Source organism: Wenyingzhuangia sp. 2_MG-2023 (assembly GCF_030548295.1).
GTDB lineage: Bacteria > Bacteroidota > Bacteroidia > Flavobacteriales > Flavobacteriaceae > Wenyingzhuangia.
Map to the genome: position 1 here is coordinate 288,357 of NZ_JAUOSB010000001.1, position 57,671 is coordinate 346,027.

42 protein-coding genes and 1 pseudogene (2 of these 43 cut by a window edge) are annotated in these 57,671 nt (G+C 32.3%); 32 read left to right on the plus strand and 11 right to left on the minus strand.

The features are described from left to right. On the minus strand, positions 1 to 84 hold the 5' portion of the coding sequence (locus tag Q4548_RS01025; protein WP_303450373.1) for a pyridoxine 5'-phosphate synthase. It extends 642 nt beyond the left edge of the window; 84 of the gene's 726 nt are visible here — the first part of the coding sequence; it begins with the start codon at positions 82 to 84; its stop codon lies off the left edge, out of view. Between the two features lie 74 nt (positions 85 to 158). Between Q4548_RS01025 and Q4548_RS01030 the strand changes: the two genes are divergently transcribed. The 9 genes from Q4548_RS01030 to Q4548_RS01070 all read left to right on the plus strand — a co-directional run bounded on the left by Q4548_RS01030 (position 159) and on the right by Q4548_RS01070 (position 9,228). Further along, positions 159 to 818, plus strand: coding sequence for a CBS domain-containing protein (locus Q4548_RS01030; RefSeq protein WP_303450375.1), 660 nt, complete (start codon positions 159 to 161; stop codon positions 816 to 818). A 24-nt stretch (positions 819 to 842) separates the two neighbouring features. Then, entirely contained in the window at positions 843 to 1,748 is a 906-nt protein-coding gene (locus Q4548_RS01035; protein ID WP_303450378.1) for an NAD kinase, read from the plus strand. Between the two features lie 66 nt (positions 1,749 to 1,814). Next, positions 1,815 to 2,396 carry a DUF6089 family protein gene (locus Q4548_RS01040; protein WP_303450382.1) on the plus strand — a complete coding sequence of 194 codons (582 nt, stop codon included), beginning with the start codon at positions 1,815 to 1,817 and terminating at the stop codon, positions 2,394 to 2,396. A 66-nt stretch (positions 2,397 to 2,462) separates the two neighbouring features. Beyond that, positions 2,463 to 3,167, plus strand: coding sequence for an isoprenyl transferase (locus Q4548_RS01045; RefSeq protein WP_303451543.1), 705 nt, complete (start codon positions 2,463 to 2,465; stop codon positions 3,165 to 3,167). Further along, on the plus strand, positions 3,151 to 5,685 hold the full coding sequence (bamA, locus tag Q4548_RS01050; protein WP_303450384.1) for an outer membrane protein assembly factor BamA: 2,535 nt from the start codon (positions 3,151 to 3,153) through the stop codon (positions 5,683 to 5,685). The genes Q4548_RS01045 and bamA overlap by 17 nt, the downstream gene beginning before the upstream one ends. 7 nt (positions 5,686 to 5,692) lie before the next feature. After that, positions 5,693 to 6,391, plus strand: coding sequence for an OmpH family outer membrane protein (locus Q4548_RS01055; protein ID WP_303450387.1), 699 nt, complete (start codon positions 5,693 to 5,695; stop codon positions 6,389 to 6,391). Between the two features lie 5 nt (positions 6,392 to 6,396). Continuing rightward, positions 6,397 to 6,900 (plus strand): OmpH family outer membrane protein, encoded by a 504-nt coding sequence (locus tag Q4548_RS01060; RefSeq protein WP_303450389.1) that lies wholly within the window; start codon positions 6,397 to 6,399, stop codon positions 6,898 to 6,900. A 92-nt stretch (positions 6,901 to 6,992) separates the two neighbouring features. Further along, positions 6,993 to 7,787, plus strand: a complete 795-nt coding sequence (murI, locus tag Q4548_RS01065) for a glutamate racemase (protein WP_303450391.1) — start codon at positions 6,993 to 6,995, stop codon at positions 7,785 to 7,787. A gap of 103 nt (positions 7,788 to 7,890) precedes the next feature. Continuing rightward, on the plus strand, positions 7,891 to 9,228 hold the full coding sequence (locus tag Q4548_RS01070) for a hypothetical protein (protein ID WP_303450394.1): 1,338 nt from the start codon (positions 7,891 to 7,893) through the stop codon (positions 9,226 to 9,228). A 37-nt stretch (positions 9,229 to 9,265) separates the two neighbouring features. Here Q4548_RS01070 and Q4548_RS01075 read toward each other — a convergent pair whose 3' ends face one another. Beyond that, entirely contained in the window at positions 9,266 to 9,778 is a 513-nt protein-coding gene (locus tag Q4548_RS01075; protein WP_303450396.1) for a gamma carbonic anhydrase family protein, read from the minus strand. Positions 9,779 to 10,011: 233 nt separating this feature from the next. On the opposite strand from Q4548_RS01075, the gene map reads away from it, so the two are divergent. Beyond that, positions 10,012 to 10,830 carry a type I methionyl aminopeptidase gene (map, locus tag Q4548_RS01080; protein WP_303450399.1) on the plus strand — a complete coding sequence of 273 codons (819 nt, stop codon included), beginning with the start codon at positions 10,012 to 10,014 and terminating at the stop codon, positions 10,828 to 10,830. Next, complete coding sequence (locus Q4548_RS01085; protein WP_303450402.1) at positions 10,831 to 11,598, plus strand: class I SAM-dependent methyltransferase; 768 nt, start codon at positions 10,831 to 10,833, stop codon at positions 11,596 to 11,598. A 124-nt stretch (positions 11,599 to 11,722) separates the two neighbouring features. On the opposite strand, the gene Q4548_RS01090 is transcribed toward Q4548_RS01085, so the two are convergent. Then, on the minus strand, positions 11,723 to 12,745 hold the full coding sequence (locus Q4548_RS01090) for an FAD:protein FMN transferase (RefSeq protein ID WP_303450404.1): 1,023 nt from the start codon (positions 12,743 to 12,745) through the stop codon (positions 11,723 to 11,725). 63 nt (positions 12,746 to 12,808) lie between these two features. On the opposite strand from Q4548_RS01090, the gene Q4548_RS01095 reads away from it, so the two are divergent. Then, a complete protein-coding gene (locus Q4548_RS01095; RefSeq protein ID WP_303450407.1) occupies positions 12,809 to 13,657 on the plus strand; it encodes an OmpA family protein in 849 nt (282 codons plus the stop codon). Between the two features lie 163 nt (positions 13,658 to 13,820). On the opposite strand, the gene gpmI is transcribed toward Q4548_RS01095, so the two are convergent. Together gpmI and Q4548_RS01105 are read right to left on the minus strand one after the other, a co-directional pair. Beyond that, the gene (gpmI, locus tag Q4548_RS01100; protein WP_303450409.1) at positions 13,821 to 15,338 is read right to left on the minus strand and encodes a 2,3-bisphosphoglycerate-independent phosphoglycerate mutase; all 1,518 of its coding nucleotides are present in this window, start codon (positions 15,336 to 15,338) and stop codon (positions 13,821 to 13,823) included. Between the two features lie 181 nt (positions 15,339 to 15,519). Beyond that, positions 15,520 to 16,569 (minus strand): AraC family transcriptional regulator, encoded by a 1,050-nt coding sequence (locus Q4548_RS01105; RefSeq protein ID WP_303450412.1) that lies wholly within the window; start codon positions 16,567 to 16,569, stop codon positions 15,520 to 15,522. A 117-nt stretch (positions 16,570 to 16,686) separates the two neighbouring features. Between Q4548_RS01105 and Q4548_RS01110 the strand changes: the two genes are divergently transcribed. The 6 genes from Q4548_RS01110 (at position 16,687) to acs (ending at position 26,870) form a co-directional block, all read left to right on the plus strand. Beyond that, entirely contained in the window at positions 16,687 to 19,113 is a 2,427-nt protein-coding gene (locus Q4548_RS01110) for a TonB-dependent receptor (protein ID WP_303450415.1), read from the plus strand. Positions 19,114 to 19,133: 20 nt separating this feature from the next. Beyond that, positions 19,134 to 20,504 (plus strand): hypothetical protein, encoded by a 1,371-nt coding sequence (locus Q4548_RS01115; protein ID WP_303450417.1) that lies wholly within the window; start codon positions 19,134 to 19,136, stop codon positions 20,502 to 20,504. Between the two features lie 62 nt (positions 20,505 to 20,566). Then, entirely contained in the window at positions 20,567 to 22,066 is a 1,500-nt protein-coding gene (locus Q4548_RS01120) for an ankyrin repeat domain-containing protein (protein WP_303450420.1), read from the plus strand. A 17-nt stretch (positions 22,067 to 22,083) separates the two neighbouring features. Beyond that, positions 22,084 to 22,575 (plus strand): DUF2271 domain-containing protein, encoded by a 492-nt coding sequence (locus Q4548_RS01125; protein ID WP_303450422.1) that lies wholly within the window; start codon positions 22,084 to 22,086, stop codon positions 22,573 to 22,575. A gap of 7 nt (positions 22,576 to 22,582) precedes the next feature. After that, positions 22,583 to 24,775 (plus strand): PepSY domain-containing protein, encoded by a 2,193-nt coding sequence (locus Q4548_RS01130; protein WP_303450425.1) that lies wholly within the window; start codon positions 22,583 to 22,585, stop codon positions 24,773 to 24,775. A gap of 196 nt (positions 24,776 to 24,971) precedes the next feature. Beyond that, the gene (gene acs, locus Q4548_RS01135; protein WP_303450428.1) at positions 24,972 to 26,870 is read left to right on the plus strand and encodes an acetate--CoA ligase; all 1,899 of its coding nucleotides are present in this window, start codon (positions 24,972 to 24,974) and stop codon (positions 26,868 to 26,870) included. Between the two features lie 71 nt (positions 26,871 to 26,941). Here the strand turns inward: acs and kdsA are convergent, their stop codons facing one another. From kdsA to Q4548_RS01150, 3 genes are all read right to left on the minus strand, one after another. Next, complete coding sequence (gene kdsA / locus Q4548_RS01140) at positions 26,942 to 27,760, minus strand: 3-deoxy-8-phosphooctulonate synthase (RefSeq protein WP_303450431.1); 819 nt, start codon at positions 27,758 to 27,760, stop codon at positions 26,942 to 26,944. Between the two features lie 127 nt (positions 27,761 to 27,887). Next, positions 27,888 to 28,361, minus strand: a complete 474-nt coding sequence (locus Q4548_RS01145) for a hypothetical protein (RefSeq protein ID WP_303450434.1) — start codon at positions 28,359 to 28,361, stop codon at positions 27,888 to 27,890. A 67-nt stretch (positions 28,362 to 28,428) separates the two neighbouring features. Further along, a complete protein-coding gene (locus Q4548_RS01150) occupies positions 28,429 to 35,019 on the minus strand; it encodes an alpha-2-macroglobulin (protein ID WP_303450436.1) in 6,591 nt (2,196 codons plus the stop codon). Positions 35,020 to 35,117: 98 nt separating this feature from the next. Here Q4548_RS01150 and murC point away from each other — a divergent pair, with 98 nt between their 5' ends. Next, complete coding sequence (gene murC, locus Q4548_RS01155) at positions 35,118 to 36,473, plus strand: UDP-N-acetylmuramate--L-alanine ligase (protein WP_303450438.1); 1,356 nt, start codon at positions 35,118 to 35,120, stop codon at positions 36,471 to 36,473. A gap of 68 nt (positions 36,474 to 36,541) precedes the next feature. On the opposite strand, the gene Q4548_RS01160 is transcribed toward murC, so the two are convergent. Continuing rightward, complete coding sequence (locus Q4548_RS01160) at positions 36,542 to 37,705, minus strand: 2-isopropylmalate synthase (protein ID WP_303450441.1); 1,164 nt, start codon at positions 37,703 to 37,705, stop codon at positions 36,542 to 36,544. A gap of 214 nt (positions 37,706 to 37,919) precedes the next feature. Here Q4548_RS01160 and Q4548_RS01165 point away from each other — a divergent pair, with 214 nt between their 5' ends. From Q4548_RS01165 to Q4548_RS01220, 12 genes and pseudogenes are all read left to right on the plus strand, one after another. Continuing rightward, positions 37,920 to 39,464, plus strand: coding sequence for a hypothetical protein (locus Q4548_RS01165; protein ID WP_303450443.1), 1,545 nt, complete (start codon positions 37,920 to 37,922; stop codon positions 39,462 to 39,464). Then, positions 39,461 to 40,246 carry a tRNA pseudouridine(38-40) synthase TruA gene (gene truA, locus Q4548_RS01170; protein WP_303450446.1) on the plus strand — a complete coding sequence of 262 codons (786 nt, stop codon included), beginning with the start codon at positions 39,461 to 39,463 and terminating at the stop codon, positions 40,244 to 40,246. Before Q4548_RS01165 ends, truA begins: the two co-directional genes overlap by 4 nt. A gap of 147 nt (positions 40,247 to 40,393) precedes the next feature. Continuing rightward, the gene (nhaA, locus tag Q4548_RS01175) at positions 40,394 to 41,545 is read left to right on the plus strand and encodes a Na+/H+ antiporter NhaA (protein WP_303450448.1); all 1,152 of its coding nucleotides are present in this window, start codon (positions 40,394 to 40,396) and stop codon (positions 41,543 to 41,545) included. Between the two features lie 48 nt (positions 41,546 to 41,593). Next, entirely contained in the window at positions 41,594 to 42,271 is a 678-nt protein-coding gene (locus Q4548_RS01180) for a response regulator transcription factor (protein WP_303450450.1), read from the plus strand. Beyond that, positions 42,264 to 43,529 (plus strand): HAMP domain-containing sensor histidine kinase, encoded by a 1,266-nt coding sequence (locus tag Q4548_RS01185; protein ID WP_303450452.1) that lies wholly within the window; start codon positions 42,264 to 42,266, stop codon positions 43,527 to 43,529. Before Q4548_RS01180 ends, Q4548_RS01185 begins: the two co-directional genes overlap by 8 nt. Positions 43,530 to 43,628: 99 nt before the next feature. Further along, entirely contained in the window at positions 43,629 to 44,915 is a 1,287-nt protein-coding gene (locus tag Q4548_RS01190) for a TolC family protein (RefSeq protein ID WP_303450455.1), read from the plus strand. Position 44,916: 1 nt separating this feature from the next. Then, positions 44,917 to 45,843, plus strand: coding sequence for a biotin/lipoyl-binding protein (locus tag Q4548_RS01195; RefSeq protein ID WP_303450458.1), 927 nt, complete (start codon positions 44,917 to 44,919; stop codon positions 45,841 to 45,843). Positions 45,844 to 45,847: 4 nt separating this feature from the next. Continuing rightward, complete coding sequence (locus tag Q4548_RS01200) at positions 45,848 to 48,964, plus strand: efflux RND transporter permease subunit (RefSeq protein ID WP_303450460.1); 3,117 nt, start codon at positions 45,848 to 45,850, stop codon at positions 48,962 to 48,964. 69 nt (positions 48,965 to 49,033) lie between these two features. Continuing rightward, positions 49,034 to 49,444: pseudogene (locus Q4548_RS01205) on the plus strand (Na+/H+ antiporter NhaA); the annotation flags it as partial. A 309-nt stretch (positions 49,445 to 49,753) separates the two neighbouring features. Continuing rightward, positions 49,754 to 50,023 carry a 30S ribosomal protein S15 gene (gene rpsO / locus Q4548_RS01210; RefSeq protein ID WP_303450463.1) on the plus strand — a complete coding sequence of 90 codons (270 nt, stop codon included), beginning with the start codon at positions 49,754 to 49,756 and terminating at the stop codon, positions 50,021 to 50,023. A gap of 193 nt (positions 50,024 to 50,216) precedes the next feature. Beyond that, on the plus strand, positions 50,217 to 52,448 hold the full coding sequence (locus Q4548_RS01215; RefSeq protein ID WP_303450466.1) for a polyribonucleotide nucleotidyltransferase: 2,232 nt from the start codon (positions 50,217 to 50,219) through the stop codon (positions 52,446 to 52,448). A gap of 141 nt (positions 52,449 to 52,589) precedes the next feature. Then, on the plus strand, positions 52,590 to 54,350 hold the full coding sequence (locus Q4548_RS01220; RefSeq protein WP_303450468.1) for a MutS-related protein: 1,761 nt from the start codon (positions 52,590 to 52,592) through the stop codon (positions 54,348 to 54,350). 132 nt (positions 54,351 to 54,482) lie between these two features. Here Q4548_RS01220 and Q4548_RS01225 read toward each other — a convergent pair whose 3' ends face one another. Together Q4548_RS01225 and Q4548_RS01230 are read right to left on the minus strand one after the other, a co-directional pair. Next, the gene (locus Q4548_RS01225; RefSeq protein WP_303450471.1) at positions 54,483 to 56,027 is read right to left on the minus strand and encodes a glycine--tRNA ligase; all 1,545 of its coding nucleotides are present in this window, start codon (positions 56,025 to 56,027) and stop codon (positions 54,483 to 54,485) included. 63 nt (positions 56,028 to 56,090) lie between these two features. After that, positions 56,091 to 57,002, minus strand: a complete 912-nt coding sequence (locus tag Q4548_RS01230; protein WP_303450474.1) for a hypothetical protein — start codon at positions 57,000 to 57,002, stop codon at positions 56,091 to 56,093. Positions 57,003 to 57,067: 65 nt separating this feature from the next. Between Q4548_RS01230 and Q4548_RS01235 the strand changes: the two genes are divergently transcribed. Continuing rightward, positions 57,068 to 57,671 carry the 5' portion of a ComF family protein gene (locus tag Q4548_RS01235; protein WP_303450475.1) on the plus strand. Its footprint extends 83 nt past the window's final position, so the window shows 604 of its 687 coding nt (coding positions 1-604); it begins with the start codon at positions 57,068 to 57,070; the stop codon falls past the right edge of the window.

Sequence of the window (57,671 nt, forward strand, 5' to 3'; positions counted from 1 at the left end):
AACTTGCACTAAATTAGGTACATCTCCACCTCTTGAATTTCTTAACGTAGCTATTTTGTTAACATTTACGCTTAATACCGCCATATTCTGTATTTTTATGATTGCAAAAATATTCAAAATAGAACGAACTATTAACAAATTTCATTAATTTGAATGCTATGGAGCTAATCGATTACATTTCTAAAGACGACATATCAGTAGACAATCAAAAAACCGTTGCACAAACATTGGAAGTTTTTGATGCAATTTCCTATTCACACATCCCTGTGGTGCATGAAAAAAAAATCATAGGAAATATAGCAAAAGAAGATTTAGACAGCCTAGATGATGAGACTCAAAAACTAGAAGTATTAGAGTATATGTACGAATTCTTTTTCTCTAAAGATGATGACACTCTTTTAGATGTTATTTCAAATTTTGCAGAACACAACACCAACATACTTCCTGTTATCAACAAACAAAACGAATACATTGGTTATTTAGATTTAAACGACACACTAGATTATTTTTCTAACACTTATTTTTTAAACACCGAAGGGAATATTCTTTTGTTAGAAAAAAACACGAAAGAATTTACCATGTCTGAAGTTTGTCAAATTGTAGAAGCTAATGACAATCAGATTTTAGGTTGTTTTGTTTCTAAAAAGAATGAAGAACACACTTTGATAACTTTAAAGATAAATTCCATCAATATAAATGAACTAATTCAATCTTTTAGAAGGTACGACTATACAATTGTTAATAACTTAACAGAAGATTCATATTTAGAAGGATTAAAAAAACGTTCAGATTACTTTATAAAGTATTTAAACATTTAACTTTGCGGTATAAAAGTAATTGCAATGAAAAAAGTAGCCATTTTTGGTCAAGTATATAAAGATTCTCACGAAAACTATCTTTCTACGCTCGTAAACATCCTGAACAAGGCTAAAGCATCTGTCTATATTTATAAAGACTACGCTAAGTCTATACAGGCAACTGGACTTACTTTTATAGATAACTTAAGTGTTTACGATAGCGAAACAAAACTAGATGCTTCGTTTGACGCACTTATTACATTAGGTGGAGACGGTACTATTTTAAGAGCTTTTGATCAAATCAAACACTTAAGTATACCTATTTTAGGAATCAATCTGGGTAGATTGGGGTTTCTTGCTACCATACAAAAAGATGAAATTTCACTAGCTATGGAAGCCTTCTTAAACAGCCACTACACTATAGACGAGCGTGTTATGCTAAATGTAAAAAGCAACGAAAACAGATCTGAATTTGTAAATATTGGTTATGCATTAAATGATTTAACCATTGCTAAAAAAAATACAACTTCTATGATTGGAGTAGAAGCCTATTTGAATAACGAATATCTAACTACTTATTGGGCTGATGGTTTGATTATTTCTACACCTACAGGCTCCACAGGATATTCCTTGAGCTGTCAAGGTCCTGTAATTATGCCCAACACCAATAATTTTTTAATTACCCCTGTAGCTCCACACAATTTAAACGCTAGACCTATTGTTATTTCTGACGATACAGAAATAAAATTAAAAGTTTTAAGAAGAGAAGATCAGTTTCTAGCCTCTTTAGACTCTAGAGTAACTGCCATAAATGTAGAAACAGAATTGATAGTGAGCAAAGCACCTTTTCTTGCTAAAATCATTGCTTTGAAAGATCATACATTCATAAATACACTTAGAGATAAGCTCCTATGGGGACAAGATACAAGAAATAAGATGTATCGTAAGTGAAAATGTAGAATAGATAGCCAAATTTATCCACCAATTAATTATATTTGACACATTTAAACATTGATTATGAAAAAAATAGTTTCCATTTTACTGATGATTTCATTTCACACAGGTTTTTCACAAATCTATGAAGCGGGATTGACATTAAACATACCTAACATACTTGGGGAAAGTAATGAGCTTTTTAACATTTCGGTTTCTCCGACCAACGTAGGTTTTATCGTTAAGAAAAATATCAACCCAAGAATTGCTTATAGAGCTGCTGTGAACCGTATTAGTAGTGACATCACAACTATGAGTGAATTCTCTTTAGGTATTGATTACAACTTTAAGAAATACAACCTATTAAGATATAGAGCTAACGAAAGATCAACACCTTATTTTATTTTAGAAGGTGCTGCATTACTTTTTAATTCAGGTGCAGGTATAAAACCTACCATTGCGCTTCCTGTTGGTATTGGTTACAAAACAGCTCTTACCAAGCATTTTGTTTTGTCATTAGAAGCAAAAGGAAGAATAGCTTTAACAGACCAGTTAGACAACGACGCATCTAACAGCAGCACTTTAGATGCTTATTATTTCTTTGGAGGGAGTCTTTATTATACATTTGGCTGGCCTAAAAGTAATAAAGCCCGAAGCAAATTTTAAATTAAAAATTACAGTTTGTTAAACAAATTAAAAAACAATAAGGTTCCTAAGCATATTGCAATTATCATGGATGGTAATGGTAGATGGGCAAAAAAACAAGGAATGGCTAGAATTTTTGGTCACCGTAATGCGCTAACAGCAGTACGAGAAGCCGTTATTGGAGCCTCTGAAATAGGAACCGAAGCAATAACATTGTATGCTTTTTCTACCGAAAATTGGAGCAGACCCAAAATAGAAGTAGATGCATTGATGAATTTATTGACCAAATCTTTAAAAAAAGAAGTACCCGACTTTCAAAAAAATGGGGTTAAGGTAAATGCTATCGGCAGATTAAATGATTTGCCTAAAAGAGCACAACAAACCTTAAAAGAAGTGATTGATGTAACTAAGAATAATACCAAAATTATCTTAACCTTCTCTCTTAGCTACGGAAGCAGAGAAGAAATCACCTCTTGTATCAAAAAAATTGCAGAAAAAGTTAAAAATAGTACCTTAAGTATTAACGATATTGACGAAGAAATTGTTCAACAAAACTTATACACTTATAACCTACCAGATGTAGATTTAATGATTCGTACAAGTGGAGAACAAAGACTTAGCAATTACCTCCTTTGGCAAATGGCTTATGCTGAATTATATTTTACAGATATACTTTGGCCTGATTTTAGAAGAGAGGATTTGTATAAAGCAGTCGAAACATATCAAAACAGAGAAAGAAGGTTTGGAAAAACCAGTGAACAATTAGATGGAGAACATGAACAAATTACTTAAAAACTATACTTTTAGACTTATATTCCTTGTAACAAACTTTTTATTCTCTCAAGAAACTCAACCGGATTTAACTACTTCTAAAAAATATCTTTTAGGAGGTATTACCGTAACGGGTACAAATGAATTTTCAGAAACCTCTGTAATTTCTTATTTTGGGTTAAAAACAGGTCAAGAAATAAAAATACCTGGGGATAAGCTTACAAGTGCTATTAAAAAACTACACAAATCTGACAAATTTAGTGATGTAGAAGTTTACGCTACCAAATTAGATGGTAACACTATCTACTTAGAAATTGCGGTTAAAGAGTTGCCTCAATTAAACAAAATTACTTTTTTAGGAGTTAGCAAATCTAAAGCAAAAACCTTTAAAAAGGATACTGAGCTGAACGCAGGTAAAATGCTAACAGAAAATTTAATTACCTCTTCTGAAAATTATATCCGCCAATATTATATTGACAAAGGATATTTAAGTGCAGATGTAACGATTACACCCAAAGTCAACGCAACAAACGCTAATCAAAGAGATGTAATTGTCAGAATTGACAAAAATGACTTGATAAAAATTAAAGAAATTGATATTAAGGGAAACGAACAGTTTGAAGACAAAGATGTTCGTAAAGCATTAAAAGATACCAAACAAAAATTCTGGGGTAGGTTCTGGAAACGTTCTAAATATGTTGAAGATGCTTTTGAAGAAGACAAACAAAAATTGATAGAAAAATACCGTCGAAAAGGTTTTAGAGATGCTAGAATTATTTCTGACAGTATTAGTTGGAACGAAGATAAAAATTCAATCAATTTACACATATCACTTGAAGAAGGTAACAGATATTTTTACAAAGACATCTTATTTTTAGGAAACAAAACTTACAACACAGATTTTCTTCAAAGAATTTTAAAAATAGAAAAAGGTGATGTTTACGATTCTAAAGCACTAGAAGAAAGAGTAAAAGGTGATGGAACTCCAGATTCTGAAGATATTTCTACACTGTATCAAAACAATGGATATTTATTTTCTCAAATTAATTTGGTAGAAACCAAGGTAGAAAATGACTCTATTACCGTAGAAATTAGAATTCACGAAGACGATCCTGCAACAGTTAGCCACGTTTCAGTTACAGGAAACGAAAGAACCAATGACCATGTGATTTTTAGAGAATTAAGAACAAGACCTGGTGAATTGTACAGTAAAGACAACATTATACGTTCTATTAGAGAACTAGGGCAAATGGGATTCTTTGATGCAGAAAATATCACCCCAGATTTAAAACCAAATTACGCAGATAAAACGGTTGCTATTGAGTATAGCTTAGAAGAAAAAGGTTCTAGCCAAATTGAATTGCAAGGAGGTTATGGTGGAGGTTCTTTTATTGGAACTCTAGGTTTGTCTTTCAACAACTTCTCTATCAGAAATATTTTTAACAAAGAAGAATACAAACCTTTACCTTTAGGAGATGGACAACAATTATCTTTAAGACTACAAGCAAGTAGATTTAACTCTTCTAACAGTGTTTCTTTTACAGAACCATGGTTAGGGGGTAAAAAACCAAGGTCATTTAGTTTTTCTATCTACAACCAAAGACAATATGGATATCAAAGAGATTCTAATGGATCAATTACATCTTACAACGAGGTTGATAAAGGACAATTGTTAAATATATTTGGTATTTCTGTTGGAATTGGAGAAAGATTAAAATGGCCAGATGACTATTTTTCTATCAACAATGCAATTAGTTACCGTAGGTACGAAGCAAACAACTTTAATTTTGGTTCTTTAACCTTTGACGACGGAAAAGGTGTTTCTCACAACTTGTCTTACAACGTTACCTTACAGCGTAACTCTGCAGGACCTAGTTTAATTTTCCCTAAATATGGTTCTACATTTGTTGTAGAAGGTAAATTAACACCTCCTTATTCTTTATTTACAGACAAAGAATACGACACTAATAACGAAAGATTTAAACTTTTAGAATACTACAAAATCAATTTAAAAGCAAAATGGTACACATCATTGGTTGGTAAATTGGTATTGATGACCAATATGCAATTTGGATATTTAGGAAACTATAACGATGGTAAAGGAGAAATTCCTTTTGAAAGATATTTTGTTGGAGGAGATGGTATGAACACCAACAACTTTGATGGTAGAGAAGTAATTGGACTTAGAGGATATCCCAACAGTTCTTTATCCGATTTAGGAACTACCGCTAACAATACTTCAGAATTTATTGGAACTACGGTTTACGATAAGTTTTCTATGGAATTTAGATATCCTATCACCTTAAAACCCTCTGCATCTATTTATGCTTTAGGATTTATGGAAGCGGGTAATGCTTATAGAAATTTAAACACATTCAATCCCTTTGATGTTAAAAAATCTGCCGGACTTGGAATTCGTATATTTATGCCAGCATTCGGTTTGTTAGGTATTGATTTTGGGCATGGATTTGACAACATACCAGGAGAAACACAAAAATCGGGTTGGCAAACACATTTCATTATAGGTCAACAATTTTAAAAATGGCATGATTATTTCTAGCATCATTAATACATTTATCAAGAAACTATTTTTAGTTATTGTTTTCTGTGCTTTTTCAATTCAAGCACAAATACAACAACAGCAATTACAAAGAATAGGTTTTGTAGATATGGAATATGTTTTAGAACAGATTCCATCCTATACAAACGCTCAGGATAAATTAAATGCAGAAACTACTCTTTGGAAAAAAAACTTAGACAAAATGTATCTAAAGTTAGAAACCCTAAAAAAGGAGTATTTGAATGAAAAACCATTGTTAACGGAAGATTTAATTGAAGACAGAGAAGTTGAAATAAAAAACTATGAAAACGAGATAGTTAAAGCCGAAAACACTTACTTTGGCGTAGAAGGTAAGTTATTTGAATTAAGAAAGAAATTAGTAACGCCATATCAAGATTTGGTATACAATGCAGTACAGACGGTAGCCAAATTGCGTAAATATGATATGATTTTTGAAAAATCTTCGTCAATTGTTATGCTATATACAAACAACAATTACGATATTAGCGACCTAGTTTTAAAGTACATTCAAAAATCTGAAAAGGAAATAGAAGCCGAAGAAGCTCAATTGAAAAAAGAAGAAGCTCGAAAAGCTAGAGAGAAGAGAATAGAAGAACAAAGACAAAAACGAGAAGAACTCCGAATTAAAAGGGAAGAAGAACGACAAAAACGATTAAACAAGTAAACAAGATGAAACAAGTAAAAACTACATTATTAATTGCAATTATAGCAATAGGATTTACACACTTTGCGCAAGCACAAAAAGTAGCTCACATCAACTTAGATGAAGTTGTAGCCTCTATGCCAGAAGCAAAAACAATGCAAACTGACATGGAAAAATTAGGAAAGACTTATGAGTCTGAAATCAAAGCAGCTTCTGCAGCTTTGAAAGCCAAATTTGACAGATATACTGCTGAAGAAAAATCTAAAACTCCTGAAGAAAACCAACAGAGAGCTGCAGAAGTACAACAAGAGCAAGTTAAAATTCAACAATTACAACAAGCTGCGCAACAAGAATTGCAAAAAAAGCAAAATGAATTGTTAGAACCAATTATCAAAAAAGCACAAGATGCCATCAAAGCATACGCAAAAGAAAAAGGACTTCAGTACATTTTAGATGCAAGAACATTGATCTATTCTGAAGGAGGAGAAGATATTTCTGCTGCAATCAAAACAAAATTAGGAGTAAATTAAGTCAAAACGTTTATTCTTTTTTAAATTCTAAAAGCGTTCTGATTTCAGAACGCTTTTTTTATATCTTTAATTTACCGTTTTGTTTTAAAACTATGTTACAAAAACCAGAATCTCCCATTGGTGTTTTTGATTCAGGCGTTGGTGGTACTTCCATTTGGAAAGAAATTATCCATCGATTGCCTAATGAAAATACTGTTTATTTAGCAGACAGTAAAAATGCACCTTATGGAGAAAAATCAGAGCAAGAAATTATAGCTATCTGTATTAAAAACACAGAAATTCTACTTCAAAAAGGTGTTAAAATTATTGTTGTGGCTTGTAATACTGCTACAACCAATGCCATAAACATTTTACGTGACCAATTTGACATTCCATTTATAGGAATTGAACCCGCCATAAAACCCGCTGCCTTGGCTACTAAAACCAAAGCTATAGGAATATTAGCTACCAAGGGAACTCTTAGCAGTCATTTGTTTCATGAAACTGCTCAAAAATTTGCTTCTAATATTTCAGTTATTGAACAAGAAGGTACAGGATTGGTTCCGCTTATAGAAAACAACCTTATCAACAGTTTTGAAACCAAACAACTCTTGCAAAACCTTTTGACTCCGATGGTTGCTCAAAACATAGATTATTTAGTCTTAGGTTGTTCACATTACCCCTACTTGATTCCTGAAATCAGAGAAATTATAGGAGACAAAGTAACCATAATTGATTCAGGATGTGCCGTTGCTAAACAAACAGAAAAAATTCTATTTGAAAAAAATCTTAGAAATAATACTATTCAAAAAGGGAAGCATTACTTAATGAGCAATAGCGATCCTAAAACACTAACTCATCTTGTAAAGGATATTGAAAACACAGTTATCGATTATGTGATTTTTTAAAACCACTCAACACACAAAGCAATTATCATCTGCAAAATGTACATATAGAGCTCTATTTGATGATTTCTTTATTATAGTTTTAATCACCTTAAAGAAATCTACAATGAAACAACAATTCTACATACTTTTACTAACATCTATTTTATCTTGTTCGGCAAACAACAATCAAATTAGTAGTTCCGAAATTACACAAGAAAAAAACACTACGTTAATTCATCCTGGAAACGTATCCGATATTGCCGTTTATAAAGCCACACCTTATTCAGAAGAAGGTGCAGGCTATCAAGCCCTAGATTTTGACCAACTCCCTTCAGACAGAATCAAAAAATTTTCTCATATCGATGAAACAAACGATACTGAAAAACTAAATGAACTAATCCAAAATTTATCCAAAAAAGGAGGAGGTAAAATTTATATTCAAACAGGAACCTATCTTTTTAAAGAAGTTACCTTACAGTCTAACATTCACATCACTATTCAAGAAGGAACTTTTATCCAAATGGATCATACAAAAAAAGGAAAAAACTTTTTGTTCAATGTAGGGATGATAGAAGGAAAACCTATAGTAGAAAATGTAAAAATAGTTGGGTTAGGTAATCTTGAAACTAGACCCAAATTGATTCTTAACAGACCTAAAAACACTTTCTATAGAGCTATTGCTCTTGGATATGTAAAAAATGTTTTGATAGAAAATATTAAAATAGAAGATGAATTGACCAAAGGAGCAGCCATTGCTTTTAATCCTGTAGAAATAGATAACGAAACTGCAAATATTGCACAGAACGTAACCATTACAAATGTTGAATTGACTGGTGGCTCTATAGGTTATGGGTTGGTACAAACCAATGTTGGAAAAAACATTTTGTTGAAAAATTTATCTTCTGAAGGGGGAATGACCTGTAGAGTAGAAGCTCATACAGGTAGACAATACGATTTAGGAGTTGATAATATAGTGATTAAAAACGTAGCTAGTATTCATGGAAAAGCAGCAGTATTACTACAGCCACATTCTGTATTAAACGGTAGAGTACTTGTAGATGCTGCTAAGTCTGAAGGGAGTACCTGGACTTTATTCTTAAAAGAAGGATTTGTGGCAAAAGATTCTAAAAGAAGAACCAAAGGAAGTTTTGCTCCAAACTCAATCTTTAAAAATATTAGTATGAGTGCTAGTGACAATACTGCAACCTTGTCTTTTAAAAACTTTGTATTGGTTCCTAACACTTTAAAAGCTTTTTATAAAAATCCTGATTTTCATCCTGTGCTAAAAGATGCAAATTACGGAACTACCAACGGAGTCTTGGCAAGAGAAAGTGCTATTATTGGTGCTTCTATAGCGGGAATTTATATAGATGCTCAATATCCTTTACAACTTCCAAAAGAAAATGAAATTGTAATTATTGGCAAAACAGAAAATCGACTAAAAATACTTGACAAGAGATAAATTTTAAAAAGCTCCAAACATACAATTGGAGCTTTTTCTATTCCTTATACCAACCTGCATACTTAACATACGCATCAGCAATTCTATTTACTTCTCCTTTTAGTAATTCTTCACTCAAATCTTTAATTTTTTTAGCGGGTGTACCTGCATACACACTTCCAGACTTCACAATGGTTCCTTTCGTAACCACTGCTCCTGCAGCAATAATACAATTAGATTCCAACACACAATCATCCATTACAATAGCTCCCATTCCAATCAGAACATTATCATGAATGGTACAACCATGCACAATGGCATTGTGACCTACTGAGACTGAATTACCAATAACCATTGGATATTTTTTATACGTAGCATGAACTACAACTCCATCTTGAATATTCACTTTGTTCCCCATTGTAATGCTATGAACATCTCCTCTAATAACAGCATTGTACCAAACACTACAATCATCTCCCATAGTTACTTGACCAATCACCACACAATTTTCAGCTAAAAAACAATTCTCCCCAAATTTGGGTTTTACCCCATTCAATTCTCTAATAATCATCCTGTACTTTTTGTATAAAAATAAAAGAAATAGATGACATAACATCTCTTGAGAACTAAGAGAAATCTTTAATTCTTTGACTCCAAATAAGAAATTCTTATCGTTATAGAAACAATACATAAAAAACACAACGTAAAAATGAACGATGTCAATTATATTTAAAAAATACTAAATCCATAACAAAGAAGAGTTTTCAAATAAATACTATCTTTGCATTCCATAAAATCAGGACTATGATCGTACTAAAAACTCTTGAAGAAATTGAATTGATGCGAGAAAGCGCATTGATCGTATCTAAAACTTTAGGAATGCTTGCCAAAGAAGTAAAACCAGGTGTCACAACTTTAGCTTTGGATACCATGGCAGAAGCTTTTATTAGAGATCACGGTGCGGTTCCTGGATTTTTAGGATTGTACGATTTTCCAAATTCATTGTGTATGAGTCCAAACGCACAAGTAGTACACGGAATTCCAAACAAAGAGCCTCTAAAAGAAGGAGATGTAATTTCTATAGATTGTGGGGCTCTTAAAAATGGATTTCACGGAGATCATGCATATACTTTTGAAGTTGGAGAAGTTGCTCCTGAAGTAAAAGAATTACTAGAAGTAACCAAACAAAGTTTATACGTTGGAATTGCAGAATTAAAAGCCGGAAATAGAGTTGGTGATGTTGGTTATGCCATTCAAAAATACACCGAAGATCATGGATATGGTGTGGTTAGAGAATTGGTAGGACACGGATTGGGTAGAGAAATGCACGAGGATCCACAAATGCCAAACTACGGAAAACGTGGTAGAGGTAAAAAATTTGTCAACGGGATGGTAGTTGCTATTGAACCTATGACCAACATGGGAACCAAAGATATTATTCAGCTAAATGACGGTTGGACTATTTTGACAAAAGACGGTAAACCATCTGCACATTTTGAGCACGATATTGCTATTGTAGACGGTAAACCAGAAATTCTTTCTACTTTTAAATACATCAACGATGCTTTGGGAATTGTTACCAATGTAGAAGATCAGTTTAGAGCTAAACCATATGGAGCTTAAATGAGTTTGTTCAAAACCATATTGAATGTGGTTCCAAGACCTTGGTTGATCAAAGCCAGTTATTTGGCAAAACCTTTTTTAGATTTTTATTACAAAGGAAATACATTTACAGATCCTATCAATCAAAAATCTTATCGTAAATTCTTGCCTTATGGCTACGAAAATCAACGAGAAAACGTACTTGCTCCTGGAACTTTGTCTTTAGAAAGACATCGTTTGTTATGGTTGTATTTAAACAATCATTCAGATTTTTTTACCGCTCCTAAAAAAGTACTGCACGTTGCTCCTGAGCAATGTTTTTACAAAGGCTTTAGAAAGCAAACAAACTTAGACTATACCACCACTGATTTATTTTCTCCTTTAGCAGATGTAAAAGCAGACATCTGTGATTTGCCTTTTGACAACAATACTTATGATGTTGTTTTTTGCAATCATGTTTTGGAACACATTGCAGATGATGCTAAAGCAATGAGCGAATTGTTCCGTGTGTTAAAACCTGGAGGTTGGGGAATTTTTCAAGTTCCACAAGACACAAAAAGAAAAAACACCTACGAAGATTTTAGTATTGTATTACCCGAAGAAAGACAACTCCATTTTGGTCAATACGATCATGTACGAATCTACGGATTGGACTATTTTACTAGACTGGAAAAAGCAGGTTTTACTGTAAAACAATTTAAAGTTACCGACCATTTTTCTCCTCAAGAAATTGAGAAATTCGCTCTGATGAGAAATGAGATTTTACCTATTTGTTTTAAAGAATTATAGTTCTCTTCTTTTAGAATTGTTTTTCAACATTGATATCTGCTTCAGAAAAAGCGAGTCTCTTAACTTTTTAGAATTTGATTTAGTAAATATGTTTTTCTTGGCAATATCTTAAACTCTCAATAAACTATTCCACAAACTTCAAGTTCTCACTTTTGTAGGTTTTCAGTTTATCGTTTTCTAAATAAATAAAGAACACTTTTAAATCTGGATGTTGCAATGCAATTTTTCTAGCTTTTTCAAATCCCATCGCCATAAATGCCGTTGCATAAGCATCCGCTTCCCCACAAGATTTTGTACTAATCACAGATGTGCTTAACAAATCAGTTTGTGCAGGAGAACCCGTTTTAGGATTCAGCGTATGTGCTATTTTTTGTCCTGTAATACTATCTATTCTAAACTTTCTGTAATTTCCAGAAGTCGCAATTGCCTCATTCTTAAGATGCGTAATTTTTTGCAAACTTCTAGCACCATCAAAATGAGGTTCTTCTATACCCACAGACCAATCGTCTCCCTTAGCGTTTTTACCTCTAGCTCTTATTTCACCTCCAATTTCTACCAAATAATCTTTAATCCCTTTGCTTTCTAAAAACAAACCCGCGACATCTACTCCGTAACCTTTGGCAATGGCATTAAAATCTAAATAAATCTCTTTGTTCTCTTTTACAACTGTATTTCCTTTTAGACTCACTTTTTCAAAACCCACATACTGCATCAAACTATCTATTTCTGATACACTTGGTTCTTTGGTTATTTTTTTAGGACCAAACCCCCAAACATTCCCTGTTTTTCCAATAGTAGGGTCAAAATATCCTTCTGTGTTTTTATGAATTTTTTTAGCTAAAACAAAAACATTTTTAAAATTATCATCCACTTCTATAGATGGAATTCCACTATTTAATTTGCTAATAACTGATTCGTTATGATACGTAGAAAGAGAATTATTAATTTCTTTAAATAATTCTGCAATATTTTCACTTAAGTCACGTTCTAGATTATCAGAATACTTAATGTGAAAAGTGGTACCAAATACGTTTCCTTGAAGTTTTTTATATCCGTTTTTTTTAACGTTGCATGCATTTGTAAAGAAAAGTGTTATGAAACAAAAAAAAAGCACTTTAAAAGGTTTTATAGTAGCAGTTCGGTGCATATCCATTAGGTTTTAACTGGAAAGTTTTTATATTTGTTTAAACAAAAATACAATTTATAACCCATGAAAAAAGTTTTAATATTAATCGTTTCTGTTTCTTTAGTAGCAACATCTTGTGTGTCTAAAAAAAAGTACAGCGATTTACAAACTGAGCAAGCTTCTATTCAAAGCAAATTAGCTTCTGCACAAAAGAATTTATCTGCCTCTACTGTTGATTTAGGAAAAGCTGAAAATGAAATTTCTGCTTTAAAAGATAGAATTCAATTTTTAGAAAAAGGAAATAGCAAGTACTTAGAAAATGTAGACAATTTGATTGCTATGTCTAAATCTGCTACTGAAAACATGAGACAAACATTATCTCAGTTGCAACAAAAAGATGAGTACATCAAATACATTAGAGAAGCAAATTCTAAGAAAGACTCTATCAACTTAGCGGTTGCTTTTAACTTGAAGAAAATTTTACCAGGAGGTTTAAATGACGAAGATATTTCTGTAAACATTGAAGGAACAAAAGTATTTATCTCTATTGCTGATAAATTATTATTCAACTCTGGATCTTACAGAATTTCTAAAAGAGCAGAATCTATCTTAAAGAAAGTTGGTGCTGTTGTTAACGAATATCCTAACATGGATGTTATGGTAGAAGGACACACTGATGACAAATTGGTTAAAGAAGGTGCTTCTGTAAAAGACAACTGGGACTTATCTGTGCAACGTTCTGCTGCTGTAGTTCGTGAGTTACAAACTAAATACGATGTTTTACCTGCTAGATTGATTGCTGCTGGTAGATCTCAATACGCTCCTGTAGTTGAAAACAGTTCTGCTGAAAACAGATCTAAAAACAGAAGAACAAAAATTATCATCATGCCTAAATTGGATGAGTTTTTTGAATTGTTAGATGGTGAAAAATAAGAATATTTAAGATTGACAAACAACTTCGTTAATCTTTACATTATATAAAACTCGGAATGGCAATTTGCTGTTCCGAGTTTTTTGTATCTCCTCTTTAAACATCTTAAAAAGAAAAATCCAGCACATTGGCTGGATTTTTTTTATTATAAACCTTTTTAGATTGCTATACCAACGGGAATCTTGTCATTTCTTTTGGTTGATCTACACCAATCAATTTTAAAATAGTCGGAGCTACATCACCTAAAACACCATCTTTAATTTCTTTGATATCATTATCTACTAAAATCATAGGAACTGGGTTGGTTGTATGTGCCGTGTTTGGAGATCCATCAGGATTCATCATTACCTCACAATTACCATGATCGGCAATTACTAGTGTAGAATATCCATTTGCCAATCCTGTTTCTATTACAGCTTTAGCACAAGCATCTACAGCTTCACAAGCCTTAATAGCCGCATCCATCATTCCAGTATGTCCAACCATATCACCATTTGCAAAATTCAAACAAACAAAATCAGCTTCTCCTTTTTCTAAATCTTCACACAAAGCATCTTTTAATTCATAAGCACTCATTTCTGGCTTTAAATCATAAGTCGCAACTTTTGGCGAATTCCTTAAAATACGAGATTCTCCTTCAAATGGATCTTCTTGTCCACCAGAGAAAAAGAATGTTACATGAGGATATTTTTCTGTTTCTGCAATACGGATTTGTTTTTTACCTGCAGCAGATAAAACTTCTCCAATGGTATTCTTAATATTATCGTTGTTGTAAATCACATTGATTCCTTTAAACGTTTCATCGTATAAAGTAATGGTTGTGTAGTACAAGTCTAACTTTTTAGTGTTTTGCTCAGCAAAATCATTTTGAGACAACATATTTGTCAACTCTCTTCCTCTATCAGTTCGGTAGTTAAAGAAAAGAACAACATCTCCTTCTTCAATTTTTGCTTTTGGAGTTCCATCAGCATTGGTCATAATTACGGGCTCTAAAAACTCATCCGTAACTCCTGCTGCGTAATTTGCGTTTAAACTAGCTATCGCATCGGTAGACATTGTTCCTTTTGCATTCACCACAGCATGGTAAGCTTTTGCAACACGTTCCCAACGGTTATCTCTATCCATGGCAAAGTAACGCCCAGTCATTGTTGCCAATTCTCCAGTAGTTTTAGTCATGTGCTCTTGAATATCGCTAATAAAAGCTGCACCCGATTTTGGATCTGTATCTCTACCATCTGTAAATGCGTGTAAATACAAATTATCTACTTCATTCTCTTTGGCTACATCTAACAATCCTTTGATATGATCGATATGTGCATGGATTCCACCATTGGAAACCAATCCTAATAAGTGAACTTTCTTATTGTTTTCTTTGGCATATTTATAAGTATCAACCAGCACTTTTTCTTGCCCTAAAGTCTTCTCTCTTACTGCAATATTAATTCTTGTCAAGTTCTGATATACAATTCTACCAGCCCCTAAATTCATATGCCCTACCTCAGAATTCCCCATTTGTCCATCTGGCAAACCAACAAATTCTCCATCCGTACGCAAAGTTGCATTTGGATATTTGTTGTATAAAGAATCAATGTATGATGTGTTTGCGTTAAAAACTGCAGATACTTTTGGATCTTGAGTTACACCCCATCCATCAAGAATCATTAAGATTACTTTTTTGTTCATTTTAGTTGAATTTTAATTCTATAACAAATATAAAGATTCAACTGAGTTTACAAACGTTAAAACCTTAAGAAACAAAGAAAAGGTTTTCGATAAATTTTATAGGTTGATGTTTTACAAATCTTATTACAAAAGACTCTAAATCATCTGTTTTATTTTAAGAAACAAATCAATAATTAAAAGTTTACAAGGCCTCTAAGAACAAACAAATATCAATATCATTTAAACAAACCAAATAAAACATTTGATACGTATACTTTTTCAATTGACTAGGCAAATACCCTAGTTTCTTTTTAAAAGCAACTGTAAAATGCTGTGGATTTTTGTACCCAACTTCATAAGATGCTTGAGAAATAGTGAATTTTTCTTTCTGAATTAATTCTTTTGCTTTTTCTATTCTAAGCGATGTAATGTATTTAAAAATAGTTGTCCCATACAGTTTCTTGAAACATTTCTTTAATTTTGACGTATTCATTCCCGCCAGCAAAGACAACTCAGAAATAGTCAGTTCTCCTTTTAAATTTGTTTTGATGTGTTTTTCAACAACCTTCAAGTTCTCTCTATCCAATTCGCTAAGATCATCTTCTACTACTTTTTCTTTAGTAACGGTTAACGATATTAACAGCAACTCAATAATTTTAGCTTCTAAAAAGGCCTTTTTCATAACTCCTTCAAAGCCACAATTTATCACATCTTTTAGAATTCCTCCAACCTGCTCATTCATCAACATTCCTTCTTTAAAAAAACCACAAACAGTTTGGTTCAATTTAGAATCTTGTAGATTTTTAGATTTTCCTGTAAAACACAACCCCATTACATTTTGTAACAAAGATTCTGTAAAATAAATTTCTAAAGATTTTTTTTGGACTTCATGATATTCATACGTTACTGTTGATGCCGGGAAATAAAACAGATTATACTGTTCTTTTAAAACCTTAAAACTTGCTTTATTATTGTTTTCAAAACTTGCTGCAACATCTCCATCAAACTCAAAATGCAACTTAAACAAAGGAAAACTATGAGAAGCCACTAAGTCAAAATTGTTCGTAGTAGTCTTAAAATTCTGATAAAAAATATACATTTTATCAAGCTGAACATCCTGAATAGTTCCTTGTATACTTCCATTATTTACAAACCAAGTGTTCTCATCTATTTCTTGAGATTTAAAATCTTTGTCAAAAGACTTTATCAACTCTCCTTTCTCAAAAATTGAACTTTTAAAACAAATCTCCATTTATTCCTTTTGCGTTATAATAATTTCTTATTGCGTTATCTAGAACTTTTCTTCATAACGTACTTTTGCAAAAGTAAATTATTTTTATCTAATCTAAATAAGATACTCCAAAAAGAAATGAAAAACATATTCCTTTTACTATTCTGTATTACAGCTACTAGTTTTGCTCAAAAAAAACACAATATAATTATTGGAAAGGTTGTAAGTGCTGATGGTTTTCCATTATTAGGAGCTACTATTTTAGTAGACAACAACCAATACGCTACCATTGCAAATCAAAAGGGAGAATATCTAATTCACAATCTAAAAGCAGGAAAACATATTATTTCTGCATCTTATATAGGATTTACTTCTCAACAGAAAGAAATTCAGATAATCAATGAAAAAAAACATCAAAAAATTAATTGTGATTTTGCTTTGAGCGAAAGTTCAGAATCTTTGGAAAAAGTAGTCCTTAAGGGAAAAACAAAAAAAACAAAAATTGAAACAGAAGGGTTTGCTGTAAATGTAATAGATACTAAAGAAGCCTCGTTAAGAAATTTAACATCAAACGAACTATTAGACAGGTCTGTTGGTGTACGTATAAGACAAAATGGAGGGGTAGGTTCTAATGTAGAATACAACCTAAATGGTATGTCTGGAAGTACTGTCGGAATTTTTCTTGATGGTCTAGAGATTTCAACTTATGGTCAATCTTTCAACCTTAACAATATACCAACTTCTATGATTGAACGTATAGAAGTATACAAAGGTGTGCTACCTTCACATCTTACCGGTGATTATTCAGGAGGAGCTATTAACGTAGTGTTAAAAAAAGATGTCTCTCAAAACAACATCAATCTGGCGTCGTCTTATGGATCGTTTAACACGTCACAGTCGGATATTGGAATTATTCTTCGTGATAAAAATACAGGACTTGCTTTTAGAGGTTCAGCTTTTTACACCTATACAGACAACAGCTATGAAACTTGGGGAGAATCTACAACCTATGTAAATTACTTAGGGCAAATTACGAGACCTTATCGTGCCAAACGTTTTAACAATACATACAAAGCATTAGGAGGGCGTTTTGAAGTTGGGGTTACAGATACAAAATGGGCAGATCAATTTTTTATAGGCTACAATGGATCTAGCAATTATAGAGAAATACCTCATGGAACTACAATGTCTGTACCCTATGTTGGTAGGTTTAGTGAAGCTGAAGCTCATGTATTATTACTTAACTATAGTAAAAAAGACTTTTTAATCGAAAACTTAGCGTTAAAAGTAAATGCTGCAAGAAGCTATAGAAGCACGTATGTACAAGATACCGTTGGTATTGCTTATAATTGGGATGGTACTGCAAGAGAGGTTATTGAGTATGGAGAAAGAGTTCCTCTTAAGACACTTAATGGTGGACAACAAGGAGAAAAAACAATCACAAATACTGATAGAGAAATTACAAATATGCGTTCGAATTTAGGTTATATGATAACTGATGGACATAAAATATCTATAAACCATAAATACGAAGCGACAGATAGAGAAGATCAAGATTTGTTAAATTCATCTATAACTGATTACGCAACAATAAGTACCATATCCCAACACATCCTTTCACTTAATTACGAAGCTGAGACTTTTAATAAAAAATTATTGACAAATTTTTTAGGTAAGTATACCTATAACCACACAAGCCAAACAGAATACAAAATTACTACAATAAATGAAGTTAACTCAATTGTGAGAAAAGATACTGTTTCTAGTAATTCTAACTTTGGTTACGGTGCCACATTATCTTACAATGTTAGCCCTAATTTATACCTTATAGCTTCTACAGAAAGCTCCTATGTTGCCCCTACAGACAACCAATTATTTGGAGCTCCTGATTTGAATATTCTTTCTAACACAAGTTTAATTCCAGAAAAAAACATCAATTACAATTTAGGTTTCCGTTTAAAAGCGCTGGAATTTAATAAACACAAAATATCCGTTTATGCGAATCTTTTTTTGCGTAATGGATATGATAAAATCGCTCAACAAGCTGTAGATGAATCTGAAATTGAAGTAGAAGAAGAAGCCGATATTCAAGTGACTAAATACGTAAACCTAGGAAAAACACAAGCAAAAGGCTATGAAGCAGAAATTATATACATCTATAATAACCGATTAAATACTTCTTTAAATTTTTCAAAGTTTATCAATGCATATAAAGAAGCTCCATATTATAACCAACAATTAATTAACGAACCGTTTTTTACTGTTAACGCTAATTTACAGTATAGCTTTAATAATGTATTTCAAAAGAAATCCATATTAAATACTTATTACACCATGGGGTATGTGGGTGAATATTTCACGGTATGGGGACAACCAGAATGGTCCAAGACTCCTAGTCAATTATCACATGACATAGGATTGAGTTATCGTTTCCCTTCAAAAAAATTAGTTGCAAGCCTAGATGTTAAAAACATATTAAATGCTGAACTCTACGATAACTTCAGAATACAAAAACCAGGGAGAGGTATCTATTTCAAATTAAATTACACAATCAATAAATTATAATAATTAAATAAATTAATATCATGAAAAAAAATCTATTCAAAATAGCATTATTAAGCATCGTTTTGGCTTTAGGAAGTTGTGACAATGATGACATAAATGATGACTCAACTGTAGATCCTGTTGATGAAACTCGCTATATTACCTTAACAGCATCATTCCCAGACGATGATGGAACTGGAGGTAATGGAGGGACTCGTGCATACGGTATTACTGTAGAAAATGCAGAGGATCCAAATTATATTGTAGACCTTTTAAAATATGAAAATGGAGAATTTGTAGAAGGTATTGGTTTAAAATCTAGCCGTACCGCTCGTGTACAAGCTTCTGCTGATGGTAAATACTTATACAACATTCAATACACAGGTACCGAAGGTGGTGTGTTTAACAAATACGAAGTTGGTGAAGGAGGCGACTTTGAAGAAATAGGATACGAGTTAAATACAGCTGCAATTTTAGGTACAGCACCTCGTTGGATGAAAGCTGCAGAAGGTATTGGTATTGGTGTATACGCAAGCTCATCTGATGTAGGATATGAAGGAGAAGATGGTAATTATACATTTATAAGCGCTGAAAGTGAAATAAAAATAGCTGTATTAGACTTAGATCAAACTGCTATTATAAACACTGCTATATTTGATTTTCCTTGGACAGATGAAGAAATAGCAGCTGGTTACAACGTAGGGCGTGTAGATGTTCCTATTTTAAACGCTGCACAAACTAAACTTTTTATCGGGTGTAGAACACGAAAATATGACGTTACTGCAACTCCTACTCTAAATGAGGATGGTATCCCTGTATGGCCATATGGTGAAATTGATGGTACAAAAACTTTAGTGTTAGATTACCCTTCTTTAAAAAATCCTACTGTTATTACTTCTACAAATTCAACAGAAGTTAACAACTCATACCGTACTATGACTCAATATGTGGGTACAGATGGACACGTTTATCAAGCTACCGCTACATCAGGTGCAGATATTTTACGTATTAGTAGTACGACTAACGACTACGATCAAGACTACCATTTTGACTTAAACTCTGCAATTGGTGTTACTGGAGCGCAAATTAAAGCTTGGAGATATATTAAAGACGGAATTGGTGTTGTTTTATATACTTCAGATGATGCAGATGGAGGATACGTTGCCTTAATTGATTTAAACACACCTTCAAACTCAGTAAAATTAGCTACAGATGTTGAAGCAGATGCAGATTTAGAAACATCTTTACGTCAATTCCAATACATTGGTTTGGTTGGAGATACTGCTTATGTTCCTTTAACTCCTTCAGGAAAGGAAGGTTCTATTTATGTAATTAATACTTTAACTAAAGAAATTACAAAAGGTGCTACCTTAAAAACTATATCTGGTAGTTATTACTTAGGAGCATACTAATAAAAAAAAATCATTTTAAGTCCCTTTTTGTCTTTCAAAAAGGGACTTTCTACAATAAAATCATGATGAAGAAAATATTAATTATACTACTATTAACTCCTCTCTTTCTTTTTGCACAAAAAGGAGGACCACGTCAACAAAGTAATAATGTTTTTCACAATCGTTCTTTTTGGGAAACAAAACCAACGGTTGAAATTGTTAAACAAAAAATAAAAGAAGGAAACGATGCTGTAAAGCAAAATAGAGGTGCTTTTGATGCTGTTAGTTTTGCAGTTATGGCAAAAGCTCCCGTAAAAACAATTGAGTATTTATTGTCTTTACCCGGAAACAACATCAACAAACCTACACACGATGGAAGAAGCTACTTAATGTGGGCTGGTTACGCTGGAGACATCGAAACTATGAAGTTGCTACTTAAAAAAGGTGCTGATACTAAAATTGTAGGAAGTCATGGTTTTAACTGGTTTACGTTTACGGTAAATGCAGGACATGAAAACACTGATATTTATGATTTAATGATTGCCAATGGCATAGATGTAAAAGAAACCAACCGAGCAGGTGCAAATGCCATTTTATTATTAGCTCCTCACGCAAAAGATATGAATATTATTGAATATTTTCAGCAAAAAGGGCTAGATAATAAAGCTACAGATAACAACGGAAACAACATTTTATTTTACGCTGCACAACGCGGAAACATTACATTGATTAAAGACCTCATCCAAAAAGGGTTTGATTATAAAAAAATCAATAAAGAAGGAGAAAACTTAGTGCTTTTTGCAAGTCATGGAGCAAGAGGCTACAACAATCCTTTAGAAGTCTATCAATATTTTGATTCTCTAGGACTAGATGCAACTTTAATCAACAAAAAAGGACAAACTGCATTACACTTTATCTCTAGAGGAACTAAAGATGTTAAAATTGTAGATTATTTTATCAAAAAAGGAACAAATGTTCTTCAAAAAGATGAACAAGGAAACACTGCTTTTTTAAATGCAGCACAAGGTGATAATTTTGAAGTATTAAAAACATTAGCTGCTTTCGTTAAAAACATCAATCAACAAAATAAAGAAGGGTATACAGCCTTAACTTTTGCAACGCAACGTATGAGTTTAAAAACATTTGATTTTTTAACTTCAAAAGGAGCTGATACATATGTAATTGATACTGATGGTAACAATCTATTTTATCACTTATTTAATGCCTACAGCAGAAGAAACAGTAACAATTTTAATGCATATGTAAATACTTTGTCTGCTGCAAATGTATCTTTTAAAAATGCTTCTAAAAATAATTCTCCATTGCACATTGCTATTGAAAAAGGAGAACCTACGTTAATTCAAAAAGCATTTGAATTAGGAGCTGATGTAAATCAAAAAAATAAAGACGGATTGACTCCCTTGCACTTGGCGGCTATGAAAGCCAAAGACAATAAAATTCTAGAATTGTTGTTAAAGAAAGGTGCTGACAAAAATACACAAACCGATTTTGAAGAAAGTGCTTACGATTTGGCAAAAGAAAACGAATTGCTAAACAAAACAGACATCACCTTTTTAAAATAACTTTAAATTAAAATTTCATGAAAGTTTCTAAATATATTCTTTCCATAGTATGCCTATCTTTAATGGCATTCTCTACTTTTAAAAACAACGAACCTACACAGAAATACAAGTGCATGGTTCAATTAAAAAACTACGAAGGTGAAGGTGCTTACGTTATTGTATCTGTAGTAGACAAAAATGATAACTATGTAAAAACTTTGCAAATTTTAGGAGATGATGACAAATGGTATCCTGATTTACCTAAATGGTGGTCTTTTTTTGAAACAATTAAACAACCCGATACCGATGCTATTACAGGGGCAACTATAGCCGGAGGAGAACGTTCTGTTTTTGTCTTTCATCTTAGTGAAAATGATCTTAACAACGGAAACAAATTAAGATTTGAAACTGCTGTAGAACATCAAGATTATCACATAAAAGATTTGGAAGTGTCTTTAAATCCTGAAAATCTTAAGAACAAATACGAAGGAACAGGTTACATTCGTTACGTAAGAATTTTACCAAACTAATTAACATATGCTTCACAAAATATGGAGATACAGTCATTTTTATCTGACTGTATCTTCTTCTTTATTTTTACTCTTAGCTTCCGTAACTGGAGCTTTTTTGGCTTTTAAGCCTATACAAGATACGCTTCAACCTTATTACATTCATCAGGCAGAAGACATTCCTTTATCTGAATTGATAAACACACTAACCCACACCTATGATGAAGTGCTGGATGTAGAAATAGATGCTGATTATTTTGTAAAAGCAACTGTGTTTAGCAGTAAAGCAGATGGCCAATTTTATATTGATCCTAAAAATGGTAACACTTTAACTAGCATTCCTAAACCCAATCCTTTTTTTGAGTTTTTAACCAATTTTCATCGTTCTTTATTTTTAAAAACTCCAGGGAGAGTTTTTGTAGGAATCACCTCTTTTTTACTTTTTTTAATTGCCATCACTGGTTTATTACTAGCTATTAAAAGACAAGGAGGAGTTGTTAAGCTTTGTTCTAAAATGATTAAAGATGGATCCATACAATACAATCACGTAGCCTTAGGTAGATTGTTGTTAATTCCCATTGTAATTATTGCTTTTACGGGAACGTATTTGTCGATGGAAAAACTGTCTTTACTTCCTAAAACCAAAGCTAAAGCTCAGCATTTTAACACCTCTAACAAAACAACACTTACTTTTGCTGAGTTTGATATTTTTAAAAACACCACACTTAAAGACATCACAAAATTAGAATTTCCTTTTTCTACCGATGAAGAAGATTATTTTATCCTAAACGTACACGATAAAGAACTTAAAATTCACCAAAAAACAGGAGCTGCTGTTCAAGAAACTCGCTATCCTTTTATTCAAATTTTATCAGCATTCAGTTTTAAATTACATACAGGAACAGGGAGTGTTCTTTGGTCTATCATTTTATTAATAAGCTCTTTAGGGGTTTTATATTTTATGTATTCTGGAGCAATCATTTCTTTTCAGAGATTGCGTTCTAAAACCAAAAATAAATTTAAAGCCTCCGAAGCAGAATACATTATTTTAATAGGGTCAGAAAATGGAAGTACCAAAAGATTAGGAAAAACATTGCAACAAGCCTTGTTAGTAGCAAATCAAAAAGTGTTTTTAGACAATTTAAACAACTACAGCCAATACTCCAATATCCAACAACTAATTATAATAACTTCTACTTACGGACAAGGAGAACCGCCAAGTAACGCCAACAATTTCTTAGAAAAATTACAACAAACAACCATTCACATACCTTTTACTTGTCATGTTATTGGACTAGGTTCTTTGTCATATCCTAAATTTTGTGAGTTTGCAAAAAAAGTTCATTCTCAAGCTTCAGCTCATCAACAGATAAATGTTCCATCCAACACTCCTTTGTTAATCCATAATCAGAATTATGATCAGTTTAAAAATTGGGCAATGGAATGGGCAAAATCTGTGAGTTTAAATATAGATCTTCCAAAAAAACTATCCGTACAAAAACAGAAGCAACTAAACTTTAAGGTTTTAGAGAAAAACAATATAAAAGATGAATATGATGAAACTTTTACGTTAACCTTAGCTCCTTCTAAAAGAACAAAATATGTACCTGGAGATTTGTTAAGCATCACCCCTCCTAATGAAGCCTCAGAACGATTGTATTCTATAGGAAAAAACGAAAAAGGAAATTTGCTATTAAGTATTAAAAAACATACGCATGGTGTTTGCTCTAATTACTTAAACAGTCTTGATGCAAACCAATATTTTAAAGGAACTATTCAACAAAACAAAGAATTTCACTTTCCTGTAAAAGCCAAACAGGTTATTTTAATTGCCAACGGAACAGGAATTGCTCCGTTTCTAGGAATGATACATCAAAAAACAAACGCAAATATTAGTTTATATTGGGGAACTAGGACTCATGCTTCAGAAAAACTATACAAACCTCTGCTTACAAAAGCCATTCAAAAAGGAACTTTACACTCTTTTAAGGTAGCCTACTCTAAAGAAATTACAGAATACAACTACGTTCAAGATTTATTGGTTAAAGATGAAAAACTAATAGCCAATCAACTAAAAAACGGAGGAGTTCTCATGCTTTGTGGTTCTTTAATCATGAGAGATGATGTATTTATTCAACTAGAAAAAATCTGCATCAAGTATAAATTACAATCCTTTGATACTTATAAAAACAACCGACAAGTGCTTACAGATTGTTATTAACTAAAATGATGACTTTAACACCACACTCACTACCCTTTACAGCATAATCTAATTATCTGAATACTCTTTTTTACGGCATATTTATTATGATTAACTCAATCTAATATTGATTATATTGATAAAATAATAACAAAAATTACATTTTGAAATTGAATCCTAAACCCTTAAATTGATAAGCTCAAAAAAGCACTTATTCATGAAGATTAAATCCTACAAACAATACAAAGACGACTACAAAGAGAGCATTCAAAATCCCGAAGTTTTTTGGGGAGAAATTGCCAGTCAATTTACTTGGCGTAAAAAATGGGACAAAGTTCTTGAAACCGATTTTACAAAGCCTGAAATAAAATGGTTTATGGGGGGTAAATTAAACATTACCGAAAATTGCTTAGACAGACACTTAGAGAAAAACGGAAACAAAACTGCTATTATTTGGGAACCTAACAATCCTAAAGAAGAATCTAGACACATTACATACAGCCAGCTATACTACAAAGTATCTGCTTTTGCCAATGTATTAAAAAACAAGGGAATTCAAAAAGGAGACCGAGTATGTTTGTACATGCCAATGATTCCTGAATTGGCTATTGCCATGTTGGCTTGTGCTAGAATTGGTGCCGTACATTCCATTGTTTTTGCTGGATTTTCAGCTTCCGCTTTGGCTAGTAGAATAAACGATTCTGAATGTAAAATGTTGATTACAGCCAATGAAGTTTATAGAGGAACCAAACCCATCAATTTAAAAGCAGTTTGTGATGAAGCTTTAGAGAAAACACCTGGCATAGAAAGTGTAATTGTATACAGAAGAACCGTAGAACCTACCGAAATGAAAGAAGGTAGAGATACGTTTTGGTTTGAGGAATTGCAAAAAATAAAAGACGATTATTGCCCTGCTGTAGACATGGACAGTGAAGATATGTTGTTTATTTTATATACCTCTGGATCTACTGGAACCCCAAAAGGAATGGTGCATACTTGTGGTGGATATATGGTAGGAAGCACTTATACTTTCCAAAATGTATTTCAAGTAAAAAACAACGATGTGTACTGGTGTACTGCCGATATTGGTTGGATTACAGGACACTCTTATATTATCTATGGTCCTTTAGCTAGTGGAGCAACCACCGTAATGTTTGAAGGTGTACCATCTTATCCTGACTACGGACGTTTTTGGGAAATTGTAGACAAATTAAAAGTAACTCATTTCTACACGGCTCCAACAGCTATTAGAGCCTTGGCTAAACAACCTTTGCATTTGGTTGAAAAACACAAATTAACTAGTTTAAAAGTATTAGGATCAGTAGGAGAACCTATCAACGAAGAAGCTTGGCACTGGTACAATGACAATATTGGAAAAGGAACTTGCCCTATTGTAGATACATGGTGGCAAACAGAAACAGGAGCTATTATGATTTCTGCAATGGCTGGAATTACCCCTTTACGACCAACTTTTGCTACACAACCCTTGCCTGGAGTTCAACCGGTATTATTAGACGAAAACGGAAAAGAAATTACAGAATCTCCTGCCGAAGGAAGTCTGGCTATTAAAGGAGCTTGGCCAAGTATGGCAAGAACTATTTACGGCAATCATCAACGCTACAAAGAAACTTATTTTTCTGCCTTTCCTGGTTATTATTTTTCTGGTGATGGGGCTTATCGTGATGCAATGGGGAACTACAGAATTACAGGTAGAATGGATGATGTAGTTATCGTTTCTGGTCACAATTTAGGAACAGCTCCTATAGAAAATGTAATTAACGAACACGAAGATATTGTAGAGTGTGCCATTGTAGGTTTCCCTCATGACATTAAAGGAAATGCATTGTATGCTTATGTAACCAAATACAATGATGTTACAACAGACGAAGATGTTTTACGAAAAGAAATCAATCAATTAATTTCCAAAACAATTGGAGCCATTGCAAAACTAGATAAAATTCAATTTGTTAGTGGATTGCCAAAAACTAGATCTGGGAAAATTATGAGAAGAATTCTAAGAAAAATAGCATCCAACGATGCAGAGAATTTAGGAGATATTTCTACTTTATTAAACCCTGAAGTGGTAGAAGAAATTAAGAAAAAAGTGATTTTATAACAATCATCCGTTTTAAAATAAAAAAATCGAGGCCATTTTAACCTCGATTTTTTTATTTAATATTTCAAAATTTACAATGTATTGATCACTTTGCGAATTGCTGTTAAATCTGTCAGTAATTTTTCTAAGTATTGAATATCTAACATGTTTGCTCCGTCAGATTTTGCGTTTGCAGGATCAAAGTGAGTTTCTATAAACAAACCATCTACTCCTGCAGCAATTCCTGCTCTAGCAATGGTTCCAATCATATCAGGTCTACCTCCTGTTACTCCGCTTGTCTGGTTGGGTTGTTGTAAAGAATGTGTAACATCTAACACTGTAGGTGCAAATTCTCTCATTTCTGGAATTCCTCTAAAATCAACAATCATGTCTTGGTATCCAAACATAGTTCCTCTATCCGTAATCCAAGCTTTTTCAGAACCTGCATCTTTTACTTTTTGAACTGCATGTTGCATGGCTCCAGGACTCATAAATTGTCCTTTTTTTAAATTCACAACTTTTCCTGTTTTAGCAGCAGCAACCACTAAATCTGTTTGGCGAACTAAAAATGCTGGAATTTGCAACACATCCACATATTCTGCAGCCATAGCAGCATCTGAAATCTCATGAATATCTGTAACCGTAGGCACATCAAATGTTTCAGAAACTTTACGTAAAATTTTCAAAGCTTTTTCATCACCAATCCCAGTAAAACTATCTATACGAGAGCGATTTGCTTTTTTAAAACTTCCTTTAAAAATATAAGGAATGTTTAATTTATCTGTAATTGTTACTACTTGTTCTGCAATTCTCAGAGCCATTTCTTCTCCTTCAATAGCACATGGTCCTGCCAATAAAAAGAAATTATCTGAATTGGCATGTTTTATTTTTGGAATAACGTTTAAGTCCATCTTTTAATTATTTCTGTGGCTCAAAGATAGTTATTCTCTTATGCTCTTCACAATTATTTTTCTTTACACATTTGATAACAAAAAAGCCTCTGAAACATCAGAGGCTTTTTACTAAAAATTGTAAAATTTAGAATTTATAACGAACACCTAAGGCAATTTCTAATGACAAATCACTATCTCCATTAATAATTCCTATTTCAGGTCTTGTATCTAACGACAACTGCAATGGAATTTCAAAATTGTACTCAATTCCAACATCACCTGCTAAATTCACAAACGATTCACTTTCATTTAAAACTTCAACAGTTCCAACTCCTGCTCCAGCTCCCGCATACCAGTTAAAACCATCGGCCAAAGAACTTAAGTCCCAAACCCATTGGTAAATACCTGATAATTTATAGGCATCTACATTGTTTTTACTTCTTAAACCCAAATCCAATTCCAATCTATTTGACTGGGACAATGCTCGTTGATAAGAAATTTCGTAACCCAAACCATCATTATCTCCTAAGCGTAAACCAAGTGCATGTTTAGACAATTCTTGAGCTTGAGTAGCAAAACCTGCTAATAAAAATCCAACTGTAAAAATTAATTTTTTCATGAGTATCTATTTTATTATGAATGCACAAAACTAAGGGATGTTTACTAATAACGCAATTTTAACCCACTTATTTCACTTGAAGACTAATCCCTTTACTGTGACTACTGAACTCTGGTGCATACATACTTTGTAATGTTGTAATTCCATTACTAAACACACCTTTATGGCTTACTCTTAAATCATATTCAAATACATACACTCCTTTTGGAATCTTATCAAAAAAGAAATGTGTAGCCGCATCTTTTGTGCTTTGATAATAACCCAAACCATCTTGCCATTTGTATGCAGACAATACTTCTACAGGTTCTAACCCTGCTGCTCTCATATCTTTCATATGAATAAATTCCATATTTCTATCCGTGTTTATTTCCAATCGAACAGTTAGTAAATCTCCAACTTTTATTAGTGTTTTTTCATCAAGTTTTTGCAATTCAGAACCTGTATCGGTATTTCTTTTCACATAAACTTCTTTCTTAATTTTTAAAGGAGTGTCTGCTCTTTTGATTTGATCCAAATCTTCAAAATATTGCCAATACAAAGCCCCCCAAGCAGCTCCTTTGTCCCTTTTTGTCAAAGTTACCGTAGCCATTTCTGAAGTAATTTCATCTGCTGTCCAATTCGTTTTAAAATATCCCGTACCAGCTTCTATATTCACCTCTTCTCTTTTTTCGGTACTCAATGGTTTTCCTCCAATTTCAACAGATACAGTTTCGTTTACAGATAACCAATCTGAACCTTGTAACAGCAATGCATATACGGCTTCGCTTGTTGCTTTGGTTGTTTTCCATTGTTGAGTTTGTTTGTTTTTTAGCAACCATTTTTTTAATTCATCAATGGTTTCTAAATCTTTATCAATCTCCGAAAAAGTTTCTATCAACAAACTTTGTGTTTCTATAGGAGCTTGGTACCAATACCAACTCGCTTTGTTTTCTTTCCAATACATTCCCATTTCCTCATTCACAATGCTATTTTCTCTCAAGGATTTCACTATGCTTTTAGCCAATTCTTCTCTCCCATTTCGATGATGAATCAAAGCCAACAATCCTTTGTTGTACAGAGAATTTTCTTTCCAAAACTCAACAGCTTGATTGTTGTAATAAGCTACAGCCTCTTTCACCTCTTTGTTTAAGCTCCTTTTTGGATTAAAACTTAGCACGTACAAATATTGCAACTCAAAACTTTGCAAATGTTTTTGCCCCAAATACGCTTGAGCCAATTTAATTCCTTCTTTTTCTGTTTTTGCATCTTTCTTAATTTTCTCTGCTGTTTCCAATAGTCTTTGATAAGCATCTGCCAATGCATCGTCTAAATACTTTTGTGCATTTTCCATCAGCTTCACAATCTTTTTATCATCTATAGACACACCCAAATGCTGTAAGTGCACAAACCCTTGCACGATGTGTTGCGTAATGTATCTGTTTGCATAATCTGAACCTTTGAACCAAGGAAAACCTCCATTAGCCATTTGCATTTTGTCTAACTTTTTAACTGCTTGCTCTAAATTTTGTTCCATTTTAGACAAATCAAACAACAACGCAATTCTTTTCTTTTGTTCAGTTTCTGATTGTGCATCTCTCAGCCAAGGAGTTTCTTGAATAATAATGGATTTTAATTCTTGATTTTTTTCTAAATTACTTATCAATGCCTCTGAATTTGCCCATTGCTGAAACACCTCTTTTATTTTAGGATTGGTAGTTACAATATGGCTAGCCAACTGATTTGCATAATACCTAGCAAAAGTTTGTTCAGCACATTCATACGGGTATTCCATCAAATAAGGCAATGCTTGCACCGCATACCAAGCAGGATTAGACGTGATTTCTAAAATCAACTGATGATTTTTTAAGGTTGCAGAAGTGTTGTTTTTCAATCTATCCAACGTAAATATTTTAGACTGACCTCCATTTACCCAAAGAGGTAACGTTTCTGTTACCAACATACGATTGGATAAAACTGGCAATACATTTTGTTCCCCATCAGAAAAGTCATTTGTTGCTGCCACTATTTTGTATTGAACTGCAGAAATGTTTTCTGGAATTTTTAAAACCCAAGAAACCAACGTATTTCCTTTTTTAGCTACTGTAAATGGTTGAGAAGCTTTGCGATTTTGCAACAAGGCATCTATGTTTTTTCCTGTCATAGGATCTGTCAATTCCAACTTAACTTTTCCTTGCTGAAATTCATCTCCCATGTTGGCTATTTTTGTACTCAAAGTAATCACATCTCCTTCTCTTAAAAATCTTGGTAAATTAGGAATTACCATCAACTGTTTTTGAGTTACAGTGGTTAGTGTTTTGACAGCGGTATTCAATTGTTTGTCATGAGCCAACAATTGCAACTTCCAACGAGTCAAATCTTCAGGCATGGTAAATTCAAAAGAAACTTCTCCTTTTTCATTGGTTTTTAATTGTGGAAAGAAAAATGCAGTTTCGTTAAAATTGGTTCTGGCTTTTACACTCCCCAAAGCTTGGTCTAATTTTTTCTGACCTGCTTTGGTAATAATCACCACAACACCATTAGCTCCTCTAGCTCCATAAATTGCTGTAGCTGCTGCATCTTTTAAAACATCAATACTTTCAATATCATTAGAATCTATCTCAGACAATGAACTTTTACCCGTTTGTGCATCCATAGGTTTTCCATCCACAATGTATAAAGGATTACCATTTCCATTTAAAGACGAAATACCTCTAATAGATATACTATCTACTCTTTCAAACATCTCTGGAGACGGAGGAGGTGGTGGTGACATATTACTTAAAGAATCAGATGTCAGCCTCGAAACAGCACCCGTAACTTCACTTTTTTTCTGAGTTCCATAACCTACCAAAACTACTGCATCTAACTCAGAAGCATCGGGACTCATTCTAACAATATAATGATTGTATTTTTTATCAACCTGAATAGAATATTCCTTATAACCAATATATTTAAATAGGAACACCTGCTTATTCTTGGCTTCTACAGTTGCAATCCCATCAAAATCAGTCGTTACATTTCCATTTTCTTTTTGAAGAGTTACTCCAATTAAAGGGTCATTTGTTTGAGCATCCAACACTGTAAACTTTACAAATCCTTTGGCAACAGAATTATCTTTTAATTTTTTACTAGATGAATTTACATATGAAATTGACCTAATATAATTTCTCTGAATCCATGTATTGTTGACAAAACTAAAGCCAAACCAATTGAATTTTTCTTCTGGAAGTTTGGTATTGTGGTAATAATAATCATTCTGATACGAATTCAAATTAAAAGACTCCACTCTAAAGCTATTGTTTGACGAAACATAATCTCTTGTTTGGTAATTAATTTTCTCTTTAGGTTGAAAACTCCAAGCATGTGGTTTGAACTGATCCAAAGAAACATCGTACATAGAAGCCAAAACTTCTGCCGCAACTTTATCTTGCTGCACTCCTTTTATCTTAAAACTCCACTTTTGATGAGCTCCAGGCTCTAACAAATCTCTAAACGTCAGAGTTTCTATGCTTAAATCTGTTGGTAAATGAGGAACAGAAACATATTCCACACCACTATCCATACTATTTAAATTCACCCAATACCATTTCACAGCAAAACCTCCTCTATCTTTTTCCGAAACTGGAATTTTAAGTGTTTTGATCTCATCATTCAAATGAATTTGGTGTTTTGAAACTATTTGATGATTTTTTTCCACCTCTATAAAAACCGTGATCTCTTTAGAAGCAGATCCTACAGAAAGGGTTACAAAATCTTTCGGTTGATAGGCATCCTTATCCATAAAAATATCAAACAATTTTTGATCAGAGACTTTTTTGGCTTTTTCATCAACCACTGTAATCACTTTTTCGTCCTTCACTTCTTGACCCCAAGAATCTTTACTTTTTGCAATGACAATGTACTTTCCTGTTTGCCATTTTTTTATTTTACCTAAAGCAATCTTTTTTGATGCTTCTGTATCAAATATTTTTTCGTAAACCAAAGCACCTTTTTTCCACTTTTCAGGACTTGAAAGATGTTCAAAATTCTCATTTGAAAACTTTTCTTCGTATTCCGTTTCAGAAATAATTGGATTGTCTGGCAAATTCCAAGCTCTTTTTCTCTGCGGAAGTTTTGGTGCTTGTAATTTGTAAATTTTCAATTCTCCTTTAACCGCTACAAACGCTCCGTTCAAGTTTTCACTTGTTAGATAAATTTCGTTGTCTTTGTCTGAAACACTTAAATTATTTTTAGTTGTTAAAGACAAATTTAACGCATGATATCCTACAGCAACTTGCGTCTCTGCACTTCTAGTTTCTCCGTTTATATCCGTAACATCTGCATAAACATGGTAATAAAACGTTGGTTGATTTACTGCATTTACCGTAGCATCTGGCACTGCTTTGAACGTAATGGTATATTTACCATCGTTGTCCGTAACTGTTTCTCCTTGTTCTATTTCTTGGCTGTTATTCTTACTAGGAATCCACCAGCACCAACGAGGATAGCGAGCTTCTCTCACCACTCTGTACACTACTTTTGCTTGCGTAATATTGCTCCCTGCCAAAGCCGTTGCTGTTCCTTTTACAGAAACACTATCATTTATTTTAAACACTCCTTTTACAGACTCAAAACTAGTTTCAAACTTAGGTCGTTTGTATTCTTCTACAAAAATAGTCCCAGAATACACATTCAGACTTTTATTACCCATAAAAACTCTAAAGCGGAAAACTCCTGTCAACCCGTTCAAAGGCAATTGAAATTTCGCTGCAGCAGTTCCAAAATCATTCAATTCTAATGGAACTTTTTGAATCTCCTGATTGTTTACATCGTAAAGTCCAACTTCTATTTCTTTGTTTTCTATAATCTCCGATTCATCTTTATTACTTTCTAGCACAATTGTTTTAAAATGTACCGTTTGACCAGGTCTGTAAATGCTTCTATCTGTAAATAAAAATGCTTTTTGAACCTTGTTATCTTCTTTATCATAACGATTCGTATCTGCAGACAAATACACATTTTTAAAAACAGCAGTGTCTTTACTTGTTGTTACGGTTGTTACTACACTAGAATAATAATGACTAGGTTTGTAGGTGAATTCTCCCAAGTCATCTGTCCTGAAATTCTTATCCAAACTTCTGTCATTTCTATAGTTCTTTTCTTTCTTAAAATTCACTTTAGCATCAGAAACTACTTGTCCGTTGTATCTATCTATTACTTGAAAATCATTTGCTCCTTTTTTTACAAACGTAAGATTGGTTACCTGAAAATCTTTATAATAAACCTCATCACTTCCTTTTATTTCACCAATCAACAGATAAGTACCTTGAGCTAATTTTGGCAAAGCTATTTCTGTTTGATGTTTTTGATGATCTTTTAAATTTGGCAATTTCACATCCCATTCTTTTCTTTTTGACAAAGAATTTAGAAAACGAATTTCTTCTTCTTTCTTTTGAAACACTTCAAGTTTTTTTAACGTTTTTTTATTTATCTTAACAATACCAAACGTTACATTTTCTACATTTTTATAAGTCAATAAAGTTTTTGAATATTGTTGAATCGGGATGTATTTTTCCAAACGACAATTCACAGATTTTTGGAGAATTTTATTTTTTAACGTGGTACATGCTTCCGCTATTGTTGCTTTTGGAAACTCTTTTACAATTTGATTGCAAATAGATAAAGATTTTTCATAATCAAATTGATGTTCCGTGTTTGACGTTGTATCATAGCTCCTTGCCAAATCAAAATAAACTTTAGCCATTTCAAAATAAATCACCGAAGAGGTTTCGTTTAACGGATAGGTATCTATTAATTTTTGTAAAAAAGCTAGCCTTACATCTGTTACATCTTCAAAAACTGCTACTTGACTTGTGTAATTCACCGCTTCTAGCAACACTTGAAAATAAGCCGTTCGATTTTTCTCTTTTTCATGAAACTGCATCAAAGATTGGTACAATTTTAACGACTGGTATTTGTTAGAGGTACTGTCTTTCGTGTTAAGTTCAATGGTTTCAAGATGTGATAAATATGCTTTGTCATCTACCAAAAAAGGTTCTTTTGGCTGAGTCAAATCACTTTGACTGTCTTCATAAAAACTCAAAGCATTGTGTGCTAAAAAATCATACAACGTAGCTCTGTATTCTGTATTTGTTTCTTTAACATCAATCAATTCTTCGTATCGTTGTTTTTTAACTTTTTGAAGGGAATCAACATCTACCAGAGACTTTTGAAAATGAAAATGAATCTCATCAGATAATCTTTTCAAATCCCACAGTCTAAAATCTTCTCCTAAATCTTTTGAATTTGTTTGAGTTCTATTTAAAATCTTCCATCTATTTTGTCTGTAATATTCCCAATATATGTTTGCCAACAAGCTATGCAATACTGCTTTGGTTGCTTTATCAGACGTACTGTTTATAGAACTTTTAAAATTCTGTACTACTTTTAATTGTGCATCCTCTTCCAAAGTCAAAGCAAACTTGCTTTGATATATCAAACATTTTATTTTCTGAACATCATTTTCATCATGCTTCGCTTTTTTGTAAATAGCATTCACTTTTTCCAAAGCAGATTTTGGTAGCAAATTTAATTCGTCTTGATATACCTTTTCCCAAAGACTTTTATAGTTTTGATTAGATCTCTGAGCAGAAGTAACTATAGAGATTAAAAGGAAAACAAGAAGGATATTTTTTTTCATTTTACAATTGTTTTTTTGTGTAACAAAATACTGATTTTAGCAGAATCTATTCAAAATAGTATGTTAAATAACTATTTTTACATTTCAAACGCATTCTTATGAACATTCACTTTATTGCTATTGGCGGAAGCGCTATGCACAACCTAGCCATTGCACTACATAAAAAAGGTTATCAGATTACTGGTAGTGACGACACCATTTTTGAACCTTCAAAATCTAGATTAGACAAACACGGACTCTTACCTTTAACCTTTGGTTGGTATCCTGAGAAAATTACTAGCAATTTGGATGCCATCATTTTAGGAATGCACGCAAAACCAAACAATCCTGAATTGCTAAAAGCACAGGAAATGGGAATGAAAATTTATTCTTATCCTGAATTTTTATACGAGCAATCTAAAGATAAAACACGTGTGGTTATTGGAGGATCTCACGGAAAAACCACTATTACATCTATGATTTTACATGTGTTGAACTACCATGATATCAATGTAGATTATATGGTAGGAGCACAATTGGAGGGATTTGACACCATGGTGCATTTGACCAAAGAGAACGAATTTATTGTTTTAGAAGGCGATGAATATTTATCTAGTCCAATAGACAGACGTCCAAAATTTCATTTGTACCAACCCAACATTGCTTTGCTAAGTGGTATTGCTTGGGATCACATCAACGTATTTCCTACTTTTGAAAACTACACAGAACAATTTTCCATTTTTACCGATTCTCTAACGCCTGGTGGAATTATGGTTTACAATGAAGAAGATATTGAAGTAAAAAAAGTGGTTGAAAACTCTGAACACACCATTAAAAAGTATCCTTATCATACTCCAAAATACACTATAGAAAACGGAATCACTTTGCTAGATACTCCCGAAGGTGATATGCCTTTAGAAATTTTTGGAAAGCACAACTTACAAAACCTAGCAGGTGCCAAATGGATTTGTCAACACATGGGCGTGGGAGAAGAAGAGTTTTACGAAGCAATTGAAAGTTTTAAAGGAGCCAGCAAACGATTGGAGAAAATTGCAGAAAACAAGATTTCAGTTATCTTTAAAGATTTTGCACACTCCCCAAGTAAAGTAGCTGCTACAACTGCTGCCGTTAAAAATCAATATAACAACAGAACTGTTTTGGCCTGTTTAGAACTGCACACCTACAGTAGTTTGAACGCTGAATTTTTAAAAGAATACGAAGGAGCACTGAACAAAGCTGACAAAGCTGTTGTGTTTTACTCTCCAAAAGCAGTAGCTATTAAACAATTAGAAGAAGTTAGCGAAGAACAAATAAAAAATGCTCTTAAAAGAGAAGATTTGATTATTTACACTAATCCAAACGATTTTAAACAATTTTTATTCTCTCAGAATTTAGAAAACTCAGCCGTGCTATTAATGAGTTCTGGAAACTATGGAGGACTGGATTTTGAAGAAGTAAAAAAGTTAATTTCTTAAATTATTCTATAATAAAAAAGACCTCTTTAAAATTAAAGAGGTCTTTTTTTATTCTATATAGATAATTATCAACTCATTTTGATGCTACTTGTTTCCATCAAAATATGAATATCTTCGTCTACAATTTCTTTTTTAGTATCTGCGTAATCCAAAAACTTAGGATAAATTTCATCCAATTCTAATTTGGTCAACTCATATCCAACTTTTTTAGCTCTGTATGCCAGTGCTGCTCTACCACTACGTGCTGTTAACACAATAGCAGATTCTGTAACACCTACATCCGCTGGATCCATAATTTCGTAAGTCTCTCTATTCTTAATCACACCATCTTGATGAATTCCTGATGAATGCGCAAACGCGTTAGAACCTACAACAGCTTTGTTTGCTTGTACAAACATTCCCATATGTTCTTGTACCATTTGAGAAGTACTGTACAATAATTTTGTATTGATACCTGTATCCAAATTCAAATCTGGATGCTGCTTCATTATCATCACCACTTCTTCTAAAGAAGTATTTCCAGCCCTTTCTCCAATACCATTAATAGTACACTCTATTTGACGAGCTCCATTAATTGCACCTTCTATAGAATTTGCTGTAGCCAAACCTAAATCGTTATGACAGTGACAAGACAATACTGCCTTTTCTATTCCTTTAACGTTTTCTTTTAAATATTTAATTTTAGCACCATACTCATGAGGCAAACAATACCCCGTAGTATCTGGAATGTTTAACACCGTTGCTCCAGCTTTTATGACAGCCTCACAAACTCTTGCTAAATATTCATTATCTGTACGTCCTGCATCTTCTGCATAAAACTCAACATCTTCTACAAATGTTTTTGCAAACTTAACTGCTGCAACTGCTCTTTCGATGATTGCATCTCTGTTAGAATTGAATTTGAATTTTATATGAGAATCTGAAGTCCCAATTCCAGTATGAATTCTTGGTCTTACTGCATATTTTAAAGCTTCAGCTGCAACCTTAATATCGTTTTCAACCGAACGAGTTAGTCCACAAACTGTCGCATTTTTAACCAATTTAGCAATAGCTTCTACCGATTTAAAATCTCCAGGACTAGACACCGGAAAACCTGCCTCAATAATGTCTACCCCTAAAATATCTAAACGCTCGGCAATGATTAATTTTTGCGCTGTATTTAGCTTACATCCAGGGACTTGCTCTCCATCTCTAAGAGTAGTATCAAATATTTGTACGTGATCCTTAGCCATTATTCTTGTATTTTAACTTAATTGAAGAAACAAAAATAAGTGTATGACCATGCCGACAAAAGACTCATTAAATTATCTTTCCTTTAGCCAAAAAGACAATATATCACAAAACACCAACAAACACTAGGTAAATTAACCTATAACTTTACGATATCCAACGCTAAAAATCTGAATATTTTTGTATTTTTGAACAACTCATTACCATGAAAAACCCATGAGAAAAGAAAAAAAAGATCCATTATTCTCTTTGATCAAGTCATTGAGCAAATCTGAAAAAAGACAATTCAAATTGTATGCTGGTAGACTGGGTGGAAATATTGAATCTAACTTTATGTCTTTGTTTGTGTTGATGGACAAAATAACGGTTTATGATGAAAAATTAATTCTGATCAAAACCGGAATTAAAAAACAACAGATTTCCAACACAAAAGCGCATTTATATCGACAAATTTTAATCAGCCTCCGTTTGAGTCCTATTCATCAGAACAGCATTACTCAGATTAGAGAACAGATAGATTTTGCCACCATATTGTATACCAAAGGTCTGTACAAACAAAGTTTACGCTTGTTAGACAAAACCAAATCTGTAGCAGTAAACAAGGAACAATACAACTTGGCTTACGAAATTATTGAACTAGAAAAAGTTATAGAATCTCAATACATTACTCGTAGTATGAGTGACCGTGCGGATACTTTGGCCATTGAAGCAAAAAACATCAACCAAAAAAACGTGGTTACCAGCAAACTGTCCAACCTTTCTTTACAGTTGTACAGTTGGTTTCTAAAACATGGTTATGCTAGAAACGACAAAGACACCCATCTTGTAGAAAAATATTACAAAGATCGTATTCCAAAATACAACTTTACAGAACTTGGTTTTACAGGTAAAATGTATCTATACCAAGCCAATTTGTGGCAAGGATTTATTACCCAAGATTTTTTGTCTTGTTATAGAAACTCACAAAAACTAGTGCAGCTTTTTCACGATATGCCAGACATGAAAAAACTACATCCTGTATTTTATTTAAAAGCCGTAAACTATTTATTAGAATCTCTATTTTATTTACAGAGAAAAGAAAAATTTCAAGAGATTTTAAATGAGTTGACGAAGGAAATTAAAGACGAAAAAAAATTCTCTTCAGAAAACACTCAAAACTTATGTTTCTTGTATTTGTACCAACACAAAATCAACTCTTTTTACCTAACTGGTGAATTTAGCAAAGGAACCGAATTTGTAGAAGAAGTATTGAGTGAACTGAACAAAACCGATAAGAAAATTGATGCTCACCACGTAATGTTATTCTATTACAAAATAGCATGTATGTACTTTGGTGCAAGTGATTATGAAAACTGCATCTACTTTTTAAATAAAATCATTAAAAACAGAGATTTAAAAATGCGTGAAGACTTACTTTGCTACACGCGTGTTCTGAATTTGGTAGCTCATTATGAATCTGGAGAAGATGAACACATTGAGGAATTGATCAAATCTACCTATAAATTTTTGTTAAAAATGGACAACCTTTATGAGGTTCAGAGAAAGATGATTAAGTTCTTAAGAAATTTAAGCAACCTGTACCCTAATCAATTGAAAAAAGCGTTTAATGAATTGTATGATGAACTTAAAGTATATGAAGATCATCCTTATGAAAAACGTTCTTTTTTATACTTAGATATTCTTTCTTGGCTAGAATCTAACATAAAAAGTGTTCCTGTAGAAGAAATTGTAAAACAAAAAATGCACCGCCTAAAACATTGAAATATCCAAACGACAGCTATTACCTCATCCAATTTCAGTATCTAGGATTTCGTTTTCATGGATGGCAAAAACAGCCCGAAGTAAAAACCATTCAAGGTACATTGGAAAAGACATTCCGATTTATTTTTAAGCACGATAATTTTAAGACACTGGCTTCCGGAAGAACTGACACCATGGTTTCTGCCAACGAAGCTCTATGCCATTTGACCACCAAAACATTTTACGAAACAGATTGGTTGTTTCATCAACTAAACAAAAACTTGCCTCAAGATATTCAAATCTTAAAAATAGAATCTGTAAGTGCCGATTTTGACATTTTACAGAACACCAAACAGAAAGAATATCATTATTTATTTTCCCATGGAGAGAAAATCCATCCTTTTTGCGCACCCTTGCTTACAGGAAAAAATCATGTTTTAGACATTGAACTAATGCAACAAGGAGCTAAATTATTTGAAGGTAAACACAATTTTAAAAAGTACACCGTACGACCTAGTGAAAACACCAAATTTGTAAGAACCGTTCTATCTTCTGAAATTTTAGAAAACACATTGTATCAAGCTAATTTTTTTCCAAAAAACAGTTTTATTTATCGAGTGAAGGGCCCTGGATTTATGCGTTATCAAATCAGAATGATGATGGGACAATTGTTTTTACTAGGCATGCACGAAACCACTTTGGAAGAAATTAAAAACTCTTTAATTTTTTGGGACACTGACCACAAGAACAAAGAAATTGCACCTGCCAGCGGATTGATTTTACACAAAAACACCTTAAAATAATTCACATTATTCACCTATTGGGTATTAACACTACTTTGCTTTAAGTAGTAATACCCATTTTCAATAACTATCAACAAATCCATTAGCTTACGCATACTTCATTTTGTATTTTAGAGAAATTTTAAAATCATATTCTAGAAATATAAAATGAAAATAACAAAACTATACAAGGAATTTTTTAATAGTGAAAAAACAAGTGGACTGATATTGATTATCTGTACCATCTTATCTTTAACAATCGCCAACTCAAATTCTGGCACAGATTACAACTCTTTTTGGAATATCCAATTTGCTGGACATAGTATTATACACTGGATTAACGATGGGCTAATGACCATTTTCTTTTTATTGATCGGTTTGGAATTAGAGCGAGAAATTTATCACGGGGAACTTTCTAACATAAAAGACGCCTTGTTGCCAATTTTTGCAGCCCTTGGTGGAATTATAATTCCCGCTGGAATTTTTATGTACTTCAACATAGGCACAACTACTCAATCTGGAGCAGGAATTCCTATGGCCACAGACATTGCTTTTGCATTAGGAATTTTATCATTACTAGGAAACAAGGTACCCACTTCTTTAAAAATATTTTTAACTGCCTTAGCTGTTATTGATGATTTAGGAGCTATTTTAATTATTGCTATTTTTTACACCAAAGCTATTTTTTGGATAAACTTATTAATTGCCTTGTCCATTTTTGGGCTCTTGCTACTACTGAACAAACTACAAGTAAAGAAGCTTTTTATCTATTTAATTGGTGGAGTTGCTATGTGGTACTTTATGCTTAATTCTGGAGTACACGCTACCATTACAGGAGTTTTATTGGCTTTTGCTATTCCTTATAAAGACGGTGGAGAAAATTCTGCTTCCTACAGATTACAACACTTTTTACACAAACCGGTAGCTTTTATTATTCTACCTGTTTTTGCACTAGCAAACACGGCTATTATTTTAGACAGTAATATTAGCGAAACACTGTCTCAAAACTCTAGTATAGGAATTGCTTTGGGATTGATTGCAGGAAAACCATTAGGTATTTTTTGTCTAAGCTTTTTAGCAGTTGCTCTAGGTTTTTGTAAACTACCAGATGATTTAAGTTGGAAATCTGTTATAGGTGTTGGTTTTTTAGGAGGTATTGGCTTTACCATGTCCATTTTTATAACCTTACTTGCTTTTGATGATCAAGAAATTATCAACAAAGCAAAATTTGTAATTCTAATATCGTCTTTAATTGCTGGACTTATTGGTTTCATCAGCTTAAAATTAATTTTAAATAAAGAATGTAAAGAACAATCCTAAGATGATAAACTTCTAAATTTATTCAGATTTGAAGTGTAAATTAGTCTTATGAAAATTCTATTGATAGAAGACGAACAAGAATTGGCTAAAAGCATTCAGAATTACCTATCTACAAATCAATTTATTTGTGAATGGGCAAAAGATAAAACCAATGCCATAGAAAAAACAATCATGTACAATTACGATTGTATTTTATTAGATTTAATGCTACCCGACGGAGATGGTTTAGAAATTTTAACTTCTTTAAAAAAACAACAAAAAACAGAAGGAGTAATTATTATTTCTGCTAAAGAAAGTTTAGGCACCAAAATAAAAGGTTTTCAACTAGGAGCAGATGATTATTTAACCAAACCTTTCCATTTATCAGAATTATTAGTTAGAATACAAGCATTAATTAGACGTAAAAGTTTTAAAGGCAACAACCTTATTACTTTTAACGAAATAGAAGTTGATGTATTTTCCAAAATCTTAAAAGTTAATAATAGTCTTATTGAAATTACCAAAAAAGAAATTGACTTACTGCTGTTTTTAATTGCCAACAACGACAAAGTTCTATCCAAAAGTGCCATTGCAGAACATCTCTCTGGCGATATGGCTGACCTGTTAGACAATCATGATTTTGTGTACACACATATTAAAAATCTAAAAAATAAATTAAAAAAACACACCACTAACAATTACATAAAATCTGTATATGGATTGGGTTATAAATGGCAAGATGACTAAAAAATTACTACATAAAACATCCAGAATACACCTGCTATTTTCTATCATTATATTGATTGTAACAGCTCCTGTTTTTTATTTTATCACCAAACAATTATATCTAGATGATGCCGACGAGACTTTAATTCTTAGAAAAAAAGAATTTTTAAAACAGTCTCATCCTCAACTAAAAAAAAGTGACATTTCTACTTGGAACAAATTTAACCGAGATGTTAAAATTATAAAAGGTAAAAACCTTAAAAAAGACAGTATTTTTAACACTTTTTATTTTGATGCTTTAGTTGATGAAAACGAACCTTACAGAGAGTTAAATGCACCTATTTTTATAGAAAGAACTCCTTATACTTTTACTAGCAGAATAGATTTAGTAGAATCCGAAGATTTAATATTGAGCATTGCCGAATTATATCTGATCCTTATTTTTCTGTTCTTAATCGGACAATACATCATCAATAAAAAGTTATCTGAAATAATTTGGAAACCTTTTTATAATACTTTAAAACAAATTGAAGCGTTTGAAATAGACAAAGCAAGCAAACCAAAATTTTTAAAAACTTCTATAGAAGAGTTTAATCGTCTAAATCAGAGCATAGAGAATTTAATTGATAAAAATCTTCGTATTTATCAACATCAAAAGGAATTTACAGAAAATGCTGCACACGAATTACAAACTCCTCTAGCTGTATTTCAAGGAAAATTAGACTTGTTAATACAACAAGAAAACATCAGCCAAGAACATTTTGAAATTTTAACCTCTTTAAACAACAGTGTTGCGCACCTAAAAAGACTCAATAAAAATTTATTACTGTTTTCTAACATTGAAAACAATACGTTTATTGATACAGAATCTTTAATCGTAAATAATTTCTTTCTTAAAAATTTAGACTTTTTTAAAGAACAAGCAAAGGCTACAAAACTAAAGTTGCATATAGATCTTTCTACAAAACTTCACGTAGTCTCAAATCCTATATTGTTAGAAATTCTCATCAATAATTTATTTCTAAATGCTATTAAACACAATATTTTTAGTGGTAGCATTCATATTTCTATTACAGAAAACTGTCTTGCTTTTACAAACACAGGTACAAACGTTGCACTAAACTCTGAAAAAATATTTTCTCGTTTTTCTAAAGCTGCAACATCCAAAAATGGAAATGGATTGGGATTGGCAATTGTAAAAAAAATTACAGACCTCAACCACTGGAAAATAACCTATTCTTACACCAACCACCACCATTGTTTTATCCTTCATTTTTAAACTCCTAAATATCTTCAAAATTGAAGATTAGGTTTGTCTTTTAATATTTAAACAACCCCTAAAAAATCATCTTGTTGTTAAATAATTAAAGACATTTATATGAAGACAACTTTCCTTTTATTATTTCTCTTTGTCCTGTGTACTCAGACCAATGCATCTGCACAAAAAACTGTAGATTATTACATCCAACAAGCCATTAAACACAGTCCTTTAATTCATGAGAAACAAAACAGAGACACCATTAATCAACTAGAAATAAAACGATTAAAATCTGTTTATTTAAAACCTACAATAAGCGCAATTGCCAATGTATTTGTAGCTCCTGTTATTGAGAGTAACAACAACAAAACAAGACTGATATTAAACCCTAAAGACCCTATTAGATATAATGGTTACGACATGAGCGTATCTAACGGAGGACAATATCAGGCACTATTAAATATATCTCAACCTTTGTTTAACAAAAAGAATTATAATACAGTTGCAGAGCAAACATTCATTGCTTCTAAACTAAACACCTATGGAATTAAATTAAGTAAACATGATTTAGAAAAAACAGTAATAGACCAATACATATTATGCAACATAGATCAAAAACAAGTACATTCCACGCAAGAAATTGTAAACCTGCTAAACAAGCAAAAAGATATTTTAACAGAATTAACTCGTAGTGGAATTTATAAAAATTCTGATTTAACTTTATTAAAAATCACCCTTCAGACTTATCTGATTCAGCTTTCTAATTTCGAAGCTAATTATCATAAATATTTTTTTGATTTAAATATTCTTTGCGGAATTAATAGTAAAGAGATTGTCAACTTACAAAAAATCAGCCTTCATTTAAAAAAAGAAGAATCCTCTTCTCTTTTTATTCAAAAACACAAACTAGATAGTTTGGCTATCACCAATCAACAAAAACAATTTGAGTTAAAATACCTACCTCAAATCAGTTTGTATGCCAATACAGGACTCAACACTTCTTACAGCGCAACCATTCCTCACAGATTAGGAACTGGATTTGGTATTAGCCTTACTTACAATTTATGGGATGGACATCAAAAAAATATATCTCGTAGCAAAACAAAACTACTAACGGAATCTATTGCTTATTACAAAAGAAATTTTAAAAGCAATAATGATATTCGAAAATTAAAAATAAAAAAACAAGTAACCGCTTATACTGAACAAATATTAATTACAAATCAACAATTAGAAAACTACAACACTTTAATTAACAGCTATCAAAAAGAAATGATATCGGGACAACTTTCTATTGTAAATTTTATTACTGTCTTAAAAAACAAGGTTAATGCTCAACTAAACCTTGCTTTATTAAACTCACAAAAACAATTATTAATTAACGCTTACAATTATTGGAATTGGTAATATGAAAAAAAATATTTTTATCAGCATTCTAGGAATTTATATATTTTCTGCTTGTACTCACAACTCACAAACATCATCTACAAAAACACAAAGACCTAAAACTCCTGTAGAAGTTGTTTCTATTAACCATGGTATCATCAATCAAAACTTAGAGTTTTTTGGTTCTACTATATACTTAAAAAAGAATTTAGTTACCGCTCCTATTCCTTCTTTTATTACTAACGTACATGTTCTTTTAGGAGATAACGTTAAAAAAGGCGACATTCTTTACACACTAAGGTCTAAAGAAAGTAAAGCTTTAGGAGATGATATTTCTCTACAAAACAACTCCATTAAAAACTTTGGTATTATTCAAGTAAAAGCATCCGCTTCTGGAATTGTAAGTACTTTAGACAAACAACAATCGGGAGATTATGTGTTAGAAGGAGCTCAACTTTGCTCTATAATAGAAAATAACAATTTAGCTTTTCAAATAAACATACCGTTTGAATATGCTCACTTGGCAAAACTTAAAAGCATCTGTAAAATTACATTGTCCAATCACCAAGAATTTACAGCCACTTTTACCAAAAAATTAAATTCTATAAACACAACTACACAAACGCAAACCTTTTTAGCAAAAGCAACCAAAACCAAAATATTGCCAGAAGGATTATTTGTAAAATCAACTCTAATAAAAGAACAAGAAGAACAACATCAAATTTTACCCAAATCTTGTGTTTTAAGTGATGAAATGCTACACGACTTTTGGGTGATGAAAATAACAAATGATAGTACTGCTATAAAAATCCCTGTTGTTATTGGAAACAAAAACAAGGATTCTATTGAAATTTTAACACCTCAATTTAGCGATACCGATAAAATTATAAGCGTTGGTAATTACGGTTTGCCAGAAACAGCTTTTGTTAGTATTAACAACAAAAAGTAACATAATGAATGCTAATCCAAAAAATTATTTTACCGCGTTTAAAAAACCCATTTTATTTATTGGTTTACTGTTAACCATTGCAGGAATTTATGCGTATACACAAATGCAAACCAACCTTTTTCCAGAAGTTTTGTTTCCACGTATTACGCTTGTTGCAGATGTAGGTCAACAACCTATAGACCGCATGATGATTACCATTTCTAAACCTTTAGAAAGTGCCGTTAAAAAAGTAAAAGGAGTACAAGTAGTTAAAACAACTACCAGTAGAGGAAATGCCGTTATTGATGTTTTTTTTGATTGGGGAACTGATATCTATCAAGCCAAAACAAAAATAGAAGGTAGAATTAATGAAATTAAAAATTACTTACCTCCTAACGTAAACATTGCTATAGAGGCTATGAATCAATCTACGTTTCCTGTATACGGTTATACATTGGAAAGCAACAGTTATGGATTGGTTACTTTAAAAGATCAAGCAAATTTAATAGCTCGCCCTATCTTTTCTCAAGTAAACGGAATTTCTGTTGTAATTGTACGAGGTGGTAAAAATAAAGAATTTGCAATTATTCCCAACCCTACCAAAATGAGTACTTTGGGTATTACACCTAACACCATTATAAATGCTTTTAAAGACAATAACTATATTTTATCTAACGGAGTTGTTCAAGACTATAAACGTCTGTATTTATCACTTACCGAAACAAGATCCAATAGTGTTGAAGATTTAAAAAACATCATTCTTAAAAGCAACGGAAATCAATTTATAAAAGTAAAAGATGTTGCCCAAGTTGAACTTAAAGAACAACTAGAATTTATTATTGTAAATGCCAATGGTCACGATGCCGTTCTTTTAGATTTAATAAAACAACCAGGTATAAATCTTATTGATTTTGCTAAAGATTGCGAAATCAAAGCTCAAGAAATTCAGAAACAATTACCCAAAGGAGTTACTCTAAAACCTTACTACAATCAAGCTTCTTTTGTAGGAAACAGTATCCAAAGTGTCATTAAAACCATTTACGAAGGATTGTTTTTAGCCATTTTAGTAATGATTCTTTTCTTAAAATCTTGGAGAGCAAGTTTGGTTGTTACTTTAACCATTCCTATTACACTTGCCTTTTCTATTCTGGTTTTAAACATGGTAGATATCAGCATCAATATCATGTCGTTAGGAGCCATTGCTGCCTCTATTGGTTTAATTATAGATGATGCAATTGTAATCATTGAGCAAATTTACAGAAAACACGAAGATCACCCTGAATTAGACAAATTCTCCGTAGTAAAACACGCTATCAAAGAACTGTTTCCTGCAATGATTGGTTCCTCTTTAGCCACCATTGTTATTCATTTCCCTTTTGGATTGATGAGTGGTTTAGCTGGTAGTTTTTTCAAAGAATTATCAGACACTATGCAATTAACTATGGTCACTTCTTTTTTAGTCACCTGGTTATTACTACCTGTTTTTCATATTATTATTGGCTTTAAACAGTCTAAAAATAAAGTTCACATCTCCGAAGAAAAAAGATTACAGCAATTAAGCTGGTTGACCTGTTTTTTTAAAAAACCTATTTTCGCCATTATTCTTGTCTTTGGATTTGGTATTTCAGCTTGGTTTAGTTTTCAAAAACTAGAAACTGGTTTTTTACCTGATTTGGATGAAGGTGCCATTGTATTAGATTATTATATGCCTCCTGGAACGTCGTTAAAAGAAACAGATAGAGTATTAAAAGAGATTGAAAAAATTATCATTGCGCATCCTGAAGTAGAAACCTACAGCAGAAGAACAGGAATGGCCATGCATTTTGGAGGTGTACCACCAAATTATGGAGATTATTCCATTCAACTAAAACAACACCACACACAAACTACGGCAGACGTAATAACCGATTTAAGAAATGATATTTCGGCTAAATACCCTGTATTAAATATAGAGTTTGGACAACGTATTGCTGATTTATTGGGTGATTTAATGAGTACAGCTCAACCTATTGAAGTAAAGTTTTTTGGAGATAATTATGAAAACCTCCAACATATTTCACAAAAAGCGGAAGAAATTTTAAGCAATATACCAGGTATTGAAGACATTGATAATGGTTTACGTATGGCAGGTTCTTCTATCATTTTTAAACCTAGGCAAGAGTTATTGAGTCAATACAACATCTCTTTGTTAGATTTTCAAAATCAGTTGGCTATTTGTACCAACGGAGTTTCATTAGGAATCAATGCAAATCAACCCACACCTTCTCCTTCACAAGCCGCAATGACTTCTGGCCTACAAGTAGGAGAAATACAAGATGGAGAACAAATGAGAAGAACCATTATGAGATATGCTGATTTTGAATCTAACGATATTGAAAAAATAAAAAGACAACTTATTTTTTTACCTAATGGAACAACCAAAAGAGTAGATTTTTTCTGTGATATTGAAATAAATCCAGGCGAAACAGAACAACAAAGAGAAGATTTAAAATCAGTAGTAGTTTTAACAGCTCGTTTGGACAATCGTGATTTAGGAAGTGCTATTACCGAAATTCAAAACAAATTAAACACAACTTTAGCATTGCCCAAAGGATATAACATTGTATACGGAGGTGCTTATTCCGAACAACAAAAATCATTTAAAGAACTAATGCTTATTTTACTCACAGCATCACTATTGGTTTTTGGTGTTTTTATGTTCTTGTTTAAAGAATGGCTACTTTCTACTATTCTATTATTTACATCAATGATGGGAATTACAGGTTCAATTTTAGCATTGTATTTAACCAACACTCCTTTAAATGTAAGTAGCTATACTGGTATTATTATGATTGTTGGAATTCTAGCTGAAAATGCCATTTTTACCATTTCTCAATACCAAGCCAATATGAAAAAGAATAACAATATAGACTTGGCCATTAATTATGCCATCGCATTAAGAATTCGACCTAAATTAATGACCGCAATTGGAGCTATTTTAGCGTTAATGCCTTTGGCTTTAGGAATTGGTTTGGGTGCACAAATGCAACAACCTTTAGCCATTGCTGTTATTGGTGGATTTGTGGTTGGTTTGCCTATGCTGTTAATTGTACTGCCTAGTTTTATAAGGGTTTTGTATAAACGAAAAAAAGCTCTTTTATAATTATTTATGGAATAAGTGATAACATCACAAGGTGATTCGTAATTATACCCATTTATATTTGTTTGTATACACTTTTTACACAAGCCGGTAGCTTTTATCATCCTTCTTGTATTTGCTTTAGCAAACACTGCTATTGTATTAAGTGGTGATATTGGAGAAACTTTATCGCAAAACTACAGTATTGGTATTGCCTTAGGATTAATTATAGGAAAGCCATTGGGAATTTTTGCTATTACATTTTTAGCGGTATCCCTTAAACTTTGCAAACTCCCTAGTGATTTAAATTGGAAGTCTATTATTGGAGTAGGATTCTTAGGAGATATTGGTTTTACCATGTCTATTTTTATTACCCTACTTGCTTTTGATGATCAAGAAATTATCAACAAAGCAAAATTTGTAATTCTAATATCGTCTTTAATTGCTGGACTTATTGGTTTCATCAGCTTAAAATTAATACTAAAGAAAGAGTGTAAAGAATAAAAAAACACTGTACATAAAATTACTCAGCCTTAAAATCCCAGTTTACAAAAGATTAAAAATGAATACATTACTAAAACAAACCCAACTATTTCATCATTAAGAACCTATAACTACTTAATTGAAAATAATGTTTTTAGTCAACTTAGGATTAAGAACAGCCAAACAACAGTAATTCTATCCATAAAAAACTCATAATCAACAATTAGAAAAACACTTTCACCTATATTTATATTTAAATAAAAAATGTATCTTTGCCGTCCGATTCTCAGAGAGAGAATCCGCATAATAATCATTTACATAAATATTAGCATGTCATTATCAAAAGAAGCAAAAGCAGAGATTTTTGCAAAACACGGAAAGTCAGCAACTGACACAGGTTCTACAGAAGCACAAATTGCATTATTCACAAAAAGAATTGCAGACTTAACAGAACACTTAAAAGTAAACAGAAAAGATTACAACACTCAACGTTCATTAGTACGTTTGGTAGGTAAGCGTAGATCTTTATTAGACTACTTAACAAAAGTAGACATCTTACGTTACCGTGCAATTATCAAAGAATTAGGATTAAGAAAATAATTCACACTAAAGAGAGGCTTAACCGCCTCTTTTTTTTATTTTAGACACTTCACACTGAATCACATTCAGTTGGACACATAAAGAAGTCAGAATTTAATTTCTGAGTCCATTGTTAACAAAAAGACCCTACAACAACACAACATTTTTGTTCAACAAACATCGTTGAGAAACCTCAACACAAAAACATTATTTTATGATACCAAAGGTATTTAAAGAAGTTATCGATTTAGGAGACGGGAGAACCGTATCTATCGAAACAGGAAAATTAGCAAAACAAGCACATGGTAGTGTTGTCGTACAAATGGGTAAGGCAATGTTGTTATGTACTGTAGTATCTAACTACAAACAATCTGATGTAGACTTTTTGCCCTTAACAGTAGATTACCGTGAAAAGTTTGCTGCTGCAGGTAAATATCCAGGTGGTTTCTTTAAAAGAGAAGCTAGACCTAGTGATGACGAAGTTTTAACCATGCGTTTGATAGACCGTGTATTACGTCCTTTATTCCCTAAAGACTACCATGCAGAAACTCAAGTAATGGTACAATTGATGTCTCATGACCCTGAAGTAATGCCAGATGCATTGGCTGGATTAGGAGCTTCTGCTGCTATTCAGTTGTCTGACATCCCTTTTGAAACTCCAATTTCTGAAGCTCGTGTAGCTAGAGTAAACGGAGAATTTGTAATCAATCCAAGTCGTGCTCAATTGGCTGAATCTGATTTAGACATGATGATTGGAGCTTCTGCAGATTCAGTAATGATGGTAGAAGGTGAGATGGATGAAATTTCTGAAGAAGAAATGGCTGATGCAATCAAATTTGCTCATGAATCTATCAAATTACAATGTGCTGCTCAAGTTCGTTTGGCTGAAGCTTTTGGGAAAAAAGAAACTCGTGAATACGATCAAGCTGAAGAAAACGAAGAATTAGCTGCTAAAATCAAAGAATTAACATACGACAAATGTTATGCTATTGCTGCTAAAGGAACTTCTAAGGTAGAAAGAACAGATGCTTTTGCAGTTGTAAAAGAAGAAGTAAAAGCTGCTTTTACGGAGGAAGAATTAGCAGAATACGGAGACTTAGTTGGAAAATACTTTAACAAATCTCAAAAAGAAGCAGTTCGTGAATTAACACTAGCGGAAGGTTTACGTTTAGATGGTCGTAAGACTACTGAAATTAGACCAATCTGGGGAGAAGTAGATTATTTACCTTCTACTCACGGATCTTCTATTTTTACTCGTGGAGAAACTCAAGCATTGGCTACTGTAACTTTAGGAACTTCTAGAGATGCAAACATTATAGATTCTCCAACAAACGAAGGAGAAGAAAAATTTTATTTACATTACAACTTTCCTCCTTTCTGTACAGGAGAAGCAAGACCTTTAAGAGGTACTTCTCGTAGAGAAGTTGGACACGGTAACTTGGCACAACGTGCATTAAAAGGAATGATTCCTGATAGCTGCCCTTACACTGTAAGAGTTGTATCAGAAGTATTAGAATCTAACGGTTCTTCATCTATGGCAACAGTATGTGCTGGAACTATGGCTTTGATGGATGCAGGAGTTCAAATTACAAAACCAGTTTCGGGTATTGCAATGGGATTAATTTCTGATGGTGATCGTTATGCTGTATTGTCTGATATTTTAGGTGATGAAGATCATTTAGGAGATATGGACTTTAAAGTAACAGGTACTGCTGATGGTATTACTGCTTGTCAGATGGATATTAAAGTAAAGGGATTGTCTTACGAAATTTTAGTAAATGCTTTGAAACAAGCTCGTGAAGGACGTATGCATATCTTAGGAAAAATTACAGAAGTAATTTCTACTCCTAATGCAGATGTAAAATCTCACTCTCCTAAAATGATTACTAGAGTAATTCCTAACGATTACATTGGTGCTTTAATTGGACCTGGAGGGAAAAACATTCAAGAATTACAAAAAGTTACAGGATGTACTATCGTGATTAACGAAGACCCTGTTACTACAGAAGGAATTGTTGAAATTTTAGGTACCGGACAAGAAGGTATTGATAAAGTTTTAGCAAGTATTGAATCTATGTTATTTAAACCAGAAGTAGGAAAAGCTTACAAGGTTAAAGTAATTAAGATGTTAGACTTTGGAGCTGTTGTAGAATATTTAGATGCACCAGGAAACGAAGTTTTATTACACGTAAGTGAATTAGCTTGGGAACGCACAGAAAACGTTACTGATGTAGTAAATATGGGAGACGAATTTGAAGTAAAATACTTTGGAAAAGACCCTAAAACTCGTAAAGAGAAAGTTTCTAGAAAAGCTTTGTTAGAAAAACCAGAAGGTTTTAAACCAAGACCACCAAGAGAGAATAATGATCGTGGTGGACGTGATAACAGAGGTAGAGACAATCGTAGAGACGATAGAAAACCTAGAGAAGAGAAAAAAACTGAATAGTTTTTAACTTTTACATATATAGAATCCCTTTCAATTAATTTTGAAAGGGATTTTTATTTTGAATAGCATTCCGGTTATAACTACCAAAATTTTTGATTTGTTTAACTTTAATCCCAAAACAATAAAAATCATAAATAAATAATGATAGCATATTACCAAGCAAAAAAAGAAAAACATCAAGAAACATTACAAAGAACTCAACAACAATTAAATTGGTTAAGTGGTATTCGTTTTCTTGTTTTTGTCACCACTTTTTTTGTTATCTATTTATTTTGGGGTCATCAAAATATAATGATAGCTTCTTCTATACTTGGAATAATTGTATTTATTTTTTTACTAAACAAATATCTTAAACTAACTCACCAAAAAAAACGTTTACAAAAATTAGTTCTCATCAACAGCACAGAAATAGCATATCTAGAAAGGAATTACTCAACTTTTGATACTGGAGAAGAGTTTATAAATGCTAAACACTTTTTTAGTTATGATATTGATTTGTTTGGGCAAGGCTCTTTTTTTCATTTTATCAATAGAACAGCAACCAAACAAGGTAAATTTATTTTATCAACCTTACTAACCAACAATAACATTGATAATGTTACACAAAAGCAAGAAACTATTAAAGAACTTTCTCAAAAATCAGATTGGAGACAACTTTTTTCAGCAACAGCTAGCCTTATAGAAATTACTACTCCTGTTGATTCCATCTTAAAATGGATTGAAGAACACAAACCTTTATTCTCTAAAAAAAACTTGCTGCTTACTAATATTTTTTCGTCAATTTCTGTGATACTAATAATTGTTGTTTCTTTTGATTTTTTAGAGTTTTCTTATTTAATTACTTGGTTTTTTATAGGAGTGCTTATCTCTGGATTCTATTTTAAAAAAGTAAATATTATTCATCAACATGCTTCACAAACAACAGCTACTTTTCAACAATATTATAAAATTTTAGAATTGATAGAAAACGAACAGTTCTCTACGGATGAATTATTAAAAAAACAAAAGAAATTATCTTCTGAAAATCAAAAAGCATCAGATGTTTTTAAAGCATTTTCCAAAATATTAGATGCTTTAGATCAACGCAATAATATCTTATTAGCTATTATAAGAAATGGTTTGTTTCTATCAGATCTAAAACAAGCAAGTAAAATTGAAATTTGGATTCTTCAACATAAAAACATCACCAAAGAATGGTTTGATATCATTGCTTTTTTTGATGCACAAAACAGCCTAGCCAATTTCAAATTCAATCATTCAGAATTTGTTTTTCCTAAAATTTTAACTGAAGAAAATATGATTAAAACTAAAGATTTAGGACATCCGTTAATTCATGCTGAAAAGAGAATTACAAACAATTACACCATAGATGCACAATCTTTTTTTATCATTACAGGATCTAACATGGCAGGAAAAAGTACTTTTTTAAGAACAGTCGCTTTAAACATTGTAATGGCCAACATAGGTTTGCCTGTTTGTGCTAGTTCCATGGCATACAAACCTATTAAACTGATTACAAGCATGAGAACTTCTGATTCTTTAACCGACAACACCTCTTACTTTTTTGCAGAGATTAAACGATTAAAATTTATCATCAACACCATTAAAGATGAACCCTACTTTATTCTTCTAGACGAGATTTTAAAAGGAACCAACAGTGTTGACAAAGCCAATGGTTCACAAAAATTTGTTGAGAAATTAATTGCATCTAAAGCAACAGGTATAATCGCTACTCATGATTTAAGTTTATGTAGCATTGCAGATACCCATTCCGAAATCAGAAATTATTATTTTGATTCTGAAATCACCAAGAACGAATTGGTTTTTGATTACAAATTAAAAAAAGGTATTTGTAAAAACATGAACGCTTCTTTTCTACTAAAGAAAATGGAGATCATTTAGAGAGTTTTATAATTAAAATAAAAAAACACAGAAACATCCAAACAACTGATCAATTTTAATTTTTCTACCTAAAAAAAAAAAGCACTTCATTTATGAAGTGCTTTTTTTATATATACAATTTGATGTCTATAATTATTTTGTCTTGTTTAACCAAACTCCCATATTTACTTCAGCATCAATAATTGATTTTAAATCTGAAATAGCCACACGTTTTTGTTCCATGGTATCTCTATGACGAATAGTAACCATATTATCGTCTTTAGTTTCGTAATCTACAGCAATACAAAAAGGAGTTCCGTTTGCATCTTGACGACGGTAACGACGACCAATAGCATCTTTTTCATCGTAAGCAATATTAAAATCGAACTTTAATGCATCAAAAATTTCTTTTGCAATTTCTGGCAATCCATCTTTTTTAACCAATGGTAAAATAGCTGCTTTATATGGAGCTACTACTGATGGTAATTTTAATACGGTTCTAGAACTTCCATCTTCTAATTCTTCTTCTTGCAAAGAGTTAGAAAAAACAGCCAGGAACAATCTATCCAAACCAACAGACGTTTCTACTACATAAGGAGTATAATTTTCGTTGATTTCATTATCAAAATACTGGATTTTCTTACCTGAATGTTCTTGATGAGCTTTTAAATCAAAATCTGTACGAGAATGAATTCCTTCCAATTCTTTAAACCCAAAAGGGAATTTAAATTCAATATCCGCAGCAGCATCTGCATAATGAGCTAATTTATCATGATCGTGGAAACGGTAATTATCCATTCCTAACCCTAAAGATAAATGCCATTTTAAACGAGATTCTTTCCAAGTCTCGTACCATTCTTTTTGTGTACCAGGACGCACAAAGAATTGCATTTCCATTTGTTCAAATTCACGCTGACGGAAAATAAACTGACGAGCTACAATCTCATTACGGAACGCTTTACCTGTCTGTGCAATTCCAAAAGGAATTTTCATTCTTCCTGTTTTCTGAACATTCAAGAAATTCACAAAAATACCTTGTGCCGTTTCAGGACGTAAATATAAGTCGGTTGAATGTTCTGCAGAAGCTCCTATTTTGGTTCCAAACATCAAGTTGAATTGTTTTACTTCTGTCCAATTTTTAGAACCTGACAGAGGACAAGCAATTCCTAATTCTTCAATTAATGCTTTTACATCATCCAAATCTTCTTTTTCCAGAGATTTACCCATTCTAGATAAAATAGCAGCACCTTTTGCTTTGTAATCTAAAACTCTAGGGTTGGTTTCTAAAAACTGTGCTTTATCAAAAGATTCTCCAAAACGTTTTGCTGCTTTGGTAACTTCTTTTTCTATTTTATCATCGTATTTAGCAACGTAATCTTCAATTAACACGTCTGCTCTATATCTTTTCTTAGAATCTTTATTATCTATCAACGGATCGTTAAAAGCATCTACGTGGCCAGAAGCTTTCCAAGTAGTTGGGTGCATAAAAATTGCTGCATCCAAACCTACAATGTTATCATGCATTTGCACCATTGCTTTCCACCAGTACTCACGTAAGTTTTTCTTTAACTCCACCCCGTTTTGTGCATAATCATACACCGCACTTAATCCATCATATATTTCACTAGATTGAAATACGTATCCGTATTCTTTTGCGTGAGATATTACCTTTTTAAATTGATCTTCTTGTTTCGCCATTGCGCAAAAATATAAAAGCTTTTTATAATATATTCAGTCTGTAATAAAAACTGCAAATTTAATTTAAAAAACGCCTAAAAAACTATTTTTTAATTCAAAAGACTCATTCGCTAACAAGCCATCTAAGCTATAGAACTCTAATGTATAAGTTCCTTTTTCCAAAGGCACGTCAGACAAAGAAATAACATCACTTACAGGCATGGTTTCTCCATTTAAAATTAAACGAGTTCCATCAGTAAATTTTGTCAACACTCCCTCATACAAGAAATCTCCGTTAGAAGCCAATATCAAACCCTCTTGATTTTTCAACACGTAAAAAATATCACACTCTACGTTTTTCAATGCTTTGTTGTTTAAGACATTGTATTTTACTTGTAGTCCGTTTACTTTTTTATATTTTTCAGTTTGTTTTATTTCTCCTGATTCTTTTTGTTGAATAGCAAATACTTCAACCTTTGCAATCTGTACTTTAGTTGCCTCTGACAATTTAAAAGACAATTCTTTGCTTTGTAGTTTTTCTGAATTCAATTCAGATTTGGTAACAGCAATCGTCACCATCAAACTATCATTTAACGTTTTTATAGAGTCTAAACTTCTAAACAACATTCTATTTCCTGATCTTACTTCTTGCAGCGCATTTTTCACCTCTTGTAAAGATTTAAAACTTGTTTCTTCAGAATTTGTCAATTGCTTTTTCAGCCCTTCAACATCTTCTTTAGATTTTCTAAGCTGAGCTCTAATCACTAACAATCTATCATTTGCCTCCATAAAATCTTTGGTAATGGCAATATTTTGTTGTTGACTAACATTTAAATCTTCAATAGTTAACTCTAGTTCAGTATTCAACATTTCTTTTTCGTGTTGAATTTCTTGCTTATAGGTGTTGTTTTCTATGTTAACTTTAGAAACATAAAAAATCAACCCTATGATAGACAGCAATAAAAGCCCTATCAAAATGTTTTTCAGGTTCTTCATAATTTGATTTTTATATTGGGATGGAATTCAATCTAAAAATATTGTTTATTTTTAAAATAAAAGCTATGAATTTACTGAAAGATGTTAAGTTATTGTTTTTACCTAATAGATGTCTCCATTGCAAAACTATTATTAATGAAAACGTCTCTTTTTTGTGTTTAGACTGTAGTTTAAAGTTAGAATACGCACATTACACTCAGACCGATGACAATCCCATCAAAAAAATATTTTGGGGAAGGATAAATCTTATCAACGCAACTACTTTATATATTTATCAAAAAAATTCTCCAATACAATCTCTGTTAAAAGAATTGAAATACAAAGGCCTAACATCTTTTGGAACCTACGCAGCTAAAGCCATTATCTCAGAGATAGATCAATCTCCTTTTTTCAACACCATTGACTATGTAATTCCCATTCCTCTACATCCCAAAAAAGAACGCAAAAGAGGCTACAATCAAGTAGAGTTGTTTGGCACAACACTTGCAAATTATTTTCAAGTTCCGTTTGTAAAAAATGCCCTCATCAAAACGGATAACAACCAATCGCAAACAAAGCAAAACAAAGATGAACGATACAAAAGCGTTAAAAACTCATTTCTTGCCAATAAAAAACACGACTTTCATCAAAAACATATTTTACTTGTAGACGATGTTTTAACTACCGGTG

Excerpts from the sequence above, each read along its gene's own strand:
- Q4548_RS01095 (WP_303450407.1), top strand. The coding sequence starts at position 12,809 with ATGAAAAAAGTTTTAATATTAATCGTTTCTGTTTCTTTAGTAGCAACA.
- rpsO (WP_303450463.1), top strand. The coding sequence starts at position 49,754 with ATGTCATTATCAAAAGAAGCAAAAGCAGAGATTTTTGCAAAACACGGA.
- Q4548_RS01105 (WP_303450412.1), bottom strand. The coding sequence starts at position 16,569 with ATGGAGATTTGTTTTAAAAGTTCAATTTTTGAGAAAGGAGAGTTGATA.
- nhaA (WP_303450448.1), top strand. The coding sequence starts at position 40,394 with ATGAAAATAACAAAACTATACAAGGAATTTTTTAATAGTGAAAAAACA.
- Q4548_RS01110 (WP_303450415.1), top strand. The coding sequence starts at position 16,687 with ATGAAAAACATATTCCTTTTACTATTCTGTATTACAGCTACTAGTTTT.
- kdsA (WP_303450431.1), bottom strand. The coding sequence starts at position 27,760 with ATGGACTTAAACGTTATTCCAAAAATAAAACATGCCAATTCAGATAAT.
- Q4548_RS01070 (WP_303450394.1), top strand. The coding sequence starts at position 7,891 with ATGAAACAACAATTCTACATACTTTTACTAACATCTATTTTATCTTGT.
- Q4548_RS01190 (WP_303450455.1), top strand. The coding sequence starts at position 43,629 with ATGAAGACAACTTTCCTTTTATTATTTCTCTTTGTCCTGTGTACTCAG.
- Q4548_RS01130 (WP_303450425.1), top strand. The coding sequence starts at position 22,583 with ATGCTTCACAAAATATGGAGATACAGTCATTTTTATCTGACTGTATCT.
- acs (WP_303450428.1), top strand. The coding sequence starts at position 24,972 with ATGAAGATTAAATCCTACAAACAATACAAAGACGACTACAAAGAGAGC.
- Q4548_RS01035 (WP_303450378.1), top strand. The coding sequence starts at position 843 with ATGAAAAAAGTAGCCATTTTTGGTCAAGTATATAAAGATTCTCACGAA.
- Q4548_RS01150 (WP_303450436.1), bottom strand. The coding sequence starts at position 35,019 with ATGAAAAAAAATATCCTTCTTGTTTTCCTTTTAATCTCTATAGTTACT.
- map (WP_303450399.1), top strand. The coding sequence starts at position 10,012 with ATGATCGTACTAAAAACTCTTGAAGAAATTGAATTGATGCGAGAAAGC.
- murC (WP_303450438.1), top strand. The coding sequence starts at position 35,118 with ATGAACATTCACTTTATTGCTATTGGCGGAAGCGCTATGCACAACCTA.
- gpmI (WP_303450409.1), bottom strand. The coding sequence starts at position 15,338 with ATGAACAAAAAAGTAATCTTAATGATTCTTGATGGATGGGGTGTAACT.
- Q4548_RS01060 (WP_303450389.1), top strand. The coding sequence starts at position 6,397 with ATGAAACAAGTAAAAACTACATTATTAATTGCAATTATAGCAATAGGA.
- Q4548_RS01055 (WP_303450387.1), top strand. The coding sequence starts at position 5,693 with ATGATTATTTCTAGCATCATTAATACATTTATCAAGAAACTATTTTTA.
- Q4548_RS01200 (WP_303450460.1), top strand. The coding sequence starts at position 45,848 with ATGAATGCTAATCCAAAAAATTATTTTACCGCGTTTAAAAAACCCATT.
- Q4548_RS01180 (WP_303450450.1), top strand. The coding sequence starts at position 41,594 with ATGAAAATTCTATTGATAGAAGACGAACAAGAATTGGCTAAAAGCATT.
- Q4548_RS01225 (WP_303450471.1), bottom strand. The coding sequence starts at position 56,027 with ATGGCGAAACAAGAAGATCAATTTAAAAAGGTAATATCTCACGCAAAA.
- Q4548_RS01030 (WP_303450375.1), top strand. The coding sequence starts at position 159 with ATGGAGCTAATCGATTACATTTCTAAAGACGACATATCAGTAGACAAT.
- Q4548_RS01145 (WP_303450434.1), bottom strand. The coding sequence starts at position 28,361 with ATGAAAAAATTAATTTTTACAGTTGGATTTTTATTAGCAGGTTTTGCT.
- Q4548_RS01230 (WP_303450474.1), bottom strand. The coding sequence starts at position 57,002 with ATGAAGAACCTGAAAAACATTTTGATAGGGCTTTTATTGCTGTCTATC.
- Q4548_RS01220 (WP_303450468.1), top strand. The coding sequence starts at position 52,590 with ATGATAGCATATTACCAAGCAAAAAAAGAAAAACATCAAGAAACATTA.
- Q4548_RS01045 (WP_303451543.1), top strand. The coding sequence starts at position 2,463 with ATGGATGGTAATGGTAGATGGGCAAAAAAACAAGGAATGGCTAGAATT.
- Q4548_RS01085 (WP_303450402.1), top strand. The coding sequence starts at position 10,831 with ATGAGTTTGTTCAAAACCATATTGAATGTGGTTCCAAGACCTTGGTTG.
- Q4548_RS01125 (WP_303450422.1), top strand. The coding sequence starts at position 22,084 with ATGAAAGTTTCTAAATATATTCTTTCCATAGTATGCCTATCTTTAATG.
- Q4548_RS01215 (WP_303450466.1), top strand. The coding sequence starts at position 50,217 with ATGATACCAAAGGTATTTAAAGAAGTTATCGATTTAGGAGACGGGAGA.
- bamA (WP_303450384.1), top strand. The coding sequence starts at position 3,151 with ATGAACAAATTACTTAAAAACTATACTTTTAGACTTATATTCCTTGTA.
- Q4548_RS01090 (WP_303450404.1), bottom strand. The coding sequence starts at position 12,745 with ATGCACCGAACTGCTACTATAAAACCTTTTAAAGTGCTTTTTTTTTGT.
- Q4548_RS01120 (WP_303450420.1), top strand. The coding sequence starts at position 20,567 with ATGATGAAGAAAATATTAATTATACTACTATTAACTCCTCTCTTTCTT.
- Q4548_RS01115 (WP_303450417.1), top strand. The coding sequence starts at position 19,134 with ATGAAAAAAAATCTATTCAAAATAGCATTATTAAGCATCGTTTTGGCT.
- Q4548_RS01195 (WP_303450458.1), top strand. The coding sequence starts at position 44,917 with ATGAAAAAAAATATTTTTATCAGCATTCTAGGAATTTATATATTTTCT.
- murI (WP_303450391.1), top strand. The coding sequence starts at position 6,993 with ATGTTACAAAAACCAGAATCTCCCATTGGTGTTTTTGATTCAGGCGTT.
- Q4548_RS01185 (WP_303450452.1), top strand. The coding sequence starts at position 42,264 with ATGACTAAAAAATTACTACATAAAACATCCAGAATACACCTGCTATTT.
- Q4548_RS01075 (WP_303450396.1), bottom strand. The coding sequence starts at position 9,778 with ATGATTATTAGAGAATTGAATGGGGTAAAACCCAAATTTGGGGAGAAT.
- Q4548_RS01165 (WP_303450443.1), top strand. The coding sequence starts at position 37,920 with ATGAGAAAAGAAAAAAAAGATCCATTATTCTCTTTGATCAAGTCATTG.
- Q4548_RS01040 (WP_303450382.1), top strand. The coding sequence starts at position 1,815 with ATGAAAAAAATAGTTTCCATTTTACTGATGATTTCATTTCACACAGGT.
- Q4548_RS01160 (WP_303450441.1), bottom strand. The coding sequence starts at position 37,705 with ATGGCTAAGGATCACGTACAAATATTTGATACTACTCTTAGAGATGGA.